57 protein-coding genes (1 of these 57 running past the window's edge) are annotated in these 55307 nt (G+C 66.8%); 29 read left to right on the forward strand and 28 right to left on the reverse strand.

Going from position 1 to position 55307, the window contains the following annotated elements; genetic code table 11:
• Positions 1-41: 41 nt before the first annotated feature.
• Positions 42-698 carry a contractile injection system protein, VgrG/Pvc8 family gene (locus QPK29_RS28895; protein WP_371771963.1) on the reverse strand — a complete coding sequence of 219 codons (657 nt, stop codon included), beginning with the start codon at positions 696-698 and terminating at the stop codon, positions 42-44.
• Between the two features lie 235 nt (positions 699-933).
• On the opposite strand from QPK29_RS28895, the gene QPK29_RS28900 reads away from it, so the two are divergent.
• A complete protein-coding gene (locus QPK29_RS28900; RefSeq protein WP_371771962.1) occupies positions 934-1572 on the forward strand; it encodes a glutathione S-transferase family protein in 639 nt (212 codons plus the stop codon).
• Between the two features lie 38 nt (positions 1573-1610).
• Here QPK29_RS28900 and QPK29_RS28905 read toward each other — a convergent pair whose 3' ends face one another.
• On the reverse strand, positions 1611-1823 hold the full coding sequence (locus QPK29_RS28905; protein ID WP_371771961.1) for a hypothetical protein: 213 nt from the start codon (positions 1821-1823) through the stop codon (positions 1611-1613).
• A 14-nt stretch (positions 1824-1837) separates the two neighbouring features.
• On the opposite strand from QPK29_RS28905, the gene QPK29_RS28910 reads away from it, so the two are divergent.
• The 3 genes from QPK29_RS28910 (at position 1838) to QPK29_RS28920 (ending at position 4822) form a co-directional block, all read left to right on the forward strand.
• Positions 1838-1909: a hypothetical protein gene (locus tag QPK29_RS28910; protein WP_371771967.1), complete on the forward strand. Its 72-nt coding sequence runs from the start codon at positions 1838-1840 to the stop codon at positions 1907-1909.
• A 37-nt stretch (positions 1910-1946) separates the two neighbouring features.
• A complete protein-coding gene (locus tag QPK29_RS28915) occupies positions 1947-3701 on the forward strand; it encodes a DUF885 domain-containing protein (protein WP_371771960.1) in 1755 nt (584 codons plus the stop codon).
• A gap of 104 nt (positions 3702-3805) precedes the next feature.
• On the forward strand, positions 3806-4822 hold the full coding sequence (locus QPK29_RS28920) for a zinc-dependent alcohol dehydrogenase family protein (protein WP_371771959.1): 1017 nt from the start codon (positions 3806-3808) through the stop codon (positions 4820-4822).
• A 3-nt stretch (positions 4823-4825) separates the two neighbouring features.
• Here QPK29_RS28920 and QPK29_RS28925 read toward each other — a convergent pair whose 3' ends face one another.
• The gene (locus tag QPK29_RS28925) at positions 4826-5596 is read right to left on the reverse strand and encodes a glutaminyl-peptide cyclotransferase (RefSeq protein WP_371771958.1); all 771 of its coding nucleotides are present in this window, start codon (positions 5594-5596) and stop codon (positions 4826-4828) included.
• Between the two features lie 71 nt (positions 5597-5667).
• Between QPK29_RS28925 and QPK29_RS28930 the strand changes: the two genes are divergently transcribed.
• The gene (locus tag QPK29_RS28930) at positions 5668-6099 is read left to right on the forward strand and encodes a DUF7684 family protein (RefSeq protein ID WP_371771957.1); all 432 of its coding nucleotides are present in this window, start codon (positions 5668-5670) and stop codon (positions 6097-6099) included.
• On the opposite strand, the gene QPK29_RS28935 is transcribed toward QPK29_RS28930, so the two are convergent.
• Positions 6084-7148, reverse strand: a complete 1065-nt coding sequence (locus tag QPK29_RS28935; RefSeq protein WP_371771956.1) for an NAD(P)H-dependent flavin oxidoreductase — start codon at positions 7146-7148, stop codon at positions 6084-6086. The two genes, QPK29_RS28930 and QPK29_RS28935, sit on opposite strands and share 16 nt — an antisense overlap.
• A 181-nt stretch (positions 7149-7329) precedes the next feature.
• On the opposite strand from QPK29_RS28935, the gene QPK29_RS28940 reads away from it, so the two are divergent.
• Positions 7330-8319: an XdhC family protein gene (locus tag QPK29_RS28940; protein WP_371771955.1), complete on the forward strand. Its 990-nt coding sequence runs from the start codon at positions 7330-7332 to the stop codon at positions 8317-8319.
• On the opposite strand, the gene QPK29_RS28945 is transcribed toward QPK29_RS28940, so the two are convergent.
• Both QPK29_RS28945 and QPK29_RS28950 read right to left on the reverse strand, forming a co-directional pair.
• Positions 8316-8798, reverse strand: a complete 483-nt coding sequence (locus tag QPK29_RS28945; protein ID WP_371771954.1) for a LysE/ArgO family amino acid transporter — start codon at positions 8796-8798, stop codon at positions 8316-8318. The genes QPK29_RS28940 and QPK29_RS28945 overlap by 4 nt on opposite strands.
• Complete coding sequence (locus tag QPK29_RS28950) at positions 8799-8933, reverse strand: hypothetical protein (protein WP_371771953.1); 135 nt, start codon at positions 8931-8933, stop codon at positions 8799-8801.
• 98 nt (positions 8934-9031) lie between these two features.
• Here QPK29_RS28950 and QPK29_RS28955 point away from each other — a divergent pair, with 98 nt between their 5' ends.
• On the forward strand, positions 9032-9925 hold the full coding sequence (locus QPK29_RS28955; protein ID WP_056125953.1) for a LysR family transcriptional regulator ArgP: 894 nt from the start codon (positions 9032-9034) through the stop codon (positions 9923-9925).
• Here the strand turns inward: QPK29_RS28955 and QPK29_RS28960 are convergent.
• Positions 9850-10314, reverse strand: a complete 465-nt coding sequence (locus QPK29_RS28960; protein ID WP_371771952.1) for a hypothetical protein — start codon at positions 10312-10314, stop codon at positions 9850-9852. The two genes, QPK29_RS28955 and QPK29_RS28960, sit on opposite strands and share 76 nt — an antisense overlap.
• A gap of 82 nt (positions 10315-10396) precedes the next feature.
• Here QPK29_RS28960 and QPK29_RS28965 point away from each other — a divergent pair, with 82 nt between their 5' ends.
• Together QPK29_RS28965 and QPK29_RS28970 are read left to right on the forward strand one after the other, a co-directional pair.
• Positions 10397-10771 (forward strand): MerR family transcriptional regulator, encoded by a 375-nt coding sequence (locus QPK29_RS28965; protein WP_400189881.1) that lies wholly within the window; start codon positions 10397-10399, stop codon positions 10769-10771.
• 174 nt (positions 10772-10945) lie between these two features.
• Positions 10946-11620, forward strand: coding sequence for a beta/gamma crystallin-related protein (locus tag QPK29_RS28970; protein WP_371771950.1), 675 nt, complete (start codon positions 10946-10948; stop codon positions 11618-11620).
• A gap of 69 nt (positions 11621-11689) precedes the next feature.
• On the opposite strand, the gene modC is transcribed toward QPK29_RS28970, so the two are convergent.
• From modC to modA, 3 genes are read right to left on the reverse strand one after another with little or no spacing between them, the layout of a single operon-like run.
• On the reverse strand, positions 11690-12769 hold the full coding sequence (gene modC, locus QPK29_RS28975) for a molybdenum ABC transporter ATP-binding protein (protein ID WP_056133628.1): 1080 nt from the start codon (positions 12767-12769) through the stop codon (positions 11690-11692).
• The gene (gene modB / locus QPK29_RS28980; protein ID WP_200949050.1) at positions 12769-13452 is read right to left on the reverse strand and encodes a molybdate ABC transporter permease subunit; all 684 of its coding nucleotides are present in this window, start codon (positions 13450-13452) and stop codon (positions 12769-12771) included. Before modB ends, modC begins: the two co-directional genes overlap by 1 nt.
• Positions 13449-14189, reverse strand: coding sequence for a molybdate ABC transporter substrate-binding protein (modA, locus tag QPK29_RS28985; protein ID WP_371771949.1), 741 nt, complete (start codon positions 14187-14189; stop codon positions 13449-13451). The genes modB and modA overlap by 4 nt, the downstream gene beginning before the upstream one ends.
• A 108-nt stretch (positions 14190-14297) precedes the next feature.
• Between modA and QPK29_RS28990 the strand changes: the two genes are divergently transcribed.
• From QPK29_RS28990 to QPK29_RS29000, 3 genes are all read left to right on the forward strand, one after another.
• On the forward strand, positions 14298-15065 hold the full coding sequence (locus QPK29_RS28990; RefSeq protein WP_371771966.1) for a TOBE domain-containing protein: 768 nt from the start codon (positions 14298-14300) through the stop codon (positions 15063-15065).
• A 109-nt stretch (positions 15066-15174) separates the two neighbouring features.
• A complete protein-coding gene (locus tag QPK29_RS28995; protein ID WP_371771948.1) occupies positions 15175-16278 on the forward strand; it encodes a TIGR03118 family protein in 1104 nt (367 codons plus the stop codon).
• A 95-nt stretch (positions 16279-16373) separates the two neighbouring features.
• Positions 16374-18218 (forward strand): patatin-like phospholipase domain-containing protein, encoded by a 1845-nt coding sequence (locus QPK29_RS29000; protein ID WP_371771947.1) that lies wholly within the window; start codon positions 16374-16376, stop codon positions 18216-18218.
• A 3-nt stretch (positions 18219-18221) separates the two neighbouring features.
• On the opposite strand, the gene QPK29_RS29005 is transcribed toward QPK29_RS29000, so the two are convergent.
• Positions 18222-18569 (reverse strand): GFA family protein, encoded by a 348-nt coding sequence (locus tag QPK29_RS29005; RefSeq protein ID WP_371771946.1) that lies wholly within the window; start codon positions 18567-18569, stop codon positions 18222-18224.
• A gap of 154 nt (positions 18570-18723) precedes the next feature.
• On the opposite strand from QPK29_RS29005, the gene QPK29_RS29010 reads away from it, so the two are divergent.
• Complete coding sequence (locus tag QPK29_RS29010) at positions 18724-19092, forward strand: hypothetical protein (RefSeq protein ID WP_371771945.1); 369 nt, start codon at positions 18724-18726, stop codon at positions 19090-19092.
• A gap of 4 nt (positions 19093-19096) precedes the next feature.
• On the opposite strand, the gene QPK29_RS29015 is transcribed toward QPK29_RS29010, so the two are convergent.
• Together QPK29_RS29015 and tssK are read right to left on the reverse strand one after the other, a co-directional pair.
• Positions 19097-20485 (reverse strand): hypothetical protein, encoded by a 1389-nt coding sequence (locus QPK29_RS29015; protein ID WP_371771944.1) that lies wholly within the window; start codon positions 20483-20485, stop codon positions 19097-19099.
• A 77-nt stretch (positions 20486-20562) separates the two neighbouring features.
• Positions 20563-21903 (reverse strand): type VI secretion system baseplate subunit TssK, encoded by a 1341-nt coding sequence (gene tssK / locus QPK29_RS29020; RefSeq protein WP_371771965.1) that lies wholly within the window; start codon positions 21901-21903, stop codon positions 20563-20565.
• Between the two features lie 210 nt (positions 21904-22113).
• Here tssK and tssE point away from each other — a divergent pair, with 210 nt between their 5' ends.
• The 3 genes from tssE to tssG are packed head-to-tail and all read left to right on the forward strand — an operon-like array spanning position 22114 to position 25534.
• On the forward strand, positions 22114-22617 hold the full coding sequence (gene tssE, locus QPK29_RS29025; protein ID WP_371763087.1) for a type VI secretion system baseplate subunit TssE: 504 nt from the start codon (positions 22114-22116) through the stop codon (positions 22615-22617).
• A 2-nt stretch (positions 22618-22619) separates the two neighbouring features.
• On the forward strand, positions 22620-24476 hold the full coding sequence (tssF, locus tag QPK29_RS29030) for a type VI secretion system baseplate subunit TssF (RefSeq protein WP_371771943.1): 1857 nt from the start codon (positions 22620-22622) through the stop codon (positions 24474-24476).
• Positions 24440-25534: a type VI secretion system baseplate subunit TssG gene (tssG, locus tag QPK29_RS29035; protein WP_371771942.1), complete on the forward strand. Its 1095-nt coding sequence runs from the start codon at positions 24440-24442 to the stop codon at positions 25532-25534. Before tssF ends, tssG begins: the two co-directional genes overlap by 37 nt.
• A 9-nt stretch (positions 25535-25543) precedes the next feature.
• Here the strand turns inward: tssG and QPK29_RS29040 are convergent, their stop codons facing one another.
• The 5 genes from QPK29_RS29040 to QPK29_RS29060 all read right to left on the reverse strand — a co-directional run bounded on the left by QPK29_RS29040 (position 25544) and on the right by QPK29_RS29060 (position 32467).
• Positions 25544-26251, reverse strand: a complete 708-nt coding sequence (locus QPK29_RS29040) for an MOSC domain-containing protein (RefSeq protein WP_082577638.1) — start codon at positions 26249-26251, stop codon at positions 25544-25546.
• A gap of 92 nt (positions 26252-26343) precedes the next feature.
• Positions 26344-29478 (reverse strand): efflux RND transporter permease subunit, encoded by a 3135-nt coding sequence (locus QPK29_RS29045; protein WP_371771941.1) that lies wholly within the window; start codon positions 29476-29478, stop codon positions 26344-26346.
• Between the two features lie 10 nt (positions 29479-29488).
• A complete protein-coding gene (locus tag QPK29_RS29050) occupies positions 29489-30676 on the reverse strand; it encodes an efflux RND transporter periplasmic adaptor subunit (protein ID WP_371771940.1) in 1188 nt (395 codons plus the stop codon).
• Between the two features lie 10 nt (positions 30677-30686).
• A complete protein-coding gene (locus QPK29_RS29055; RefSeq protein ID WP_371771939.1) occupies positions 30687-31919 on the reverse strand; it encodes a TolC family protein in 1233 nt (410 codons plus the stop codon).
• Positions 31920-32122: 203 nt separating this feature from the next.
• A complete protein-coding gene (locus tag QPK29_RS29060) occupies positions 32123-32467 on the reverse strand; it encodes a hypothetical protein (RefSeq protein ID WP_371771938.1) in 345 nt (114 codons plus the stop codon).
• 173 nt (positions 32468-32640) lie between these two features.
• On the opposite strand from QPK29_RS29060, the gene QPK29_RS29065 reads away from it, so the two are divergent.
• Together QPK29_RS29065 and QPK29_RS29070 are read left to right on the forward strand one after the other, a co-directional pair.
• On the forward strand, positions 32641-33228 hold the full coding sequence (locus QPK29_RS29065) for a papain-like cysteine protease family protein (RefSeq protein WP_371771937.1): 588 nt from the start codon (positions 32641-32643) through the stop codon (positions 33226-33228).
• A gap of 1 nt (position 33229) precedes the next feature.
• Complete coding sequence (locus QPK29_RS29070) at positions 33230-33850, forward strand: hypothetical protein (protein ID WP_371771936.1); 621 nt, start codon at positions 33230-33232, stop codon at positions 33848-33850.
• A gap of 3 nt (positions 33851-33853) precedes the next feature.
• Here QPK29_RS29070 and QPK29_RS29075 read toward each other — a convergent pair whose 3' ends face one another.
• The 6 genes from QPK29_RS29075 to QPK29_RS29100 all read right to left on the reverse strand — a co-directional run bounded on the left by QPK29_RS29075 (position 33854) and on the right by QPK29_RS29100 (position 41061).
• On the reverse strand, positions 33854-35230 hold the full coding sequence (locus tag QPK29_RS29075) for an HlyD family efflux transporter periplasmic adaptor subunit (protein ID WP_371771935.1): 1377 nt from the start codon (positions 35228-35230) through the stop codon (positions 33854-33856).
• Positions 35217-36788, reverse strand: a complete 1572-nt coding sequence (locus QPK29_RS29080) for an FHA domain-containing protein (protein ID WP_371771934.1) — start codon at positions 36786-36788, stop codon at positions 35217-35219. Before QPK29_RS29080 ends, QPK29_RS29075 begins: the two co-directional genes overlap by 14 nt.
• Before the next feature lie 11 nt (positions 36789-36799).
• The gene (locus tag QPK29_RS29085; RefSeq protein WP_371771933.1) at positions 36800-38197 is read right to left on the reverse strand and encodes an efflux transporter outer membrane subunit; all 1398 of its coding nucleotides are present in this window, start codon (positions 38195-38197) and stop codon (positions 36800-36802) included.
• Positions 38194-40143 (reverse strand): HD domain-containing phosphohydrolase, encoded by a 1950-nt coding sequence (locus QPK29_RS29090; protein ID WP_371771932.1) that lies wholly within the window; start codon positions 40141-40143, stop codon positions 38194-38196. Before QPK29_RS29090 ends, QPK29_RS29085 begins: the two co-directional genes overlap by 4 nt.
• 65 nt (positions 40144-40208) lie before the next feature.
• Positions 40209-40628 carry a DUF4399 domain-containing protein gene (locus QPK29_RS29095; protein WP_371771931.1) on the reverse strand — a complete coding sequence of 140 codons (420 nt, stop codon included), beginning with the start codon at positions 40626-40628 and terminating at the stop codon, positions 40209-40211.
• A 13-nt stretch (positions 40629-40641) separates the two neighbouring features.
• Positions 40642-41061 carry a DUF4399 domain-containing protein gene (locus QPK29_RS29100; RefSeq protein ID WP_371771930.1) on the reverse strand — a complete coding sequence of 140 codons (420 nt, stop codon included), beginning with the start codon at positions 41059-41061 and terminating at the stop codon, positions 40642-40644.
• 154 nt (positions 41062-41215) lie between these two features.
• Between QPK29_RS29100 and QPK29_RS29105 the strand changes: the two genes are divergently transcribed.
• Positions 41216-42382, forward strand: a complete 1167-nt coding sequence (locus tag QPK29_RS29105; protein ID WP_371771929.1) for a formylglycine-generating enzyme family protein — start codon at positions 41216-41218, stop codon at positions 42380-42382.
• Positions 42383-42385: 3 nt separating this feature from the next.
• On the opposite strand, the gene QPK29_RS29110 is transcribed toward QPK29_RS29105, so the two are convergent.
• Complete coding sequence (locus tag QPK29_RS29110) at positions 42386-44419, reverse strand: serine/threonine protein kinase (RefSeq protein WP_371771928.1); 2034 nt, start codon at positions 44417-44419, stop codon at positions 42386-42388.
• A gap of 219 nt (positions 44420-44638) precedes the next feature.
• Between QPK29_RS29110 and QPK29_RS29115 the strand changes: the two genes are divergently transcribed.
• From QPK29_RS29115 to QPK29_RS29150, 8 genes are all read left to right on the forward strand, one after another.
• Positions 44639-44926 (forward strand): hypothetical protein, encoded by a 288-nt coding sequence (locus QPK29_RS29115; RefSeq protein ID WP_371771927.1) that lies wholly within the window; start codon positions 44639-44641, stop codon positions 44924-44926.
• Positions 44927-45027: 101 nt separating this feature from the next.
• Positions 45028-45207, forward strand: a complete 180-nt coding sequence (locus QPK29_RS29120) for a hypothetical protein (protein WP_056133712.1) — start codon at positions 45028-45030, stop codon at positions 45205-45207.
• A gap of 258 nt (positions 45208-45465) precedes the next feature.
• A complete protein-coding gene (locus tag QPK29_RS29125) occupies positions 45466-45735 on the forward strand; it encodes a hypothetical protein (protein WP_371771926.1) in 270 nt (89 codons plus the stop codon).
• A gap of 10 nt (positions 45736-45745) precedes the next feature.
• The gene (locus QPK29_RS29130) at positions 45746-46021 is read left to right on the forward strand and encodes a hypothetical protein (RefSeq protein WP_371771925.1); all 276 of its coding nucleotides are present in this window, start codon (positions 45746-45748) and stop codon (positions 46019-46021) included.
• Positions 46022-46031: 10 nt separating this feature from the next.
• Positions 46032-46286, forward strand: a complete 255-nt coding sequence (locus QPK29_RS29135) for a hypothetical protein (RefSeq protein ID WP_036237151.1) — start codon at positions 46032-46034, stop codon at positions 46284-46286.
• Between the two features lie 18 nt (positions 46287-46304).
• Positions 46305-46580 (forward strand): hypothetical protein, encoded by a 276-nt coding sequence (locus QPK29_RS29140; RefSeq protein WP_371771924.1) that lies wholly within the window; start codon positions 46305-46307, stop codon positions 46578-46580.
• 40 nt (positions 46581-46620) lie between these two features.
• Entirely contained in the window at positions 46621-46950 is a 330-nt protein-coding gene (locus tag QPK29_RS29145; RefSeq protein ID WP_371771923.1) for a hypothetical protein, read from the forward strand.
• A complete protein-coding gene (locus QPK29_RS29150) occupies positions 46950-47717 on the forward strand; it encodes a PP2C family protein-serine/threonine phosphatase (protein WP_371771922.1) in 768 nt (255 codons plus the stop codon). Before QPK29_RS29145 ends, QPK29_RS29150 begins: the two co-directional genes overlap by 1 nt.
• 7 nt (positions 47718-47724) lie before the next feature.
• On the opposite strand, the gene QPK29_RS29155 is transcribed toward QPK29_RS29150, so the two are convergent.
• Genes QPK29_RS29155 through QPK29_RS29165 form a run of 3 tightly spaced genes read right to left on the reverse strand, consistent with a single transcriptional unit; the run spans position 47725 to position 52819 of the window.
• Complete coding sequence (locus QPK29_RS29155; RefSeq protein WP_371771921.1) at positions 47725-48978, reverse strand: sigma-54 interaction domain-containing protein; 1254 nt, start codon at positions 48976-48978, stop codon at positions 47725-47727.
• A 5-nt stretch (positions 48979-48983) separates the two neighbouring features.
• Complete coding sequence (locus QPK29_RS29160) at positions 48984-52040, reverse strand: peptidase domain-containing ABC transporter (protein ID WP_371771964.1); 3057 nt, start codon at positions 52038-52040, stop codon at positions 48984-48986.
• 14 nt (positions 52041-52054) lie between these two features.
• On the reverse strand, positions 52055-52819 hold the full coding sequence (locus tag QPK29_RS29165; protein ID WP_371771920.1) for a peptidylprolyl isomerase: 765 nt from the start codon (positions 52817-52819) through the stop codon (positions 52055-52057).
• Between the two features lie 338 nt (positions 52820-53157).
• On the opposite strand from QPK29_RS29165, the gene QPK29_RS29170 reads away from it, so the two are divergent.
• Both QPK29_RS29170 and QPK29_RS29175 read left to right on the forward strand, forming a co-directional pair.
• Entirely contained in the window at positions 53158-54570 is a 1413-nt protein-coding gene (locus QPK29_RS29170) for a hypothetical protein (RefSeq protein ID WP_371771919.1), read from the forward strand.
• Positions 54571-54637: 67 nt separating this feature from the next.
• Positions 54638-55307 carry the 5' portion of a TonB-dependent receptor gene (locus QPK29_RS29175; RefSeq protein ID WP_371771918.1) on the forward strand. It continues 2468 nt past the right edge of the window, so 670 of the gene's 3138 nt are visible here — the first part of the coding sequence; its start codon is at positions 54638-54640; its stop codon lies beyond the right edge, outside the window.

The raw sequence follows: 55307 nt of genomic DNA on the forward strand, positions 1-55307 counted from the left end.
TACCTTCACTCATTCGCTGTCATCCTTTCGCGGACGACAGCTTAAACCACCGTCTCAAATTCGGGGTCCACTATAGAGACTTCGTTGTCTTGGGGCTGGCTGGCTGGGCCGGCACGCATGAACCATGCAATGCCGCGCCGCTTCCATAGCCGGCGCAGGAAGTCGGCATCGGACTCGTTGTGCTGCATCGTGAATTCCCGCTTCGGGTAATTTCCGGTGACGTACGACCAATCCACATCAAAAGCTCTGGCAAGCACTGGATTCATGTGGCGCCATTCGTTCAGAATGACTTCGGTTATTTCCAGTTCATTCATGTTGCGGAAAACCCGGGTATTGACCCGGTGCTCCATCAATGCAAGCGCATCGCGCATGACAAGTTCATACGTGGCAAGTCCGCCATCGCTCTGGCCGGCGGCCGCTTGCGCCACGATGCCGCAAACTGCATGCAAACCACCGCAGTCCGTCACGAACTGGATTTCCGCCGGTAACGCAATGAATTCTTTCAATGTAAAGTCGGCGCTTTTCGAAACACAGAGAACTCGATATTCCAGGCCCCCGCACATTGTTTCGGATCCAGTAACGCGTTTGATCATCAAAACGTTATCGAGCGCACGCTTTCCGTACGAGAGCCGCAAACGGATGGGGCGTTTCGTCCCGGACCAGCCATCGAAAGTCTCCGTCAAAACCCTGAGGTCCACGCCCGCCTCCTTATGGAAAACTCACGCCGACAAACACGATTACGTCAGCAGCGTCAGCAAATCGGACACGCATCGATCCATGATAAGGATAGGAGCACCGCGAAACTTGAGATTGAGCAAGTTTCAAAATTGGAAGACGCTGGAGCTACCACGTGGGAAGCAGCCAATGCTAATATCGTGATGAAAACATTTTTGGTGCGGCGGAATCCGTCGACATTCTTTAGCCTAGGCAAACATGACGATCACGATCACCGCCTTCGAACGTTCGCCCGACGGCGGCAAGGGTCTCGCGCGCGACACGCGCGTGCGCTGGGCGCTGGAAGAAGCGGGCCTGCCGTACGACGTCCGCCTCGTGTCGTTCCGCGCGATGAAGGAGCCGGCGCACCTGGCCCTGCACCCGTTCGGCCAGATCCCGACGTACGAAGAGGACGGCCTCGTGCTGTTCGAGACGGGCGCCATCGTCTTTCATATCGCCACGCACCACGGCGCACTGCTGCCGGCCGACGACCACGCGCGGGCACGCGCCATCACGTGGCTGTTTGCCGCGCTCAACACCGTCGAACCGCCCATCCTGGAACTGGTCACGGCCAGGATCTTCGAAGGCGACAAGCCCTGGAGCAAGGAACGCATCCCGCTCGTCGAGGAACGCGTGCGCGACCGCCTGAAGCAGCTGTCGGCGCGCCTGGGCGATGCCGACTGGGTCGACGGCGACTTCAGCGCGGGCGACCTCATGATGGTGTCGGTGCTGCTCCGGCTGCGGCCGTCCGGCATCCTCGACGAATTCCCCGTACTGGCCGCCTACGTCGCGCGCGGCGAGGCGCGCCCCGCCTACCAGCGCGCGTTCGCGGCGCAGCTGGCCGTGAACGCACCCTGACGCCACGATGTCGCCGCCTCGCTTACACTCGAAGGAAATCAGGAACGGCGGCTGAGCATCGCACCGAGCGCCAGCCCGACGCCGAACGCGCCGTGGACGACCGCCAGCGACGGCTTCGACAGGTGGACCTCGTAGCCGGGCTGGAAGCGCTGGGGCGTCAGCGGGTAGTCGGTCGTGTGGCTGCAGATGCGCCTGCGCGACATGGCGGCGGACGCCGCACGGCGCGCCGCTTCCTGCCCTGTACTGGACATACTTGCGCACATGGGTGGCGCTCGGCGTGCCCGCGCTCATCGCGCTCGTCTTCATCTTCTGGTTCATGGTGGCGAAGCCGATCTAGCTCTAGAATGCCTGCTTCACCACTGAAAGGCAGCATCATGATCCGTCTCGGCCTCGCCCTCCTGTTCGCATCCGGCGCCGCCTGCGCAGCCGCACCCGCCTGGGTCGCGCGCAGCGACGCCTACACCCAGCCGGTCCTGAAGGACACCGGTAAATACGTGCCCGAGGAATCCACGGAACTGGGCGACGAAAACTACGACACCCAGGTCGCCGACCTGAAACCGCGCGTGTACGAGCGCGAACTGGCCGACACCGAAAAACGCCTCGCGGAACTGCGCCGCCAGCGCGCACAGGAACAGGACGTGAAGGTGCGCCAGGACCTCGACATCCTGATCGACTCGCGCGAAAAAAAGATCGCGACGATGAAGCTGGAGCACAAGTACCTGCTCGAGTACGTCAACGTGGGCGAAGTCGTGTACGGCGGCCTGCGCGCCCTGCTCGACCCGCGCAACAAGCCGGAACGCCAGAAGCTGGCGCTGGTGCGCCTGAAGCGCTACGCCGGCAAGGAAGCCGGCTACGCTCCGATCGCCACGCTGGCGCGCGCCCGCGGCGAGGAGCGCCTCGCCGGCAAGACGCTGATCGGCCCGTACGTGGGCGAGGTCGAGGAAGGCCTGAACAACAACGCGACCTACCTGGACGGCATCGAGGAGTTGTTCAAGAAAGCGAACATCAGCGGCTGGGAAAGCGACTTCGCGGCGCTGAAGGCCCAGGTGAAGGACTACGACGACTGGGTGCGCAATCGCCTGATGCCGCGCACGCGCAAGGAAGTGCGCCTGCCGGAAGCGATCTACGTGAACCGCCTCGCCAACGTCGGCGTCGACATCGCGCCGGAGCAGATGATCGAGCGCGCCGGCTTCGACTTCCAGGAAGTGCGCGACGAGATGCAGGTCGTGGCGGGCATCATCGCCGCGCGCAACCAGCTGCCGTCGTCCGACTACCGCGACGTGATCCGCGAGCTGAAGAAATCCTCGATCGCCCCCGACCAGCTGATGCCGTACTACCGCGAGCGTTTAAAGGATATCGAAGGGATGGTGCGCGCCCACGATCTCGTGACCCTGCCGTCGCGCGAGGCGAACATCCGCACCGCGACGCCGGCCGAGGCGGCCCGCTCGCCGGCGCCGTTCATGAGCCCACCGCGCATGATCGGCAACACGGGAGAGTATGGCGAGTTCGTGATCCCGCTGGCGAACCCGAACGCGAAGTCGAAGGACAAGATGAACGACTTCGATTTTTCAGCGATGGCCTGGACGCTGACGGCACACGAGGCGCGCCCGGGCCACGAGCTGCAGTTCGCGTCGATGGTGGAGCAAGGCATGTCGGTGGCGCGCGCCCGCTTCGCCTTCAACAGCACAAACGTCGAGGGCTGGGGCCTGTATTCGGAGGCGATGATCCTGCCGTACATGCCGCCGGAAGGCCAGCTCGTCTCGCTGCAGGCCCGTTTGCTGCGCATGGCGCGCGCCCTGCTCGACCCGCAGATCAACCTGGGCCGCATGACGCCGGAACAGGCGAAGGACTTCCTGATGCGCGAAGTCGTGCTGTCCGAACCGTTCGCGCAGTCGGAAGTCGACCGCTATTCGTACCGCATGCCGGGCCAGGCCACCGCGTACTACTACGGCTACGTCAAACTGCGCGCGCTGAAGACGCAGGCCGAGATCGCGCTGGGCGACCGCTTCAGCCTGAAGGCCTTCAATGACTTCATCATCGCCCAGGGCATCCTGCCGCCGGCGCTGATGAAACAGGCGGTGCTGGAGGAGTTCATCCCGAGCCAGCGGGGCAAGGTGGCGGCCCGGTAAGCGCCAAATAAGCGCCAGATAAGCGTGCGCCACGCGCGCCGGTCTTGCGGCGACAATATCGTCCCGCCCGGCGTGGGCGGCCGACCAACCGATGGAGGACAGCGATGCGGGCTTACCAGATCTTACCCGGCGATGGCATCGACGGGCTGCAATGCGTGGATTTTCCTCACCGTGAACTGGGCAATGGCGAAGTGCGCATCCGCGTGCACGCCGTCTCGCTGAACTACCGCGACCTGATGGTCGCAAGCGGCAACTACCTCGTCACCGTCGACGACCCCATCATCCCCTGCTCGGACGGCGCCGGCGAAGTCGTCGCCACCGGTCCCGGCGTCACGCGCGTGCAGCCCGGCGACCGCGTCGCGGCCTCGTTCTTCCCGTACTGGCAGGATGGCCCGACCGCCCCCGACAAGGTGCGCCACGCGCTCGGCGGCGACGTCGACGGCATGCTCGCGGAAGAAGTCGTGCTGGACGAGGACGCGCTGGTGAAAATCCCGGACGCGATGAGCTTCGTCGACGCGGCCACCCTGCCCTGCGCGGGCGTGACGGCGTGGAATGCGATCTTCGAATCCAGCAACGCCGTCCGCCCGGGCGACACCGTACTGCTGCTGGGGACGGGCGGCGTCAGCATCCTCGGCCTGCAGCTGGCCCGGGCCGCCGGGCTGAACGCGATCATCACGTCGTCCAGCGACACCAAGCTGCAGCGCGCGAAGGAGCTCGGCGCGCGCCACGTCATCAACTACCGCACGACGCCGGAATGGCAGGAAGAGGTGCTGCGCGCGACGGACGGCGCGGGCGCACAGGTGGTGCTGGAAGTGGGCGGCCAGGGGACGGTCAACCGCTCGATCGCGTCCACCGCGATGGGAGGCAGCATCGCCATCATCGGCGGCGTCAGCGGCTTCGGCGGCGAAGTCAACCCGGCCACCCTGCTGGCGACCGCCAAGCGGCTCGTGGGCGTCTACGTCGGCAGCCGCGCGATGCTGGAAAAAGTCGTGCGCTTCGCCGAGGCGACCGGGCTGCAGCCCGTCGTCGACCGGGTGTTCACGTTCGACCAGGCGCGCGAAGCGTACCGGCACATGGAATCCGGCTCGCACTTCGGCAAGGTCGTGATCACCGTGACGTGACGGTCACGGGCGCTTGATCGGCACCAGCTCGATCTCGAACAGCTTCGGCCACAGCTTGCCCGTCACGTACAGGCGGTGCTGCTTGGGCTCGTACGCGATGCCGTTCAGGACCGCGTCCGGATTCGTCGTCCCGCGCTGGTCCGGCGGCAGCAGGCCCGTGCAGTCGATCCAGCCGACGACGTTACCGGTCTCCGGATCGATGCGGGCGATGACATCGGTCCCCCACACGTTGGCGAAGATCTGGCCGTCGACGATTTCGAGTTCGTTGAGCTGGGTGATCGGCTTGCCCTCGGCCGTCACGCGGATGCGGCGCTGCTCGTCGAGCGTCTCCGGCTCGAGGACGCGGATCTCGTTGGTGCCGTCGCTCATGTAGACGTGCTTCGCGTCGCTGGCCAGGCCCCAGCCCTCGCCCTTGTAGTTGAAGCGGCCCTTCAGGGCGAACGTCTTCGCGTCGAACAGGAAGCCCACGTTCGACTGCCACGTCAGGCCGACGATGGTGTCGCCGATGGCCGTGGAGCCTTCACCGAAGTATTCGTCCGCCAGGTCCTTCTTCTGCAGTACCTTGCCGGTTTTCAGATCGACCTTGCGCAGCGACGAGTGTCCCTTCTGGCCCGTGGATTCGTACAGATGGCCGTCCTTGAAGAACAGCCCCTGCGTGAACGCCTGCGGGTCGTGCGGATAGGTGTTCTTGACGAAGAAGCCGTACACGGGAATGGCGGCGTGGGCGGACGTGACTGAAACGGCGGCAAGCGCGAGGGAAGCAAGGATTTTCATGGGACTCCACGGATCGGGCCGGACCGTCCCGGCGCGAGCAAGATAGTAACGCAGGATGGTAAGCTAGCGCCATGCAACGAAAGACTCTTACATATCTGCACCTGCCGCCCGACGCCGACCTGCCCGACCTGGGCGCGCGCCCGCCCTTCCTCGCCATCGTGCTGGCCGAGGACGAGGTCGCGGAAATGTGGCTGTGGGACGTCGCGCGCTGGCTCGTCGCGTCCGGCGCCCGCTATGTGCAGGCCTGGGGCAAGGATGCCGAGGCCTGGATCGAAGCCGTGGACGACGCGGCACTGGAAGCCGTCGACTACGAGGACGCGCCCGAGGACCAGCGCGTGCTCGCGACCGCGCACGATGCCGGCGACGAGGACGTGGACGAGGTGTTCTGGTTCACGAAGCACCGCGCCGCGCACCCTGCCCTGCCGCTCGACGCGGTGCTGGTCGTGCACATCGCGTCCAGTCCGCGCAAGGAAGCCATCGAGACGGCTTACGCGGACGCCTGAGCCAGTTCCGCGCCGAGCAGGCGCACCAGTTCTCCCGCCGGCAGCGCACGCGCGAGCGCAAATCCCTGGCCGGCCCAGTTGACCGTGAAATCGTTGTTGCCCGCCTTCGTGGCCGCCGCGTTCAGCGCCTTCACGGCATCGTAGGCGATCGGATAATCCGGCAGCGGCGGGTGGCCGGGCGCGCCGATTTCGCTGAACAGCCGGTTCACGAGGCCGCGCGCGGGCCGGCCGGAAACGACGTCCGTCACGGCCGTGATGACGCCCTCCCCGGCCTGCATCAGCGCGCGGTGGTGCGGTGTCGCGGACGACTCCGGACACAGGATGAACGCGGTGCCCATCTGGGCGGCACTGGCGCCGAGACGCAGCGCGGCGGCGATGCCGTTCCCGTCCATGATGCCGCCGGCCGCGATCACTGGAATGCGCACGGCGTGCGCCACCCCTTGCGTGAGCGCGAACGTGCCGATGGCGGGATCGCCCCGCTCCGGATCGAACACACCGCGGTGGCCGCCCGCCTCGTAGCCCTGGGCGACGACGGCGTCGATGCCGGCCGCCTCCACCTGGCGCGCTTCATCGACCGACGTCGCGCTGGCCAGCAGCACGATGCCCGCGTCCTTCAGCGCCTGGATGCGGCGCGCATCCGGCAGGCCGAAGTGGAAGCTGACGACGGCAGGACGCGTCTCCAGCAGCACGTCCAGCATCGGATCGTCGTCGAGGAAGCTTTTGTAGATTTCGCGTAAAGACGCCGGCGGCTGCGCGCCGCTGGCGGCGAAATGTGGAGACAGATAGTCGAGCCAGGCCGCTTCGCGCGCGGCGTCGGCCTGCGCGGGACGGTGGCAGAACACGTTGACGTTGAACGGCCGGTCGGTCAGGCGGCGCACGTCGGCGATCGCGGCGCGGCCCTGCGCGGCGTCGCCCGCGCCGACGGAGATCGAGCCGAGCGCCCCCGCCTGCGACACGGCCGCCGCCAGCGCGGCAGTCGAGACGCCGGCCATCGGGGCCTGGACGATGGGAAGATCGATGCGCAGCAGGGACAACAGGTCTGGCTTCATGATGGTCTCCAACACGGGTCGCGATCCGGCGAGTATAGCGCCGCCGGCGCGGAAACGATTTATACCGTTTCCCCCCTGCAGTCTTGCCGGGTGCCGCGGCCCGTCGCGGTTCGTGTTTTTGCGTTAGGATGCATGCTACCCTGTGGGCTCAAGAATTATCGATTGGCAACAAAGGAAGGCAATGGACAGTATCGACCTCGAAGTGCTGCACGCCTGCGACCAGTGGCTGCGCGCCGGCTGGCGCTGCGAGTACGTGACCGTCGTACGGACGTGGGGATCGAGCCCGCGGCCGGAAGGCGCCACGATGGCGATCCGCGCGGACGGCGTCGTCGTCGGCTCGGTGTCGGGCGGCTGCATCGAGGACGACCTGATCGCGGCCGTGCGCGAAAACGGCATTGTACGTACGGCGCCGGAAGTCATCACGTACGGCATCTCGGCCGACGAAGCGCACCGCTTCGGCCTGCCCTGCGGCGGCACGATCCAGCTGGTCGTCGAACCGCTCGGGGCGCACAGCCGCATGGACGAACTGCTCGCGCTGGCCCAGCGCCGCGTGCTGACCCGGCGCACGCTGGACCTGACGACGGGCGCGGTCGAACTGGCGCAGGGCCAGGCCGACGAGCAGTTGCACATGGACGGCCAGGCGCTCGTCACGATCCACGGTCCGCGCCTGCGCATGCTGATCATCGGCGCCGGCCAGCTGTCGCAGTTTTTGGCGCAGATCGCCGTCGGCCTGGAATACCAGGTGACCGTGTGCGACCCGCGAGAAGAATACCGCGCAAGCTGGAGCCTGCCGGGCGTGGAGGTGGTGCATGCGATGCCGGACGATCTCGTGCTGGAGATGAAGCTGGACAGCCGCAGCGCCGTCATCGCCCTCACCCACGACCCCAAGCTGGATGACCTCGCGCTGATGGAAGCGCTCAAGACGGACGCGTTCTACGTCGGCGCCATCGGCTCGCGCGCCAACAATGCGCGGCGGCGCGAGCGCCTGCGCGAATTCGACCTCACCGAAGACCAGATCGCGAAGCTGCACGGCCCCATCGGCCTGTACATCGGCAGCAAGACGCCGTACGAGATCGCCGTCTCCATCCTCGCCGAACTGACCGCGGTGAAGAACGGCGTCGCGCTGCCGGCGCAGATGTCGGTCGAGCACGGGAAGGCGCTCGCGGCCTAGTTCTCGAGCAGCAGCAGGGCCGCCAGCACGAGCATCGTCGTCCCGGTAAAACCTTCGATGCTGCGCCAGACGGCGGGCCGCGCCAGCACGAACGCGCAGCGGCGCGCCCCCAGGCCCAGGGCGGAAAACCACAGCAGCGACGCCGTCATCGCGCCGGCCGCGAACGACACGCGGTGATGCGCCGCGAGGCTGCTGCCGACGGCGCCCAGCAGCACGACGGTATCCAGGTACACGTGCGGATTCAGCAGCGACATCGCCAGCACGATGCCCAGCGCGCGCGATGCCGTCGCCGCCGCCTGCCCTTCGCCCGCATGCGGGGCCGCGGCGCCCTGCCGGCAGCTTTTCAGGCACCGCAGTCCGTACCACAGCAGGAACGCGGCGCCGCCCCAGCGGGCAGCCAGCAGCAGTGCGGGGGAATGCTCGATCAGCGCGCCGAAGCCGGACATGCCCAGCGCGATCAGGGTGACGTCGATCAGCACTCACGTGAGCACCGTCAGCACGACGTGGCGGCCGGCGACGCCCGTGCGGATCACATGCGCGTTCTGGGCGCCGATCGGCATGATCAGGCTCGCGCCCATGCCGAGGCCTTGCAAGAAAATCGGTTGTGAAAACATGCTACCTCCTGTTGTTATTGCGGAGCAGCATGCCTTGTACGCGCGGCTACATCAATTATATTAATGACTTCTAAAGTTCATTAAGCTGGGCTAATCCAATGACCATCGATCCGCGCCGCAGCGAGGCGTTCGTCGCCGCCGTCGACAGCGGCAGCCTGGAGCAGGCAGCCGCGCTGCTGAACGTGACGCCGTCCGCCATCTCCCAACGCATCGCCGCGCTGGAACACGACCTGGGCACGCCGCTGCTCGTGCGCGCCCGTCCCTGCCGGCCGACGGCGCCCGGCATGCGGTTGCTGCAATTCCTGCGCCGCCGTGCGCTGCTCGAAGACGAATTCTTCGCGGAGCAGCAGGCCGATCCGGGCCCGGTGCGCGTGGCGCTGGCCGTCAACAACGACACGCTGGCGACGTGGCTGCTGCCCGTGCTGGCGCCGGTGCTGATCGAGGAAGGGCTGCTCGTGGAATTCGTCACGGGTGACCAGAGGCACACGTTCGCGCTGCTGGAACAGGGTCTTGCGCTCGCCTGCGTGTCGGGCGAGACGGAACCGATGCGCGGCTGCACCGTGAGTCCGCTCGGCGTGATGCGCTACCGGATGGTGGCGGCGCCCGCCTTCGCCGCGCGCTGGTTCCCCGGCGGGATCACGCGCGACGCTGCGCGGCGGGCGCCGGTGATGGTCTTCGACCGCAACGACCGCCTGCAGACGGCCTTCCTGCTGCAGCACTTCGGCCTGCCGGAAGGCGCGTACCCGTTTCACTATGTGCCGTCCAGCGATCCGTACGTGCAGGCGATCCGCCTCGGTCTCGGCTACGGCCTGCTGCCGCTGGAACAGTGTGCGGACATGCTCGCCAGCGGCGCCCTCGTCGACCTGACGCCGGATCTGTTCGTCGACGTGACGCTGTACTGGCACGCCTGGCGCATTCAGCCGCCGCGGCTGGAGCGCATGGGCGCGGCGCTGGTGAAGGGCGCGCGCGCGGCGCTGCTGCCGTCGCCCTGAGCAACCGGCAGCCACTGCGCGACGCCCCAGCAGAACTCCGGCACGAGGAACAGCCACAGCAAGGGCGCGCCGCTGGCGGCGAGTGCCCACGCCATCCAGGTGGAGAACAGGAAGCGGCCGACGCCATCGTAGCGGCCCAGGGCGACGCTGGTGGCGCGCAGGCGCAGCACGGACCACACGAGCACGATGCTGCCCATCAGGCAGGCGAACAGCACGTGGAACGGGCCGAAGTCCGGCAACGCATCGCCGCCCAGGCTGCGGTTGAGGCTTGAGAGCTGCGCGTGCGCGAGGGCGAACGTCCACGGCGTGGCGAACGGCGCCGTGAGCAGCAGGTCGTACACGGCGCTGGCGCGCACGACGGTGAGAAAAGCGGATCGGCTGAGTTGCATGGAAATCTCCCGGGATGAAGGTTCCGGCATCATCGACCCTGGAGTACACTCCAAGGTCCAGGTATTTATCGCAGCCACCGCCATGCAGATCGGAGAACTCGCCGCCGCCACCGGCCTCACCCGGGACACCCTGCGCTTCTACGAGAAACGCGGGCTGCTGTTGTCGCGCCGCCTCGCCAACGGCTACCGCGACTATCCCCCCGAGGCCGTGCAATGGCTGTGCTACCTGCGCGCCGCCCAGGCGCTTGGTTTTACCCTGGCCGAGATCGAGACCGGCCTGCCGTTGCTGGACGATCCGGCCGCCGCCGCGCCCCTGCTGCGCGATGCACTCGTGCGCAAGCTGGAGGACATCGATGCACGCATCGCGGGGCTCTCCGCCATGCGTGCCGATCTGGCGCACGAACTGGCGCGGCCAGGGTTCGGCTGCCCCGTGCTGGAGGAACAAGCGGCCGCGTGAGGAGGTCTCGATGGCCTGGGCCGGCGGATCGCCGACCTGCTGCGGGCCGAAGACATCGAGCCATGCGCGGGCCGTTCGCGTAAAATTTTGTTACAAGGAAACTGTCAGCCGTCCGTACGGCGCCCGCGTTAACAGCACAGGCGCCGACGGATGGCGCACACCCATGGAGAGATCATGAAACGCCTGCTTGCCGCCGCCGCCGTGCTGGCCACCTTCACCCACGCCGCCTTTGCCGGAGAACTGACGCTGTTCTCGGATAGCAATTTCCGCGGCCAACGCGTGACCATCGACCGCGACGCCGCCAGTCTGGGCGATGTCAACTTCAACGACCGCGCGTCGAGCGCCGTCATCCGCTCGGGCACGTGGCTGCTGTGCGAGCACGCCAACTTCGGCGGCCGCTGCCAGGAGTTCGGTCCGGGCGAATACCGCGAGCTTCCGGGTTTCAACGACGCCATCTCCTCCGCACGCCAGGTCGACCGCGGCGGCCGTGGCAGCTGGCGCGATCACGACCGTGACGACAACCGGGGTGGCTGGCGCGGTGACGACCGCGGCGACCGGGGCGACCGTGGTGACCGCGGCGGCTGGCGCGGCGACCGGGGCGGTGCCGACGTCGTGATGTTCGCCGGCCAGCGCTTCGAAGGCCAGCAAGTGGAACTGTCGCAGGACGTGCGCGCGCTGAGCGACGTCGGCTTCAACGACCGCGCCACCTCGCTCATCATCCGCGAGGGCCGCTGGGAATTCTGCGAGCACGCCGACTTCCGCGGCGAATGCGTCGTCCTGGGGCCGGGCCGCTACGACGTCCTCGACCGCATGAACAACCGCATCTCGTCGATGCGCCGCGTGCGCTGAAAACCGGGGTCAGAGCCCGAATTATGGAAATTGCCCAAAACCGGGCTCTGACCCCGGTTCTGGGCAATTTTAGTTTAACAACGCCACGCCCTTGATCTGCACCCACAGCCGCAGCCCGGGCGCGATGCCCAGCTCGCGGCGCGAGCGTTCGGTGATACGGGCCAGCAGCGGCGATTCTCCCATCCGCAATTGCACGAGCACGTGGCCAGGCGTGTCGGTGGCGGACACTGCCGTCACCACGGCCGGCAGCCGGTTGACGATGCTCGTGCCTTGCGGACGGTCCAGCGCCAAACTGACGTCGCGCGCGTGGATACGGCAGCGCAGGCGCGTGCCGACGGCTTCGCGACGCCGGCCCACGAACAGCGCGCCGCCCGCGAATTCCAGGCGGGATAACGCGTCTTCCTCGTGGCCGGCCAGGATCGTGTCGAGCACCACGCCGGCATCGTCGGCGAAGCTGGGCGGCAGGTCCACGCGCGCCAGCGTTTCCGACAGCGGCCCGCTGGCGACCGCCTTGCCGTCGTCCAGCAGCACGAGGTGATCGGCCAGCCGCGCGACCTCGTCCGGCGCATGGCTCACGTAGACGATCGGGATCGCCAGTTCCCCGTGCATCCGTTCCAGATAGGGCAGGATCTCCAGCTTGCGGCGCAGGTCGAGCGCGGCCAGCGGTTCGTCCATCAGCAGCAGCCGCGGCGACGCGAGCAGGGCGCGCGCGATCGCCACGCGCTGGCGCTCGCCGCCCGACAGACCGTCCGGCCGGCGCTCGAGCAGGTTTTCGATGCCCAGCAGGGCCGTCACGGGTTCCAGCGCGAAGCGGCGCTCGTGCACCGGCACGCGCTTGCGGCCGAACTCCAGGTTGGCGCGCACGGACAGGTGCGGGAACAGGCTCGCTTCCTGGAACACGTAGCCGATCGCCCGCCGGTGCACGGGGACGAACACGCCACGCGCATCGTCCTGCCACACCTCATCGCCGAGCGCGACGACACCGCCGGACGCGCGTTCCAGGCCGGCGATGGCGCGCAAGACCGTCGTCTTGCCCGAGCCGGAATGGCCGAACAGGGCGCTGATGCCGCGCAGGGGCAGGTCGAGGTCGACGTCCAATCGAAACGCGCCGCGGTCCACGCGCAGGCGCACGCGTAATCCGTCCGTCATCAGCGCCGTCCTTTCATCGTTTGCGGATACAGGGTGTACAGCGCCAGCAGCACGATGAAGCTGAATGCCAGCATGCCGCCCGCGAGCCAGTGCGCCTGCGCATATTCGAGCGCCTCGACGTGGTCGTAGATCTGCACGGAGACGACGCGCGTCTTGTCCGGGATATTCCCGCCGATCATGAGCACGACGCCGAATTCGCCCACCGTGTGCGCGAACCCGAGCACGGCGCCGGACAGGAAACCGGGACGCGCCAGCGGCACCGCCACCGACCAGAACGTGTCCCACGGACTCGCGCGCAAGGTGGCCGCCACTTCCAGCGGCCGCGTGCCGATCGCCTCGAACGCATTCTGCAGCGGCTGCACGACGAACGGCAGCGAATAGCACACGGACGCCAGCACGAGGCCGCCGAACGAGAACGGCAATAATCCGATGCCGAGCGCCTCCGTCAGCTTGCCGACCGGACCGTTCGGCCCCAGCAGCAGCAGCAGGTAAAAGCCGATCACGGTGGGCGGCAGCACGAGGGGCAACGCGACGACGGCGCCGACCGCGTGGCGCAGGCGTGAGCGCGTGCGCGCGAGCCACCATGCGACCGGTGTGCCGATCGCCAGCAGCAGCAGGGTCACGACGGTCGCCAGTTCCAGCGTCAGGCGGACGGCCGCGAAGTCGGCGGCGTCCAGGGTCACAATGCGTAGCCGTACGAGCGGATGATCGCTCTGGCCTTGTTCGATTTCAGATAGCTTGCCAAAGCCTTCGCGGCCGGATTGGCGCCGCCCCTGGCGAGGATGACGGCGTCCTGGCGTATCGGACCGTGCAGGTTGTCGGGCACGATCCAGCCGGAGCCGGACGCGAATCTGCCGTCGCGATAGACCTGCGACAGCGCGACGAAGCCGAGCGGCGCGTTGCCCGTGCTGACGAACTGGTGCGTCTGGGCGATGTTTTCGCCCTGCACGAGCTTGCCCTGCACGCGGTCGTAGACGCCCAGCTTGTTCAGCGTCTCGATGGCGGCCGCGCCGTACGGGGCCGTCTTCGGATTGGCGATGGCGAGATGGGCATAGTTGCCCGTCTTGAGGACCTGGCCCTGGTCGTCGACATAGCCGTCCTTCGCGGACCACAGCGCCAGCTTGCCGGTCGCATAGGTAAAACGCGTGCCGGGCACGGTGCGGCGCTCCGCTTCCAGTCTGGCCGGGGTCTCGTCGTCGGCCGCGAGCAGTACCTCGAACGGCGCGCCGTTGACGATCTGGGCGTAGAACTTGCCGGTGGCGCCGAACGCGAGGACGGCCTTGTGGCCCGTGTCCTGTTCGAATGCCGCCGCGATTTTCTGCATCGGCGCGGTGAAATTGGCGGCCACCGCCACTTGCACCTCGTCCGCCTGGGCGGCGTGGCACGCGATCAGGGCCAGCACGCCGGCGAGTTGCTTCATGGTCGACTCCAGTTCTTTATCGCTATATAGTAGAGTATATAACGAAACGGAACAGGACAGATCGTGGAAAACGACAACGCAGGCTTCGCGCTGCAGGGCGCCGTCTGGATGACGGTCGGCGGCGAAAAATTCGGCGGCCAGGGACGGGTGGAGCTGCTGGCCGCGATCGGCCAGACGGGGTCGATCAGCCAGGCCGCGAAAGCGGTCGGCATGAGCTACAAGGGGGCGTGGGACGCGATCGACGCGATGAACAACCTGGCCGGCGAAGCGCTGGTGGAACGCGTCGCCGGCGGCAAGGGCGGCGGCGGCACGCGGCTGACGGCGCGCGGCGAACAACTCGTCAGGAACTTTCGCGCGCTCGAGCAACTCCACCAGCAATTCGTGGAACAACTCAACGGACAGGCCGGCAACCTGTCCGCCGACCTTACGCTGATCAGCAGGCTGAACATGAAAACGAGCGCACGCAACCAGTTCTTCGGCACGGTCTCCCGGGTCCAGCCCGGCGCCGTCAACGACGAGATCGAACTCGACATCGCCGGCGGCCACACAATCGTCGCCATCGTCACGCACGAGAGCACGGCCGGCCTCGGCCTGGCACCGGGCGCCCAGGCGTTCGCGCTGGTCAAGGCGTCATCGATCTTCCTCATGACGGAAGGCGAGGGCGCGCGCTTCTCGGCCCGCAACCAGCTCGCCGGCACCGTGTCCCGCCTGATGCCGGGCGCCGTCAACACGGAAGTCGTCCTCGACCTGACGGGCGGGGGCAGCATCGCCGCCATCATCACCAACGAGAGCGCGCGGTCGCTCGAGCTGGCCGAGGGCCGGACGGCCACGGCGATGTTCAAGGCGTCCAGCGTGATCGTGGGCGTGCCGGCCTGAAACTACCCATCCGGGGTACGTTTAGGCTACCTCAAATCCCTTCCATTCTCTCCCGCGCAAGATCGGCATTGGCGCGCGCTTCCTTCGAACGTTTACCGGAGAATGGAAAATGGAAAAGTTCTATAAATTCCTGGCCTGTGTCCTGGGTGTCCTGACCTTGACGGCGGTATCCCAGGCATCCGCGAGCGACTTCTACCGTCAGCGCAACCTGGTATCGGACAGCGCAGCCGTACCGGCGGAGCAGCGCGATCCCAATCTCGTGAACGCCTGGGGACTGGCGTTCAATCCGTATGGCGTGGCGTGGGTCGCCGATAACCACACGGGCGTCTCGACCCTCTACAACGGCAATGGCAATCCGCAGAGTCTCGTGGTCACCATTCCCGGCCCGGGCGGCGCCACTGGCAGCCCCACGGGCACCGTGTTCTACGGCGGCCCGGGCTTCGTCGTGACCAAGAGCGGCGTATCCGGTCCCAGCCGCTTCCTGTTCGCAAGCGAGGATGGCGGCATCGCGGGGTGGGCGCCCAACGTCGACGCGACGCACGCCATCCGCGTGATCGACAACAGCGCGCACGATGCCATCTACAAGGGCATCGCCCTCAGCGGCAACGGCCGCGGCACGCTGCTGTACGCCACCGACTTCCACAACGGCAAGGTCGATGTCTACGACAGCACATTCAAGCCGGTCTACCTGCCCGGCAAGTTCCGCGATCCACGCCTGCCGGCGGGCTATGCGCCGTTCGGCATCCAGGCCGTCAACGGCGACCTCTACGTGACCTACGCGAAACAGGACGAGGAACGCGAGGATGACGTGGCCGGCCCGGGCTTCGGCTTCGTCGACGTGTTCGATCCGGACGGGCACCTGCTGCGCCGCCTCGCTTCCGGCGGCGCGCTCAACGCCCCCTGGGGCATTGCGTTGGCGCCGGCCAGCTTCGGCCGCTTCAGCAACCGCCTGCTGGTCGGGAACTTCGGCGATGGGCTGATCAATGCCTACGACCCCGCGACCGGTAAATGGCTGGGACGCCTGAAGGAGCCGCACGGCAAGGCAATCCACATCGACGGCCTGTGGGGCATCGGGTTCGGCAACGGTCTCAATGATCAACCGATCGACACGCTGTTCTTCGCCGCCGGCCCGGACGACGAAAACCACGGCCTGTACGGGCGAATCGACATGGCGCCGGGCGACGAGCACGACGATGCACCGGAAACGCAATAGACGATCGATGGCGGCACGGCGTCATCCCGAATATATGGAGAGCATTCCACAAAAGACCGCATAATCCCGACTGTGGCAACCACTGGCGGACGGCAATGAGCGATTTTTTGCCCAAGGAATGCGATATCGTGATGGAAGGCGGGGTGACCTCCGGCGTGGTCTACCCCGCGTTCGTGGCGCGGCTGGCCGAAAAGTTCACCTTGCGCTCGATCGGCGGGACGAGCGTCGGCGCCGTGGCGGCCATCGCGGCGGCGGCGGCCCAGTTCAAGCGCAACCGCGTGCGCAAGGACGGGCAAGGCGAGGACGACGGTTTTCATCTCCTGGCCCGGCTACCCGGCAGCCTGCAGGAAGCCGTCGGCGCGCACACCCGGCTGTTCTCCCTGTTCCAGCCCTGCGCCGCGCTGCGTCCGCACTTCCGCGTGATCGCGGCGGCGCTCAACGAAACGAGCAAGTCTAAGGCGTGCGGCTATTTATCCTTCGCCATGCTGTGGAATTTCCCGCTCGGTGCCGTGGTGGGCGGGGGCATGTGGCTGCTGGGCTTTTTGATCAGCAGCAGCCTGCTCGGCGGACACTGGCCAAGCGTGCCCCTCGTCGGCCTCGCCAGCGTCCTGTGGTTCGGCTTGTGCATGTTCGTGGGCGCGCTGGCCGGGGCGCTGCTGCAGGCCACGTGGTCGGCGTGGCGCGGGCTGCGCGCCAACCGCTGCGGCATCTGCTCAGGCATGCGCACGTCCGCGGACAATCCGCCCGCGCTGACGGAATGGCTGCATGGCCTCGTGCAGGACATCGCCGGCCTTCCACTCGACACGCCGCTGACGTTCGGCCTGCTGCGCACGTCCGAGCCCCCGATCGAACTGGCCCTGATGACGACGGGCCTCTCCGAATTGCGTGCACACCGCCTGCCGCATTCGAGCGCCGACCTCGTGTTCCGCGCCTCGGAAATGGCCGCCCTGTTCCCGCCCGCGATCGTCGACTGGATGACAGCGCACTCGCGCCATACGCGCCACGGCGCACGCACGGTGACCGTACTGGAACGCATGAACGCCGGTGGCGAGGATTACTACTTCATGCCCGATCCGGACGACCTGCCGCTCGTGGTGGCCGCGCGCATGAGCCTCAGTTTTCCCGTGCTGCTGCAAGCCGTGCCCCTGTACCGCCTGCGCGCGCTGCCGGTGCATGGGGACGGCGTCGACCTGCTGCGCGTCTGGTTCTCGGACGGCGGCCTGACCAGCAACTTCCCGATCCATTTTTTCGACAACATCCTCCCGACCCGTCCGACCTTCGGCGTGACCCTGCAGGACGACCTGGCCGACGACGATCCGTTCGACGCGCGCGTGTCTCTCCCGACGAACAACAACACCGGCGTGACGGCCGCGTACATGCCGGTCGACGACACCGACGGCCGCCCGTCGCTGCCGCGCTTCGCGGGCGCCATCCTGCGCACGATCCGCACGTGGCGCGACGAAGCCCTGAAGCGCACCCCGGGCTACCGCGACCGCGTCGTGCAGATCCGCCATACGAAAAAAGAGGGTGGGCTGAACCTGAACATGACGCGCGCCGCCATCGACGTGATGAGCCGCAGCGGGGAAGAGGCGGCGCGCCAGGTGATCGAGCGCTTCCTGAACCCAGTCGAAAAAGAAAACGGCTGGCTGAACCACCGCTGGGTGCGCATGCGCAGCACGGCGGCCGTCCTGCAGGAAACCTTCGCGCCCCTCTCCGAAGCCTGGCACGACGCGCGCCTGAAACCCTCGTACGAAGCGCTGTGGATGGCCCACGGCATGGACGCCTTGCCCGCCTACCAGCTCAGCAAGGCCAACCGCACGGCCGGTTTCGCGCTGTGGGAACGCATCGTCGCGCTGCCGCAGGAAGTGGCGCCGGCGGAGCTGTCCGCCCATGCGCCGCGGCCGCAGCCGGAACTCGTGATCGCGCCGCGCCTGAACTGATGGTCAGGCGTCGCGGCCGTCGAAGTGCTGCACGGGAATCGCGTCGAGATCGATGCCCTCGATGCAGCGCAGGTTGATGGCCGCCATCGGATTCCCCTTCGGATCGACTCCTTCCGCATACGGATGGATGCCGCACGTGGGACAGAAGCGGTGCTGGATGACGTGCTTGTTGAACGTGTAGGTCGCGGCCGCGTCCTCGGGCGTGTGCAGGCGGAACTGCGCACGAGGCACGAACCAGAGCAGCGATCCCTTGCGCTGGCACATCGAACAATTACAGGCGAGGGCACCCTGGATCTCGCCCTCCACTTCATACGCCACCTGGCCGCAGTGGCAGCTGCCTTGATAAATCATGTGTCGTCCCCTTCATACGTTGAAATATGGGACTCATGGTAGCGCAGGATTTTTGCAAGCGCATGTGTCGGGACGCGCACCTGACACAATCGGACATCGACCGGCGCGCGCAACCCGCTAGAGTGGCCGCATCGTCATCGACAAGGTGCAGACCATGACATCCGGTTTGATCAGGAAGCTCCTCCCGCTGGCCGCCGCCGCGCTTCTCATGCCGCTACCCGCATTTGCGCAAGGCGTGAACGTCTGCTCACTCGTCTCCTGCAGCGCCAGCGGCCGGCATGCCGCCGTGCTCGACGAACCGGCGCAACCACGCCGCCCCGCGCAGGCGGCTGCGGTGGCACGCCGTCCCGCGCAGGAAGACACAACGCGCGATCCGTGGGCACGCCGCTTTCAAGGACGGGAAAACGAAGACGAGGATGTCTGCCTGCTGAACTTCGGCATCGGCGGCCAGCTGGCCAGGAAGGGATCCATCGACAGCCACGTGCTGGGCCGCACGCAGGCATGGCGCGCGCCGGCCCGCTGAGAGTTCAATCCACGGGGTGCACGACCGTGGCGATGCGGCGGCCCGGCATCTCGTTGGCGAGGCACAGCACCGGCGCCCGGCGCACACCCGCGTAGTACGCCCCCGGCGCGAGCGCCGTCACGAACGGGACGACGCCGCAAGCGCCACTCGACGCCCCTACACGTACGATGTCCTCGCTGCCGTCGAGCTGCCGCATCGTCGTGGCCGCATATTCCATCAACTCGTACACAGGCCGCGACCGGTGACCGGTATCGGCGACGATCATCGCCACGCCATCCGCATCGGCACCTGCATCGGCGAGCGTGCGCTCGACGAGTCGCGCGAGCACGCGCTCGGCGTCGCGCCTGCGCCCGTCGGCCGGCTCCGCGACCTGCACTTCCGCGAGCGGCGCGAGCAGCGCCACCGCCTGGCCATCGGATGCTCCTGCCAGCACCGCGCTGCCCAGTAACATGCCGGCGGCGCCCTCGCCCGGCATCATCCCCTGCGGCTGCGCGGACGTGAACAAGACCTGTTCCGATGCCCAGCGCGCGACCGTTGCCTCACTCACATGCGACGCTGCCGCCACCACGAGCGTGACACCGGGCGCTGCGCCGGCCGCAGTAATGTCGGTCACAGGATCGGTGCCGCACATGGCAGCACCGATCTGGCCACGCCATCCGGCCTGCGCCGCCGCATGCCGCAGCCACGCCGCAGCGGCATCGCGCTGCCGCTCGGACCAATCCGCCGGCAGCAGCGGCAGCACCTGGAGCCCGGGCATGGCATCGTCGCGCACGGTCCACTCGATCGCGGCCCGTCCCGCGAGTTCCGCAACCACGCTGCTGGCCAGCGTCAACGCACGCCACTGCTCGTCGCTGAAGTTTGCGTCATTGCCTCCGTGCGCCGCCAGCCAGTCGGTGACGTCTTCCCGCAGCGCCTCGTCGTACGCGTCCTCGCAGCGGGCGCACAGCACGGGGAAACCGTCGTCGTCGACGAGGGCCCGGTCCAGATCCGGGCGTGCCTTGTTGTCCGCGATGGCTGCCGCCAGTTGTTCGGCCGATGCACCCTGCGGGGCGCGCAGTGCCGTCGCGAGAATCGCCAGGTGCTGCGCCTGCACCGGGCGCGTGGCGGCGCTGGCCGGGCGCGCGGGTGTGGCGGGCAGCGCGTCGGCCTGGACGGCGGTGCTGCGTTGCGCGATCCATTTGTGTCCGATGAAGCCCGCCAGCAGCAGGGCTACGGGCAGGCCGAACAGCAACAGCATCCATTCCGACGTGGCGGGTACGCGCGCACTCGCGCGCCACCAGACGATCGCGCCGCCCCAGGAGGCGACGAAGACGGCGGCGGCGAAGGCCGGCGTGATCCAGACGGGCGCTGTATCCGAGGCGGGGAGCGGTTCGGCGGTGAGAGGTGTCGACATGATGATGTGGCGTCAAAGGTTGTCGATGGTGGCCTGCTGGCCTGCGCTGAGTTCAATGAGGAATATGCAGCGCGGGCTCAAGCGGCGACAGCCAGCAGTTCCAGCTTCAGCCCCTTCATCCCCGACGGCACGTAGATCGCCATCGATTGCGCCTGCAGCATGCGCTCGTACATTTGTCCCTTGGCATCGAGGATGAAATAGCACGTGTCGGGGCGCACCGGCACGGCGGCGGGCAGTTGTGGCGCGTATTGCAGGCGCACGCCGGGCAGGGCCGACAGCACGCATTTCTCGACGTCGTCCGGCGCGCCGACCTTGAAACGCAGCGGCACGGTGTCGACGAGTTCCAGGGTCGGGATGTCGGCCGAGACGGCGACGTAGAAGGTCGTCTTGTCGTCGATCTTGCCGGAGTCGAGCATGCCGTGGTGGTACGACGGCCGCACTTCGTTCAGGACGATGGCGAAGTATTTCGACGAGATCACGGTGTCGAGCAATTCGCGGATGATCTGGAACAGCTTGGCAAAGCCGGGGCCGGGATCGGCGTGCTGGTACACCGGCAGGTCGGTCAGCGTCCAGCTTTTCGAAAACGTCATCAGCGCGCCGCCCACGCCCAGCAATTGTTCGTGCAGGCGTTCCGGGTGCAGGTCGGGATGGTGCAGGTAGTGGGACACCGATGCGCACGCGGAACTGGCGGTGTGCAATAACCAGAACGACGACATGTCGCCGGAACGGAATTCGATCACGTTGCGGCTCGGCTCGCGGTGGTGGCCATACAGCGAACTCACCTTGGCCTGCAGCGCCTCGACCAGGCGGCGCACTTGCTGGAACAGGGCGGGTGCGGCACCCACCGACAGGCTGGGCGGCAGGAAGGACGGGTCCAGCTCGAAGCCGCCGGACGGGGCGCGCCGCAGGCGCAGCACCGGAAAGCTGAGGTAGGCGTCGCGTGGCTCGAATTCCGGAACGAGACGCACGGTTTTCCTGAGGTAGGACACGGACGCCGGCGCCGCTTGCGTGTAGAGGTCGGGCGTTTCCTCATTGGTTTGCACGAAGCGGACCGTCTTGGTCGGCTGCCCCGGCTGGGCGAAATTGCCGCTGAAGGGTTTGAGGCCGGGCAGGGCGGCGTAATACGTGACGGTTTGCTGGGATTGCGGCAACTGGCTGAGGTCGACGGTGTCGGGCAATTCGTCGGCACCGGGCGCATCGACCAGTTCACCGTCCTGGAAGCGCAGCGCGAGTTCGAGGATGCGCAAGACGTTGCCGGACAGTGCCTCGCGGTCGATCTGCAGCGTTTCGATGCCCCAGGCATACGGGTGTACCGCCCGGATGCTCTTGTACAGGCGGTGTTCATGGTACTGGTCCTGGCGCTGGAAATGCTGCGGACGCAGGAGCAGCCCCTCTCCCCACAATACCTTGCTGGCCATGTTGCCGATCATCGTGCTCGTCATGCATGTCCTCCAGTCATTGACTTGTCCCAAGTCGATCACCTTAGTCCTTCGTGACGGTTTTTTTTCTGCTATGACCTGCAGTTTTGCTACTGCTCAAAGTAACCGTGGGTCATTCCCAACTGAACTATTTTTTCGCGCCTGACTGTGTGAAGATGCCGGCTTGCGCTGCCGGCATGGAGGGGTTCGATGGAAGGATTCACGCCTGGTTTTTTCGATCGTCTGCTGGGCACATCGGTGCGCGGCGCCGGTAACGCCACCGTCTCGCGCATCACCGCCGAGGATTTCAAGGATGCCGTCGCGCGCGACCTCGAGGCGTTATTGAACACGCGCTCCGTCATTCCCGAAAATTCACTGCAGGGTTTCCCCGAGTGCAGCGAGTCGCTCGTGACCTACGGCTTGACGGATTTCGCCGACCGCTCGCTGTCGAGCCCGAGCGACCGCGCTTACATCTGCGACTGCCTCGAAAAGACCATCGCCCGCCATGAACCGCGCCTGCGCAACGTGAAGGCGGTACTCGAAGTGCGCGACGAGAGTGCGGTGAACCGCCTGAAGTTTTCGATCACGGCGGTGCTCGTCGCCAGCGCATCGGAAGAACCGGTCAATTTCGACGCGCTGCTGCAGCCGTCGACCCTACAGTACAGCATCAACAAGGCGGGCAGGACGTCGCCGGCCGCGTCCGCGCGAGGCTAAGCTTGGAACAATTGCTACCGTATTACGAGCGCGAGCTCGGCTACTTGCGCCGTCACCTGCGCGAATTCGCCGAGCGCTATCCGAAGATCGCGGGCCGCCTGCTCATCAGCGGCGAAGTGTGCGAAGACCCGCACACCGAACGCATGATCGAATCGTTCGCGCTGCTGAACGCGCGTATCGCGAAGCGGCTCGACGACGACTATCCCGAATTCACGGAAGCGCTGTTCGACGTCCTGTACCCCCATTACCTGCGCCCGTTTCCCTCCTGTTCGATCGCCCACATGGATTTCGGGGGGACCGCCAACCAGCAGACGGGCATCAGCGTCCTCCCGCGCGGCACCGCGCTGACTACGCGACCCGTGCGCGGCGCCGCCTGTACGTTCCGCACCGTCTATCCCGTCACCGTCGCGCCGCTTGCGCTCACCAGGGCCGCGTTCTCCGCCATCATCGACCATCCGGAAGCCGTGCGCCTGCCGGATGGCGCGGGCTCCGGCCTGAGCCTGACGCTCACCGCCACGGCCGACCAGTTGCGCCTCGGCCGGCTGGCCCTGCCGCGCCTGCGCGTGTTCATCGATGGCGAACCGTCGTTCTGCGCGGCGTTGCGCGACACGTTGTTCATGCGGGCCGTGGGCGCGTACGTCGAGGCGGATCGCAATGGCCGCTGGTTTCCCCTGGGCGCGATCCCGATCGAGCCCGCCGGCTTCGCCGACGACGAAGCCCTGATCGATTTTCCCGCGCGTTCGCATACCGCTTACCGCCTGCTGACGGAGTACTTCTGCTTCCCCGACAAGTTCAACTTCTTCGACATCGACCTGGCCGCACTCATGGCCGCGCTGCCGACCGCGCTGGCAGCCGGCGCGACGACGGTGACGCTGCACCTGGCGCTGGCGGGCCTGCGCGCGGATTCGAACACGGCGCGCATGCTCGGCACGCTGTCGACCAATAACCTGCTGCTCGGCTGCACGCCCGTCATCAACCTGTTCCCGCAGCGCGGCGAGCCGATCCGCCTGACCCACGCGAGCGCCAGCTACCCCGTGCTGGCCGACGCGCGCCGCGCCTTCGCCTACGAAGTGCAATCCATCGAATCCGTCAACCTCGTGCGCCAGACGCCGCAGGGAGAAACCGTCGTCGAATTCCACCCGTTTTACTCGCTCAAGCACGCCCAGACGCCCGAGCAGAACGGGCATTACTGGGTGCTGCGGCGCGACGAGACGCTGGCCGAGCGCAGCCCCGGCTACGAGACGCAGATCGCCATCGTCGACATCGACTTCGATCCGGCCGCCGTCGAGACGCAAACGCTGAACATCCAACTCATCTGTAGCAACCGCGACCTGCCGGCCTCACTCTCCTATTGCCAGCTCGGCGGCGATTTGTTCCTCGAAGGCGGCTCGAGCATGAAGACGATCAACTTCCTGCGCAAGCCCACCATCACCTACCGCTTCGAGAGCGCCCGCAGCGCCCATTGGCGCCTGATCTCGCACCTGACGCTGAACCATTTGTCACTGGCAAACGGCGGCGTCGATGCCTTCCGCGAGATGCTCGCCCTGTACGACCTGCCCCGTTCGCCATCGTCGCAGCGCCAGATCGGCGGCATTGCCGGCATCGAACAACGCACCGCCAGCGCCTGGATGGCGGGCAATCCGTTCACCTGCCTCGTGCGCGGCGTGGAGGTGCGCATCCTCATTGACGAGGAAGCCTTCGTTGGCAGCGGCATCTATGCATTCGCCCACATCATCGAACGGTTTCTCGCCCTGTACGTGCACGCCAACAGCTTCACGCAACTGGTGGTGGTGTCCAATAAAACCGGAGAGGAATTATTGAAATGCCTACCGAGAAGCGGCGATTTGAGCCTGCTGTAATCGAGCGCCTGTTCAGGGAACCCTATCGTTTCGAGTACTTCCAGGCCGTGCGCATGCTCGAGCTCTGGCTCAAGCGGCACGGCAGCCCCCAGCACGACGCCATCGCGCATTACGTGCGCTTCCAGAACTCGACGTCGCTGGGATTTCCGGCCAGCCAGCTGGAAGCCATCCAGCCCGAGCCGCGCGACCTCGACCGCGGTGCGCACGCGCTCGGCAAGGCATTGCAGGAAGCAAGACTCAGCTACATCCGCGTCACCCCCTCCTTCATGGGCCTGTTGAGCGCCACCGGCGTGCTGCCGGCCCATTACACGGAGCGCATCGCCGACCACCAGCAGCGCCAGTCCGACGAAGGTCCACGCGCCCTGCTGGACACGTTCTCGAACCGCTCGCTGGCCCTGTTCTACGCAGCCTGGCGCAAATACCGTCTGCACTTCAAATATCAGCTCGACGGCCAGGACACCTTCCTGCCGCTGCTGCTGGCACTGGCAGGGCTCGGCCACGATGCGCTGCGCCGGCGCCTGACGCACCACAGGGACGGCGCGCTGCTGGACGAATCGATCGGCTATTTCGCCGCGTCGATCCGCCAGCGCCCGCCCTCGGCCGTGCAGATGGGGCGCGTGCTGTCCGAGTATTTCGACCACCCGGTGCGCATCGAGCAATTCGTCGGGGCCTGGTACGACGTGCCGTCCGCCCAGCAGACCGTCCTCGGCCACTCCACCGCCGTGCTGGGGACGAGCGCGATGGCCGGCGACCGCGTATGGCAGCGCGACCTGCGCCTGCGCGTCGTGGTGGGTCCGCTGGACCACGCGGGTTTCTCGTCGTTCCTGCCGGGTGGCCTCGCGGCGCGCGCCCTCAAAAGCCTGCTGGGCCTGCTGGCCGGCGTCACGCTCGAATACGAGGTCGAACTGATCCTGCGCGGAGAAGAGGTCCGCAGCACCGTCCTCGGCCCCGCGCCGAGCGGGAGACTGGGTTGGGATGCCTATCTCGTCACCGGACCACAGGCGGATGATCGCGACGACGTCCGCTACGCCCTGCAGCCGATCGAACAGCTGGCCTGACGGGCAAGCCTAAGGCACGACCTCGGCGGAAAACAACCGTTCCACCGGCGCAGGATCGAACAGCCCGCGTCCATCCCAGCGCGGCAGGTCGATATCCGATTGCGAGGGCACCGCCTTGCCCGCGTAGCGCGGCCCCAGCCGGGCGATCATGCCCGGGAAGGCGCGGCAATAACTCGACGCGATGCCGGCCAGCTGGGCCAGCCGCTTATACGTGATCACGCTGGCGGGCGGCAGTGTATCGAGCACGTGGACGATGCGCTCGCGCCAGTCGTCCGACCAGGCCGGAAGCGGCGCGCCCGCCACGCGGATCCGGTCGCCCGGCCGGATCTCGCCGCCGCGCAGCACGCGTGCCAGCATGCCGCGCCGTGTGCCGATGCGCGTCGACAGGCCCAGGTGGTGCGCATCCAGGTGCCCACACGCTTCGCACTGGAACATCAGCCGCAGCAGGGCGCTGTCGCCGACCTGCAGCACGGTGCCGGAGACGAGCCGCGACGTGTCGACGTCCACGAGCAGGTTCTCGCGCAGCGTGTGCGGCGGCAGCGCGAACGCGTCGTACGCGTCCGTGCCGGCCAGCAGCAGCTGGCGCGGCGACAGCGGGTCGGCGTGCACGTCGCCGTCCAGTCCCTGGAATGCGATGGCCCTCACGCCATCCACGCGCACGGGTGGCGCGGCCAGGCTGGGGCGCAGGGCCAGGGCTTCGATCCGTCCGATGTCCATGTGCGTGTCCATTCTGTGTCGGTCAGCGATGACAAAGTCTGCCACAGGTGCGGCCGGTCCGGATGGCGTACCGGACGGCCGCATCGTGACGCTCAACGATTCGCCGGATCGCGTGAACTTCCGTGCGCCCACGTGTACAAGGCGGGCAGGATCAACAGGGTCAGCGCCGTCGACGACAGGATGCCGCCGATGACGACCGTCGCCAGCGGCCGCTGCACCTCCGCGCCCGTGCTCGTCGCCAGCGCCATCGGCAAAAAGCCCAGCGAGGCGACGAGCGCCGTCATCAGCACGGCGCGCAAACGTACCTGCGCGCCTTCGCGCATGGCCTCCGACGCCGTGTGTCCCTGATCGCGCAGCGAACGCACGAACGTCAGCATCACGAGCCCGTTCAGCACGGCCACGCCGGACAGCGCGATGAAGCCGACCGCCGCCGAAATCGACAACGGCAATCCGCGCAGCCACAGCGCCAGCACGCCGCCGGTCATGGCGAACGGGATGCCGCTGAACACGAGCAGGCCATCCTTGACGCTGCCGAACATCAGGTACAGCAGCGCGAACACGAGCGCCAGCGCGGCCGGCACGACGAGCGCCAGGCGCTGGCCCGCGGCCTGCAGGTTCTCGAATTGCCCGCCGAGACTCAGCCACACGCCCGCCGGCACGTTCAACTTGTTCAAATCGGCTTGCAGCGCGGCGACGAACGACCCGAGATCGCGCCCGCGCACGTTGGCCGTGACGACGATGCGGCGCTTGCCGTTCTCGCGGCTGATCTGGTTCGCTTCCGGCACGAAGTCCAAGGTGGCGATCTCGGACAGCGGAATGCTGGCGGCCCGCCCATCGCGTGCAGGCAGCGAGATCGGCAGGCGCCGCAGCGTGTCGACATCGTTGCGCGCCCCTTCCGGCAGGCGCACCGTGATCGCGAAGCGGCGGTCGCCTTCGAACACGGTGCCCACGTCGCGGCCGCCGACCAGCGTGCCGAATGCTTCCTGCACGTCCGCCACGTTCAGGCCGTAGCGCGCGGCCTTGATGCGGTCGACGGCCAGGGTCAGCGCCGGTAAACCTTCCGTCTGCTCGATCTTGACTTCGACGGCGCCCGGCAGCCGATCGAGCACCTGCGCGATGCGCTGGGCCGTCGCGAGCATGGTCGCCGTGTCGTCGCCGAAGACTTTCACGGCCACGTCGCTGCGCACGCCCGAGATCAGCTCGTTGAAGCGCAACTGGATCGGTTGCGAGAACTCGTAGTTGTTGCCGGGGATGCGGTTGGCCGCCTCCGCGATCGCGGCCACGAGCCCGGCATGCGTCCGTCTCGGCTTCGGCCACTGGTTTTCCGGACGCAGGATCAAATAGCTGTCGGCCGCATTCGGCGGCATGGGGTCCGTCGCCACCTCGGCCGTGCCGATGCGCGCGAACACGCGTTCGATCTCGGGAAATTCGCGCAGCAGGGCGGTCTCCAACTGCTGCTGCATCGCCACCGATTGCTGCAGGCTCGTGCCGGGAATCCGCAAGGTCATCACGGCCAGGTCGCCCTCGTTCAGGTTCGGCGCGAATTCGGTGCCGAGGCGGGTCGCCAGCAAGCCTGTCAACAGCACGAAGAGCATGGCGAAGGTCAGGGCGACCGGGCGGTTGCGCAGGGTCCAGTCCAGCAGCGGCCGGTACCATTCGCGCGCCTTGTGCATCAGGCTGTTGTCGTGTTCGGCCACGTTGCTGCTGACGAACAGTGCGACGGCAGCCGGCACGAACGTCACCGACAGGATCATCGCGCCGACGAGCGCCATCACGACCGTGAGCGCCATCGGATGAAACATCTTGCCTTCGATGCCGGACAGTGCGAGCAGGGGCAGGTAGACCGTCATGATGATCACCTGGCCGAACAGCAGCGGCCGCCTCGCTTCCGCCGCGGCAAGCGCCACCTCCGTGCGGCGTTCCGCGCCCGTCAATGGCCGCCCGACCTCGGCCTGGGCGATCCCGAGCCGGCGGATGCAGTTCTCGACGATGACGACGGCGCCGTCGATGATGATGCCGAAGTCGAGCGCGCCGAGGCTCATCAGGTTGGCGCTGACGCCCGCCTGCACCATGCCCGTGAACACGAGCAGCATCGTGAGCGGGATGACGAGCGCCGTGACGAGCGCCGCGCGCAGATTGCCGAGAAAAGCGAACAGGATCGCGATGACGAGCAGCGCCCCTTCGACGAGGTTGTTGCGGACCGTGCCGATCGCCTTGTTCACCAGCACGGAGCGGTCATACACGGGCAAGGCCTGTACGCCCGGCGGCAGCGAGCGGTTGACCTCGTCCAGCTTGCGGCGCGCGCTGTCCGCGACGGCGCGGCTGTTCTGGCCGACCAGCATGAAGACGGCGCCCAGCACCACCTCGCGACCGTTCTCCGTGGCGGCGCCGGTGCGCAGTTCGCGGCCCGGTTCCACGTCGGCGACGTCGCGCACGCGCACGGGTGCGCCGTCGACGACGTCCAGCACGATGTTGCGAATCTCCTCCAGCGTTTTCACTTGTCCCGGCGTGCGCACGACGAATTGTTCGCCACCGCGCTCGATGTAGCCGGCGCCCGCGTTGACGTTGTTGCGGTCGATGGCATTTACCAATGTCGCCAGCGACAGCCCGTGCCCGGTCAGCTTCGCCATGTCCGGCGCGACCTGGTATTCCTTCAAATAGCCGCCGATCGTGTTCACTTCCGTCACGCCCGCGACGCCGCGCAGCTGCGGCGCCACGATCCAGTCCTGGATCTCGCGCAGGTCGGCCGGCGAGTAGGGCGTGCCGTCCGGCTTCAACGCGTCCGGGCGCGCTTCGACCGTCCAGTAAAAGATCTCGCCCAGGCCCGTCGCGATCGGACCCAGCGCGGGATCGGCCTGGTCCGGCAACCGGCTTTTCGCCTGTTGCAGCCGCTCGCTCACGAGCTGGCGGGCGAAATAGATGTCGGTGCCTTCCTTGAAGACGACGGTGACCTGCGACAGGCCGTAGCGCGACAGCGACCGCGTCTGCTCGAGCCTGGGCAGGCCGCTCATCGCCGACTCGATGGGGAAGGTGATGCGCTGCTCGACTTCCAGCGGAGAGTATCCCTGCGCCGCGGTGTTGATTTGCACCTGCACGTTGGTGATGTCGGGCACGGCGTCGATCGGCAGGCGCTGGTAGTTAACCACGCCCAGCCCGGCGAGGGCGAGGACGGCGAGCACGACCAGCCAGCGGCGCGCGATGGCGAATGCGATAAGTTGTTGGAACATGATCGCCTCGTCAGTCGTCGTGCTCGGCGTCGCTCTTGCCGAGGTCCGCCTTCAGCAGGAAGCTGCCGCCGGCCGCGACGACGTCTCCCGCCGCCAGCCCGCGCACGATCTCGATCCGCTTGCCGTCCGAGCGCCCGGGCACGACGTCGCGCGGCGCGAATCCGGCCTTCGTGCGGACGAACACGACGCTGTGCTCGTGGATTGTCTGGATGGCATCGCCGGAGACCGTGACCGGCACCTGCGCCTGCGGCCCCATCAGGTCGACGCTGGCCAGCATGCCCGGCCGCAGGCGCGCGTCGCGGTTCGGCAGGACGATGCGTGCCGTCGCCATGCGCGTCGTATCACCGAGGACAGGGCCGACGAAGGCGACGGTGCCGTCGATCTCGCCCGGCTGCGTGCCCACGCTGATCTTGGCCGCCATGCCCGCGCCGACCTGGCCCAGGCTGTCGGCCGGCACGGCCGCTTCGATCCACACGTGCGACAGGTCGGCGATGGTCAGCAACGGCTTCGTCTCGGCGACCGCCTGGCCCACGACGGCGGGCCTGTCGACGACGACGCCGTTCAGCGGTGCGCGCATCGTCACGCTGCTGGACACGCCGCCGCCCGCCTCGATGCCGAGGGCGGCCAGGCGCTGCGTGGCGGCCTGCGCGGCGATCTCCGCTTCCTGCATCGCCGTCGCCGCGGCTTCCAGATCCTGGCGGGCCGAGATACGCTCGTCCCACAGCGTCTTTTCGCGCTGATACGTCGTGCGGGCGAGCTGCAGGCGCTGGCGCGCGCTGGCGGCCTCGGCACGCCACTGCGCGACGGCGGGGCTCTGGATCGTCACCAGCGCCTGGCCCTTGCGTACCAGGGCGCCCGGCGCCACGAGCACGGCCTGCACGATGCCCGGCGCGGGCGCGGCCAGCGCGACGGTGCGTTCCGCGTCGGTTTTGACTTGCGCGGGCAGGTGCAGCCGTTGCCGCAAGGTGGCCGGAGCGGCCGTGTCGAGGGCGACGCCGTTGGCCTTGATCTGCGCCTCCGTCATCGCGATGCCGCGTGCGCCCGCGTCTTCCGCTGCGCCGGTTTCCGCGCCGCGGTCGTCGTGACCGTGCGCATCTTTGGTAGGGACCGCATCCTGGCGCGTAAAGAACATCAGGCCGGCAAGGAGGAGGGCGAACGCGCACATCAGCGCGATCGCCAGGGTCTGTTTCTTCGTCATGGTGTTCTCTTCAATCTTGATCGGTGCCGGCGAGGCGTTCGATGTCGGCCCAGGCGCGCCAGGCGGTTTCCAGGCTGTCCCACTGGCGCGTCTGCACCTGGAACCATGTGCGCTGCGCGTCGAGCACGTCCAGGAAGGAAAACTTCCCGTACTCGAATCCTTTCAGCGTCTGCTCGTACGCGGTCTTCGCGCCGGGCACGACGTCGTCGCGCAGCAGCCGGGCTTCCTGTTTCGCCGTTGCGTAGCGCGTGTGGGCGGCCGTCAGCGCGGCCGCCGTCTCGACCCGGGCTGCAGCCAGGTCGTCGTTCGCTGCATCGGTACGGCGCAAGGCCGCACGCAGGGCGTCCTCGTTGCGGTTGAACAGGGGCAGCGGCACGGACAGGCCGACGACGGCCTGGCGCCGGCCCGCCTGGTCATCCTTTTGCGTGCCCACGGACAGGGTGACGTCCGGCACGCGCGCCGCCCGTTCGACGTCCGCCTGCGCTTGCCGCGCCGCGAGGTGGCCGCGGGCGCGGCGGACGGCGGTGGATTCGCGGGCCAGCAAGGTCGCGATGGGGGCGGCGTCCGGCAGCCGGTCGCTGTCGTCTTCCAGCGCGAGGGTGTCCGCAGGACGGCCGACCAGCGCGGCCAGCCTTGTGCGGGCGATGGCCAGCGCGGCCGCCGCCTGGGTCAACGCGGTCGATGCGTCGACCGCGGCGAGGCGGGCCCGCGTCTCGTCGATCGGCGAGATTTTTCCGGCCGCCACGCGCTTGCCGGCCACGTCGACGGTCCGGCGCGCGAGGTCGGTCAAGGCCTGGGCAAGCGCGAGCCGGTGTCCGGCGATCAGGACGTCGTGATAGGCGGCGATGACGTCGGCCCGGATGGCCAGCCGCTGCGCCAGCCGGTCGCCGCGCGCCACGTCGGCCGCGCCCTGGGCGAGGGCGACGCGGGCCCGGCGTTTGCCGCCGAGCTCGATCGGCTGGTTGATCTGCACGGTGGTCGTGCGCGTGCCCGCCTGCTGGCCTTCGCGCAGCCAGGACAGCTCGGGATTCGGCAGGCGGCCGGCCTGGCCGACCAGCGCTTCGCTCGCCGCCACCTCATGCGCGGCCGCGCGCGCGGCGGGCTGGTCGAGGGCGAGCCGGATCGCTGTGGATAAGTCGATGGGGGCGGTATCCGCCGCGACGCGCAGGGGCTCGGCGCCGCAGCGCCATGCCAATGCGGATGCGAGGACGAGCACCGCCAGTCTTTGTCTGAATGTGTTCATGCGTGCTCCTGAAAATGGGAGCGTCGAAAAACGTGCTGCGCGTTGCCCTATCGTCGCGGACGGCGAGTCCTGCGATGCTCGCTGTACTAGCGTACAGCTGTGCTTCTCGAACGACATTGCTGCCGCTCGCGACGGTTTTTCGAGGCTCCCGATGGTCGATTCAGGCGCGCGGGGATTTGTGAGGGATCAACGCCGCGCGCGGGTCAGGCGGCGGCAGGCCATCGCGGCCGTTCGGGACGGCTCGCGGGCGGCGCTTTGAGGTAGGGCGGGAAGAAGGCGATGCTTGAAGCGTGCCGGCGCTCGGCCGGTATCACGACGAACGCCGCGGGCAGGCACGCCGTATGTCCGAACGTGCAGGCCGCGCAGTGCGGGTCGACCAGGGACGCGCCGTCGTCTTCGGCCACGAACACGGGTCCGTCCACGCCCGGCGCGACGACGCTGTGGTGGCTCACGCCGGCCGGCGTCATCGCGCAGCACTTGTCCGCCACGGCCAGGGCGACCTGGAATGGATAGACGACCAGCAGCAGGATGAGGATCAGGCGGCGCATGGCGCAATGATACCGCATTAAAAGATGGCGTTATTCATCAATGAGCGGCCTCAACCAATCACGGGAATCAGGTTGGGTTCGCAACCGATCTGCATATACCTTTATCGGGAGGGTTTATCCATACGTGGATGATTCCGGAAATAAACGATTGAACTCGCTGGAGGGTCGCCGTAATGAAAAGCGCAAATATACTTGGCGGAATTTTTTTATTGGGAACTTTATCCGCCTGTTGTAATCCACCGTTGGTATCCACAATCGACGTCCCGAAATTACCGCAGCAGGCGTCGAACTGGTGCTGGGCGGCGAGCGGCCAGATGACCATGCGTTTCCTGGGCCATGACGTCGCCCAATGCGTGGAAGCGAATAACCGTTTCGGCCTCGCGACGTGCTGCGAAAATAATTCCGGAAGCTGCAATAACGGCGGGTGGCCGGAATACGAGAAATACGGTTTTACGGCCGACCAGACCTCCGATACGGCACTCACGTTCAGCCAGATCAAATCGCAGATTTACTGCAAAAAGAAACCCGTCGCATTCAGCTGGCACTGGCTCGGCGGCGGTGGCCACATGATGGTCGTAAAAGGCTATTTCACAGTGAATGGCGTGCAATACGTGGACGTCAACGATCCCGAGCCTTATACGGATCTGAGCACGCTCGTCGGCGGCACGGAAACCATCATGACGTATGCCGATTACGTCAGCCGCGCGGGTGACCACACCCACTGGAACGACTATTACAACATCACGTACAAAGGTGACTGACATGCGCAAACTTCCTTTCGCGTTGGTCGTTGCGGTCGTCCTCTTCCTCGCCGGCTGCCAGACGAGCCAACCCCGCCCCAACCACAGCCAGGACACCGCAGCGCAGCATGGCCTGGCCACGCTCCGGCAGGTCGTCAATGCCGGCAACTATGCGTCGCTCGGTTTCGAGTCGGAGGCCGAGGTACGCCAGGCCACGCTCGGCGATCCGCTGCAGGTCTACCGGGTCCAGCTCGACGCCCTGCGTGCCTTTACCGGGAACACCGATCCGGAAACGCTGCTCGTCGACGTCCGCCGCAGCCTGTACCCCGTCAAGGTCGGCGACCGCGTGGCGACATCGATCTTCGTCACCGGATCGCGCGAAGGCTGGCGGGCGTCCGAACTGGGCAACGCGGCCGTGGCACGGCTCGTCAACCGCTATCGTCACGGCGCCGGCGATTTCGTCGTGCACGTGGCGGCGATGAAATCCTGGTTCGTCGCCGACCGGGTCGAAGGCAAGCTCATGCTGACACCCGTCATGGACGACCCGCGCACCAAGCTCCGGGCGGGAGAAACCGTGCCGGCGGACGTCGTCTTCCTGCAGCTCAAGGCGGCGTCCGAAGGCTACAACGGCTTGCCGCAATAGGCATCACCCGCCGAGCTGGCGGAACGGGTCGAAGGCCAGGTCGATGAGACGGCGCTTGCGCACGACGATTTCCGCGCTCGCCGTCATGCCGTAGCGCAGCGGGTACGACGTGTCGCCCACGGTGTAGTGATCGCGCTCGAGGGCGACGCGGCCTTCGTACACGGGCAGCCGCGTCTGCGGCGAGGCCCGGGTCGCGGGCGCGATGGTCTGCAAGGTGCCGTCGATGATGCCGTAGCGCTGGTAGGGAAAGGCGTTGAATTTCACCTGCACCGGCAAGCCTTCGCGAAGGAAGGCGCGGTCCTGTTCGGGGATCTCGATCTTCAGCAGGGGCCGCGTGTTCTTCGGCACGATGCCGCCCAGCGGGGTGTTCGCCTGAATCTTGTCGCCGGGCTGCGTGGACGTCACCTCCGTGATCACGCCGTCCACGGGCGCAAGGATGCGCAGGAAATTGTCTTTGTCGATGTTCTCGAACTGGATGCGCGCTGCCGCATCCGCCACCAGCCGCGCCGTCTGCACCTGCAGCCGCAGCTTTTCCTCGACGTTGGTCGCTTCGCGCGTCGCCGCTTCGTACTGCAGGCGCAGGCTCGCGAGCTGCTGGCCGCTCGTCTCCAGTTGCGAGCGGGCCTCGGTCGTCTCCAGGCTCTGGCGCGCGGAGAGCTCGCTCGCGCGCGATTCCGCCACGCGCACCGCGTTCTCGGCTGCCTGCAGCGCATTCTTCTTGCCCTCCACCTGCAGTTGCGAGACCCCGCCGCCGCCCGGCAGCGCGAACAGGCGCTCGTACTTGGCCGCCTCATCGCGCGCCGCATCCCGTGCCCGGCGCGCGTCGTCGAGGTTCGTGCGCGCTTCCTGCGCCTGCGCGCGCTGGCCGGCGGCGAGGCGGCTCGTGCCCTCGGCCTGGCGGCGCTCGTGCTGGCGTTCCTCCGTGTCCATCGCTTCCTTGAGCGCGGCCACCCGCTCGTCCAACAAGGCTTTCTTTTGCGGGAATTCCTTCCATTCGCGCTCCGCGTCTTCCAGTTTCAGGCGCGCCTCCAGCGCATTGCGCGCCGCCTCGATGGCGCCCCGCGCGTACAGCCGCGCCACCACGTCGCCCTTGAGCACGGGCTGCCCCTCGGCGATATAGATGTTGGCCAGTTCGCCGTCGATGGGCGCATACAGCCGGCGCACCTCGGACGCCGGCACCAGCGTGCCCGGCGCCATCACGAGCACGTCCGCGCGGCCGAAGAACGACCACGCCAGGCCGGCCAGCACCAGCGCCACCATCACGTAGATGGCCAGGTGCGTGAAGCGCGCCGGCGTGGCCGTCAGGATGCCGATGCCCTCGTCGCTGTGGTCTTCCAGCGCGCCGATCAGCGGGCGCAGGGGTTTGTCACTCGTTGCCATCGCCGCCTCCTGTCAGGGCCAGCTTGCGCAGGTCGCTCGCCGCCTGCGCATACGTGTCGCGGAATGCCGGGACGTACGCCGAGATCGTCGCGAACGCGCGCTGGTGCGCCGGCTGCTCGTCCTGCCACTGGCGCACCATCCGGCTCAGGCGCGCGCCGTCGGCCGCGTCACGCACGGGGGCCGCCGCGCCGCCGCGCGCATGGACGAACCGTTCCACGTCGCCGACCCAGGCGATTTCCGCCACGAGCACCCTGGCATCCGCATTGTGGGTGCCCAGGCGCCGCATGCGCGCCTCGGCCTGCACGGTGCGATCGAAGCGGCGCGCCTTCAGGTCCGCCATCCACTGCGGCAGTTCCGCTTTCAGCAGGGCTTCCGTGCCCAGCGCCTTCATGTCCGCATTGTCCGGGTCGCGCGCGAGACGGTCGTCGGCGAGGCGGGCCGCGGTCGCAAAATCGCCGCTGTCGACGAGGCCCTGCAACGCGCGCTCCGGCGCGCCGGCCAGCTGGAACAGCAGGATGAGCGCCACCACCAGCGCTCCCGCCATGGCCAGCCAGCGGCGCAGGCGCGCGGGGTCGGTGTCGCCGGCGGCGCCCATTGCGTCCAGCAGGGCGGCCGTCATCAGGGCGGCCTTGCCGCGCCGCATGTCGCTCTTGCTGTGCGCCGGTTCCGCGGCGGCGGGGTTCACCTCGTCTTCCTGCGCGCCGGGCTGCTCGTCGGCGCAAAAGATGTCGAGGAAGGAGCCGGCCGACGCGACGAACGTCGTGTGGTCCGCATCCATCGCCGCGGGGCAGGCCGCCGGCGGCAACGACACCCGCGTGACGGTCGGCTCGGGCCCGGCCTGTTCCCATTGCAGGCGCACGCGGTAGACGAAGTGATGTCCGCCGAACGCGAGCACGTCGCCGTCCTCCAGCGCATGGGCGTGCTCGTCGAGCCGCACTGCGCCGATGAACGTGCCGTTCGTGCTGCCCAGGTCTTCCACGTACGGCACGCCCGCCTTGAGGAAGATGTGCGCGTGGCGGCGCGACAGATAGCCGACCTGGTGCGGTTCCTTCTCCTTGTAGCGCGCGAACGTGTCGTCCACCTTGCTGATCAGGAAGGGAAAGCTGGTGATGACGATGGCTTCCAGTCCGAGGTCGGCACGCTCCGGTTCCAGCGTAAGGCTCGCGAGCCGGGCGGCCGGCGCCGCTGCCGGCGTAGACGCCTGCAGCCGCACCCGGTACGCGAGCACGCGCGCCAGGCCGACCTCGTCGCCGTCGTGCAGCCGCACGATGCCGTGTCGCACGGCGACACCGTTGATGGTGGTGCCGTTCTTGCTGCCCAGGTCGGCGATATACGCGTCGCCACCCTCGACGAAGACGCGCGCATGGCGGCGCGACAAATCGGCCACGATCTCGGGCGGATACGCGGCGAACGGCGGCTCGGTGCGGCCGATGGCGAACAGGCCGTCGTCGATGGCGAGCGGACCGAGCTCGGGATGGTTCAGCGGTTCGAGCACGATGCCGACGCGTTGAAGAGGCGGTGCCTGCATCTTGCCGACCAGGACTTCGTCAGGCGCCATCGGAGCGTCTTTCAATGCTGCGCCGCATCGGCCACCTCCACCGGCGGCCAGCCGCCGCCCAGCGCCTTGTACAGCGTCACCGTATCGGACAGGACCTGCTGCTGGTTGGCGAGCAGCGCCAGCTGGGCCCCGAGCAGGGTGCGCTCGGTCTCGAACACTTCCAGCTGCGACGCCACGCCCTCCTTGCGCTGCGCATCCGTCGTGCTGGCCACGAGCCGCAACTGGTCGACCTGCTGCTGCAATTCTCCCCGCTGCTTCTTGTGCGCCTCCAGGTTGACGAGCGCGTTTTCCACGTCTTCGAACGCGGCCATGACGGTCTGGCGATACGCCTGCTCCGCCACCTTCGTCTGCGCCTCGCTCGTGCGCACGCGCGCCTTCACGCCCGGGTCGAGAATCGGGAAATTAATGCTGGGCAGCAGCCCGAACGTGAACGATTTCAGCAAGGTCGACAGCGCGAAGCTGGACGTGCCGCCGCGCCCCGTCAGACTGATCGACGGCAGTTGCGCCAGCTTGGCCTGCCCCGTCAGGTCGTACGCTTCCAGCACGCGGTATTCGGCCGCGACGACGTCGGGCCGGCGTTTCAATAATTGCGACGGCAGGCCGCCCGGCACCTCGGGCACGCGTACCCGCTCCTGCAGGCGGCCGGCAGGCATCTGGAAGTCGCCGGCTGGTACGCCGATCAAGGTCGCCAGCGCATTGCCGGCCAGTGCGCGCAGGCGCTGTAATTCGATCAGCTCCGTACTCAGGCGGTTGACCTCGGCCGATTGCTGCAGCACACGCGTGTGCGGGATGAGGCCGTTCTGCTCCATCGCCTGGTACGTGGTGAGAATGTCGCGGTTGCGGGCCAGCGTCTGGCGCTGCTGGTCGATCTGTTCGTCGAATTGCAGGATCTGGAAATACGTCGTCGACACGTCCGACACGAGTTTCAGATAACCCGCGCGCCACTCGGCCTCGGTGGCGGAAAACTCGGCCTTCTGCGCCTGCACCCCCTTCTCGACCTTGCCCCAGATGTCGATGTCCCAGTTGGTCTGCGTGGCCAGGTTGAACTGCTTCGTGAACGGTTGACCCGTGACCTTCTGGAAGCTCGCGCCCGCACCCGCGTCGAGCGTGGGCAGCGCGCCGGCCCGCGCCTCTCCGATCTGCGCGTTGGCCACGCCGATGCGCGCGGCGAGCACCGCCAGGTCGAAATTGCCAGCGAGCGCGCGGCTGACGAGCTGGTCGAGGTAGGGATCGCGGAATTCGTGCCACCAGTCCGGCACGATCAGCTCCGTCTTGGACAGCGGCAAGCTGGCCGAGTTCGCCCACGCCGCCTTGGCCGGCACGGACGGCCGCGCGTACGGGCGCATGCCGACGTCGGCGCAGGCGGCGAGCAGCAGGGCGGCAACCAGGCAAAGGAGACGGCCGGTCATGGCGCCATCCATGCTCGGGCGTCGACGAACACCTGGAACAGGCGCGCATCGATATGCCCCGCGTCGCATTCCTCGTGCATCAGGTCCAGCGCCTGTTCCACGGGCACCGCCTTCTTGTACGGCCGGTCACCGGCCGTGAGCGCATCGTAGATGTCGCAGATCGTCAGGATGCGCGTCTGGATGCTGATCTGCGGCCCGCGCAGGCCCGACGGATAGCCGGACCCGTCCAGCTTCTCGTGGTGGCCGTGCGCGATCGCGGGCACGCCGGCCAGGTCTCTCGTCCACGGGATCAGGACGAGGAACGAATACGAATCCACCACGTGTTCCTCGATCTGGCGCCGCTCGTCCGTCGTCAGGCAGCCTTTCGCCAGGCTCAGCGCCGCCACCTCGTGGTCTTCCAGCAGCGCGAGCGGATGGCCGTCCGGGTCGTGGCAGCCGTAGTGGACGATGTCGCGCAAATCGGGCAGGGTGCTGCTGCGCGAGATGGCGGGCTCGTTGGCGCTGCGGATCGTGGCCAGGAAGCCGTCGAGCCGCGCCGCTTCCTCGGCCAGGCGCGCATCGGCGGACTCCTTTTCGACCCGGAACGTCGCCGCGCTCCAGCCCTCGTCGATGTGGCGCTGCGCGAGCGTGTGATAGGCCTGGCGCTCCAGGCAGGCGCGTGCGTACAGGAAGCGCTGCTCCAGCAGGCGCATGTCGGCATGGTGCAGCTTTTTCTCCTTGCGCAGCACGTGCTCGCGCACACCGACCTTGCCGAAGTCGTGCAACAGCGCGGCATAGCGGATCTCGCGCAACTGTTCGCGCGTAAAGGCAATACGGCGCACGTCCGGATCCTGCGCGCGGTCGAGCGCCATGGCGAGGCGCTCGGCATAGCCCGCCACGCGGAACGAGTGGCCGGCCGTGACGGGATCGCGCTCCTCGATCGCCTGCACGGACGCGCGCACGAAGCCGTCGAGCAGGCGTTCGATGTCGGAATACAGCTGGAAATTCTTGAGCGCGACGGCCGTTTCCGCGCACACGCCCGTCAGCAGTTCGAGATCGGCCTCCTGGAACGCGCGCGGGTCGGACGAGCTGTCGACCTGGATCAGCCCCAGCACTTCCTCGCCCACGATCAGCGGCGCGCACATGACGCTGCGGATCGCCTGGGCGACGATCGAATCCTGCGCGGCGAAGTGGCGGTCGGCCAAGGTATCGACGGACAGGATCGCGCGCTTCCTGCCGAGCACTTCGCCGACGATCGTGTGCGACAGGCGCGCCTGCCTCGGATCCTCGACCATGCCGTTGCGCCGCCGCGCCGCCACCGGTACGGGCGGGTCGCGTTCGTTCTGGCGCAGCAGGATGAACGCGCGCTCGGCCAGCGGGAACAGGTCGAAGATGAAATTCATGATCTTTTCCGTCAGCGTCGCGCGGTCGGTGACGGCGCCGAGCGCAATGCTGACCTGGGCCATCGCATGCAGTTTCAGCACCGATTTCTCGAGCTCGCCGCGGGGCGCATCGCGCGGGCCGGCCGCCGGCACGTACTGGGTGACGTCGACCGACTTCCTGATCACCGTCGGCATGCTGGCCGCGCCGGGTGCGACCAGCGAGCGGAACACGAGCTGGGCGGAGGCGAGCGCCAGTTCGTCGCCGTCGCCCAGCACGTGCCACGACCCGGGCTGCAGCCGCGCGCCGTTGACGAACGTCCCGTTCGACGAGTGCAGGTCCTCGACCGACCAGGCGTCCCCGCGGCGCCGCACGCGCGCGTGGCGGCGGCTGATCGTGTGCAGCGGGATGCAGATGAACTGGTCGGATGCGAGCGCATCCTGGCGATCGCGGCCGATCACGACCTCGTCGTGCAGCGGAAACAGGCGCGGCCGGACGTCGCGCCCGCCCAGCAGCTCGAGATACGCGCTGACGCCGCCTTCCACGGGCGGTGCTGCATAGGGTTCCTGTGCCGGTTCGATCGCCATGTCGTCCTCGCCTTGAGACCTGTAAGACAGTGACGCCGCGCTACAGTTCGCGATTATTTCACCGCTCATTTGACTGTAATTGTGATTTTTTTGGACTGGACCGAAGGGTCGAACGTGACGTGCTGGTCGTCGCCCATGACGAGCTGCAGCGTATGCCTGCCGGGCGGCAGCTCGATCGTTGTCTCCGTTTCTCCGGCGCCGAAGTGCAGGTGGTTGCGGTCGTTCGGGATCTCCACGCCGGGTCCGGGCGCGTCCGTGTCGACCAGCAGGTGGTGGTGGCCCGTATTCGGAAATTTCACGCCTTTCGGCGCCACGCCCATGTTGCGCAGGCCGAACCAGACGCGGATCGGCTTGCCGGATGCGACCACCTGGCCGTCGTTGGGCCAGCCGATGTACAGGTAGGCGTTGGGCGGCGCCGGCGTCGGCTCGGCGGCAGGAAGTGAAACGGCGGCGGCGAGAAGGGCGGCTGCCAGTCGTATGCGCATGGGGGCTCCTGTTTCACTTGACCGTGACCGTAATCTTTTTCGAGTAGACCGGCGGATCGTGCGGAATATGATCCTTGTCGGCCAACAGCAGCTGCAGCGTATGCGAACCCGGCGGCAGTTCTATTCTCGCCTCCGTTTCGCCGGCGCCGAAGTGCAGGTGGTTGCGGTCGTTCGGCACGGCCTGGTCCATGTTCTCGGGCAGGTCGGTGTCGATCAGCAGGTGGTGGTGGCCCGTCTTCGCGATGTCCGTGCCCTTGGGCGCAACGCCCATGTTGCGCAAGCCCATCCGCACCCAGAACGCGTGACGGACGACCATGCCGTCGCTGGGCCAGATGAAATACACCTGCGCGTTCTCGGGCGACGGCGTGCGTGCGAGCACGGGCAGGGCCTGCAATACCACCGCGCTCAGTATCAAGGCAATTGTTTTGCGCATCGTCCTCTCCTGCCCGCCGTGCGGGCCGCTGTTCCGGCAGCATCCGTCAACCGGGATGCATGGCACCTGTGCCAGAACAAACGTGCGGCCGGCACAATCGCGGCGGCCAGTGGTCTAAGCGGTTTCCTGACACTTGCGGAGGCGGCCTGTGTGGATGAGGCTCTTGATCCTGTGCAGCCTGATGGCGCTGGCGGCCGTCGCGCCCGTGCGCGCGCATGGGTTGCCCACGACGTTCCAGGTGGCGGGCGTCCTGCCCAAGAACAGCGCCGAGCAGTTCGAGCTGGCGTTCTGGAATTCCGTCAAGGACAGCAAGCAGGTGGGCGACTACGAGGCTTACCTGCAGGCCTATCCGAAGGGACGCTTCGCCAGCCTGGCGCGCACGCGCATCCAGCAGCTGAAGGCGGCCCCGCCGCAGGCGCCCGCGCCCGCGCCTGCGAAGCCGGCCGGGAGCAAGCCCGCAGGCACCCAGCCGCAGACGAAGACCGCGCCGAAGCCGCCACCGCAATCGCAGCCAACCCGGCCGCCCGACAACAAGATACGCCCGGTGCCGGCACCCGTCGACGGCGGCCGTGAAGTGGCGCCCGCAGCGGGACCGGCCGGTTCCGTTGCCACGATAAAGGATTGCGACGTCTGCCCGTTGATGGTCGCGCTGTCGCCGCAGCCGTTCATGATGGGCAACAACAGCAGCGACCCGTCCGAGCGGCCCGCGCACAAGGTGGCGCTGCACACGCCGTTCGCGATCGGCAAGTACGAGGTCACGGTGGGGCAGTGGAACCAGTGCGTCCGGGCCAGCGTGTGTCCGACGATGCCGTCGCTGGGCAACGTGCCCGAGAACCTGCCGATGCGCGACGTCAGCTGGGACGAGGCGCAGCTGTACCTCAAATGGCTGGGCACGGTGAGCGGGAAGCAGTACCGCCTGCCGACCGAGGCCGAGTGGGAATACGCGGCACGCGGCGGCACCACGACCCGCTACTGGTGGGGGCAAGAGATGAAAGGCGGGAATTCGAGTTGCGCAGGCTGCGGCATGCCCTGGAGCGAGGAACGCCCGCCGCCGGTCGGCAGCTTCCCCGCCAATCCGTTCGGCCTGAACGACATGAACGGCAGCGTGTGGGAATGGGTGCAGGATTGCTGGCACAGCACGTACAAGGGGGCGCCCGCCGACGGCAGCGCCTGGGTCGAGGGTAACTGCCAGGCGCGCGTCATCCGTGGCGGTTCGTGGCGCGAAAACGGCAGCTACATGCTGTCCACCACGCGTTTCAAATACGACGCCAGCGTGCGCCAGTCGCAGAACGGGTTCCGGGTCGCGCGGTCGCTCGATTGATGGCTAGCGGCGCGCGTGCGTCGTGATCTGCAAGAAGTCGACGCCGATCGCGCCATGTGCCCTGGCGATCGCGGCAAGTCGCTCGTCCAGGGCGCGCAGATACGCCGGTCCCGGTTCCGCATCCGGACGCAGCCCTTCGAACAGCGGCACGGACGTGGTCACCAGCACGAGCATGTCGGTGCCGAACGGCGGACCGATCACCCAGTTGCCGAGGCTGCCGATGGTGGCCGTGTAGCGCGGCGGCGCCAGGTTTTCGCGCGCGGCCGCATTGGGCAGCAGGTGGACGACATTGCCGTCCAGGGCGAAATAATCGACCGACACGTACGACTGGTAGTCCGGCGTGGTCACGTCGACCATCAGCGTATCGCCTGCCGCCAGGTTGCCGCCCCGGCCGCTGCCCGGGTTCAGGCGGAGCGACACACCGGCCGTGCGCGACGCGACCCAGTAGCGGCCGAGGACGCGCATCAACGGACACTTCGCATCGTCGACGTCGTGCAGGGTCAGCTCGACCCGCGTCACGCCCGGCAATGCCGCCAGCATCGTCTTGAGGCGCGCCGGCCCCACGCTGTGCGCAAGATAGCCCTGCACGCTCACGACACGCCCATCGATGGCGGGCACGAGCGCCGAGCACGGCACGCCGGCCAGCACGGTGGAGATGGCCGCCAGGGTCGGCGGCGGCGCAGGCGCAGGGGGTGGCGAATGTGCGGGCGGCGGCGTGGCGGCGACGGACGCGGGCGGCCCCTGCGCGGCCGGCGCGGTGCCATGCCGCGGCAACAGCAGGCGCAGCGCGACGAACACGACCAGTGCGGCGGCCGCGGCGGCCAGCGCGGTTCCCGCCCCGATCAGCAGCGGCTGCCGGCGCCGCGCGTCGCGCGCACCGATCTCCTTCAAAAAACCGTTGACGGTGGGCGTGCGGAGCTCGCGCCGCAACGCGAGCGTATTGCGCAGCGCACGCCATTGCCTGTGGCCGAGTCCGGGCGGCCGCTGCGGACGCAGCCCGGCATCGCGCGCCTGGAGGGCAGACAGCCGGTTGAACGGGTGGCGCCCCGTCAGCAATTCATACGTGATGCAGCCGAGCGCATAAATGTCGTCGCGCGGATCGGGCTCGCGGTTTTCCAGCATCTCGGGACTCGCATAGGCGGGCGTCAGGGCGCCGAGGCTGCCGGGATCGAAGACGGTCACGTCCGAGTCCTCTTCCGCCTTCTGGAACACGCGCGCGATGCCGAAGTCGATGACCTTGACGCCGCCCGTCTCCGTCAGGATCACGTTGGCCGGCTTGAAGTCGCAGTGGACGAAGCCGCGCTCGTGCGCATAGGCGAGCGCCCGGCCCATGCCGCTCACGATCTTCATCGCCTCGTCGAACGGCAGGACGTGGAAATCGGGCGCGCGCAGCATCTGGCTGAGCGACTTGCCCTGCAGGTATTCCATCGTGATGTAGACCATCGCCCCATCGCGGTCGAAGTCGTACACGGCCACGATGTTCGGATGGGCCAGCGTCTGCGCCTTGCGCGCTTCCCGCTGCAGGGAGATCAGCGATTTGGGATGCCCCTGGAACTGTACGTTCAGCACCTTGATCGCGATATAGGGATGGCGGTCCGACGCTTCCAGCTTGCGCAGGTCGAGCGCCTTGTAGACGGTGCCCATGCCGCCGAAGCCGACGCATTCCTCGAGCACGAAGCGGCCGTTGAGCGTGTCGCCGACGCCTTTCATGCGCTCGACCGCCGCGCCCGGCGGGCCGGCGATGCCCGCGGGCTGCGTCGGCGGTTGCAGGGGTTTCGTCTGGACATAGGTTTCTTCGTCGCTGACGCGCTCGCGCTGGCGCTGGCGCGCCTCGATCGCCTGCGCGATGCGGCGCTCGACTTCGCCATAGACCTCGGCCGGCAGCGGCGAGCGGCGATGCGCGTCGTTGAGGGTCTTAAGCAGGCTCGAGACGCTCTCGGGCGTACTGGCCAGCAGGCGGTCGACGCGCGCAAACATCTCGGCTTGCCCGAGGGTGCCGCTCTGGAACTGGCGAAGGGTATCGGCGAGGTTGTCCATGTCTTCCTCTGACAGGTGCGCCGTGTGCAAATTCACCGCACAGACGATGTGTTGTTCCCGGCCAAACCGCGTCACTCCCAGTGTTGGACCGAACCCACCGGATACCGGATAAAACGTCGCGAATGGGCGCAAAAGGTGCTGGCACGGTTCTCGCAAAGAGTAGGGTGAGCACGACGAAAGCGGCTCGCCAACCAACCCAATCCACTCAAGGAGAACACGATGAACACGCTGTCGATCAAAGACCTGGCACTCACCTGCGAACTGGACCGCGGCGCGATGGCGCACGTGCGCGGCGGTCACGGCAAGATGCAACAACCGTCGCATGGGCTGTCCCCGATGCCGGCCTACTTCCCGAGCTACAACTCGACCGTCGACGTCGACCAGAACCTGCAGCAATTCCAGAACGTGACGAACGCGACCGCGAACGGCTCGGCCTTCATCGACGGCGTCACCGTGCACAACAACACGAGCCAGTTCGGCCAGAACAACGCGGTGGTTGCTCATTAAATGTATCACTGAGCGGAACCAACGCGAATTTAATCTGTCACTCATGCCGGCCCGGTCATCTCGCGATGGCCGGGCCGGCATTCCCCATTCAGGAGAACGACATGGCAATCATCACCATCAAGGACTTGTCCGACAACACGGACCTGGACCGTAAGGCAATGCAGGCGATCTCAGGCGGCTCGCGCCTGCGCTCCTACGCGGGTGTGCTGCGGCCCGCGCAACCGCAGCGGATCGTCGACTTCCGCACGAAGGCGAAGCCGGGCAAGCCGCCTTCCAGATAAATCATATAAACCGTTTAGTACGATCACCATGCCGCCCGGCCCGCTAGCCGGGCGGTTTTTTTGTACCTTCAGGTTCGGTGTTCGGCTGGATCCAACAGATACGGCGCGGTGTTGGTCCGTGCCCGCCAGATTCTCCTTCCAAACAGCCAGACAACCTGTTTTTACGGGCTTTTTTGGCTGGCACGCATTCTGCTCATACCCTGGTGAGCGCAAATCAAACGCTCTTCCAACCAAATCACTGACGCAAGGAGAATCAACATGAAAACCCTGATCATCAAAGACCTCGCCGCCGCCTGCGAACTGAGCCACATCGACATGACCGCCATCCGCGGCGGCCACGGCGCCACGTCCACGCCCTGGTCGACCATGTACAGCCCGTCGTACGACTCGTCCATCAAGGCTAACCAGAACCTGATGCAGTTCCAGGACGTGAAGAACCTGACCGCCAACGGCTCGGCCTTCATTTCCGGCGTCAGCGCCACCAACAACACCGATCAATTCGGCCAGAACAACATCGCCGTCCTGTAAGGAGAACGTCATGCAAACCCTGATCATCAACGACCTGGCCCAGAGCTGCGAACTGGATCACAAGCAAATGGCAAGCGTGCGCGGCGGCCACGGCACGAGCAGCCCGTCGTACTCGCTGTACCCGATGCCGTCGCCGACGTATTCGAAAACCGTCAACGCGACGCAAAACCTGGCCCAGATCCAGAGCGTGCTCAACGAGACGGCCGACGGCTCGGCCTTCGTGAGCGGCGTGACGGCGAATAACAACACGTCGCAGTTCGGCCAGAACAACCTGCTGGTCATCTAAGGAGAACATCATGTCGTCGATCGTCATCCAGGACCTCACCCGCACCCGCGCACTGGACACGCATGCCATGTCCGCGATCCGCGGTGGCCAGGCCTTTGGGCCGAACGTGAACGTCAACCTGAACCTCGACCAGCGCATCGCCCAGGTCCAGGACATCAAGGTCAATGTCCTCAACAACAGTGTGATCGGCGACGGCTTTACGGCCCCCGCTGTGACCTTGAATCCGCTGCAATTTGCTACCAACAACGCCGTCGTCCCGCTGTAATCTTTTAAGGAGAACATCATGAAAACCCTGATCATCAAAGACCTGTCCGTCGCCGCCGAACTCGACCACGGCGCCATGGCCGCCGTGCGCGGTGGCTACAACATGAGCCAGACGTCCTGGTACCCGCTGCCGTCGCCGTCGCCGACCTACGCTACGACAGTGGACGCGACGCAGAACCTGACCCAGTTCCAGAACGTCGTCAACGCGACCGCGAACGGATCGGCCTTCGTCAACGGCGTGACCGCGAACAACAACACGAGCCAGTTCGGCCAGAACAACATCGCGGTGATCTGACCCGGGAGGGCGGGAACCTGATACGGTTCCCGCCAAACCGATGAACCAAAACGACCAGCCGCTGTCTTTCAATCAGGAGGCCCACATGGCGCACATCAGGATCGATGACCTTCGCGTCGAGCGCACCCTCGACGCGCGCGCGATGGCGCGTGTCCGCGGCGGCGACGGCGCGGCGTGGTGCTTCGGCTGGATCCAGGCTTATCTGCCCGAGCAGTTACGCGCTTCACCTGTCATCAATTTTTACCAGATCAACAATTACGCGGACCAGATGATCAACCAGTTCCAGACGGTCAGCGTGAGCAGTTCGGCGCCGAACTCGGTGGTGACCGTCGGCGTGGATGAACGGAGTACCAACAACGGACACGTCTGATGGGCGAGACGCTGCAACTCCGCTGGACCTCGGCGGCGCGCACCGACACGGGACTGGTGCGCACGAATAACGAGGATGCCGTGCTGGACCGGCCGGCGCGGCGATTATGGGCCGTCGCCGACGGCATGGGCGGTCATGCGTTCGGCGAAATCGCGAGCCGGATGACGGTGGAGGCGCTGGACGCGCTGCCGCCGGAAGACGCGCTGCAACAAGCCGTCGCCGCGGCGCGCGTCTGCCTGCTCGAAGTGAACGGCTTGCTGGTGGCGGAGGCCGCCGCACGCAACGTGCCCGTCATCGGCACGACGCTCGTCCTGCTGCTGGCATCCGGCCGCACCGCCGTCTGTGTCTGGGCCGGCGACAGCCGCATCTATCTATGCCGCGGCGGCAGCCTGCACCAGCTCACACGCGATCACAACCAGTTCGAGGAACTGCAAGCGCGGAACCACCTGTCTCCTGCCGACGCATCGGCCTACCCGGGCGCGACCATGATCACGCGGGCGCTCGGTGCGGCCACGACGCTGGAGCTGGACGAAGTGCAGGTGCAAGTGAGCGACGGCGACATCTTCCTGCTCTGCAGCGATGGCCTGAGCAATGCGGTCAGCCCGGAGGCCATGTTCGGCGCGCTGACCGGCGGCGACTGCGCGCAGGCGGCCGATACGCTCGTCCGGCTCGCGCTGGAAGCCGGTGGACGCGACAACATCTCCGTCATCGTCGTGCGCGCGGACGACGTCGAGGCCGACCAGACCGTTCTCAATCCCTCCTTGTGATCGGCGGCTAATGCCGCCGAAAATCCTTCGAATGCAGGCCGTGCTTCTTCAGCAGGATCTGCAGGTGGGAGCGGTTCATGTCCCAGCGCCGCGCCAGTTCGGCCACGGTGCCGCCGACGTCCTTCAGGCCGCGTTCCAGGCAGGCACGCTCGGCTTCGTCGCTGGCCGCGCGCTTGGCTTCAGCCAGCGAGGCCGGCGGGTCCGGTGAGGCCGTCTCGATCCGGGCAGGCGCAACGGGGCGGATGTCCTCGGGCAGGTGCGCGATGTCCGCCGTGTCTCCGGCCAGGCAGGCCAGGCGGTACATCAGGTTGCGCAATTCGCGGATGTTGCCGGGGTAGGTGTAGTCGAGCAGGAAGGCGCGCAAGACCGGCGTCAGCGCGACCGGCCGCCTCTTCAACGCTTCGGCCGCCTCGTCACCGTAATAGGCCAGCAGCAGCGGGATCTCGTCCTTGCGCTCGCGCAGCGGCGGCAAGGTCACGTGGATCACGCTGAGCCGATAAAACAGGTCTTCGCGAAACTGGCCCAGTTCAATCAGCTTGCGCAGATTCTTGTTGGTGGCGGCGACGATGCGGGCGTCGACGGCGATCGTCTCGTCCGAGCCCACGCGCTGGATCTCGTGCGACTGCAGCACGCGCAGCAATTTCACTTGTCCCTGCAGCGGCAACTCGCCGATCTCGTCCAGGAAGATCGTGCCCTTGTGCGCGCTTTCGAACTTGCCCTTGCGGTCCGTCGCCGCGCCGGTGAAGGCGCCGCGCTTGTGGCCGAACAGTTCCGATTCGATCAGGCTCTCGGGAATGGCGCCGCAGTTGACGGAGATATACGCTTTGTCGGCGCGCGCGCCGTTCGCATGGATCACCTTGGCCATCAATTCCTTGCCCGTACCGCTTTCGCCGTCGACGAGGACGGGCAGGTCGGTCGGCGCCGCCTTTTCCGCGATCTCGAGCGCGTCCAGCAGGCGTGGGTTGTCGCCGAACGTGCCTTCGAACACGAAGCTGCGCGCGAGCAGGGCCTGGCGGCGCTCGCCCGGGATCTGCTCCGGCGCCGCCTGGCTGCCGACTGCTTGTATGAAACGCTCCGTGTGCGACAGTTGCATGACCTCGTCGCGCACGGCATTCGCCTGGCGCAGCAGCTTTTCGATGTCGGGCCGGTCCAGGCGGCTGGCCCAGCGCAGGGTCGAGCGCAGGATTTCCAGGCGCTCCAGCAAGCCCGCGTATGACATCGACGATGCGCCCTGCGGCAGATCCTGGTTGAACAGTTTCATGATAATCAAGCTGCGGCCAATTGCTTCTGCACGAGCTCGTAATACATGCCGCGCCCCGCCAGCAGCTCGTCGTGCCGGCCTTGCTCGACGATGCCGCCCTCGTACAGCACGACGATTTTATCCGCCCGCATGATCGTGCTGAGCCGGTGTGCGATGATCACGGCCGTGCGTCCCGCGAGGATCTCGTGCATGTTCGCGATGATGTTGCTTTCGGACTGCGTATCGAGTGCCGACGTCGCCTCGTCGAACACGAGCAGGCGCGGATCCTGGTACAGCGCGCGGGCGATGCATAAGCGCTGCACCTGGCCGCCGGACAGCCCGACGCCGCGCTCGCCCACCACCTGCTCGTACCCGAGCGGCATCTTGCTGATGAAGGCGTGCGCATCGGCCATCTTCGCGACCTGCTCGATGCGGCGCCGGTCCGGGCTCTCGTCGCCGCTCGCAATATTTTCCGCGATGGTGCCGGAAAACAGCAGATTGCTCTGCATGACGTAGCCGACCTGGGCGCGGTAATAATCCTTGTCGATCGCGCTCATGTCGTAACCGTCGACGAGGATCTTGCCGTCCGTGGGTGCATAAAAGCCGACCAGCAGTTTCGCCAGCGTCGTCTTGCCCGAGCCGCTGCGGCCGACGATGGCGATCAGTTCTCCGCGGCGGATGTCGATGCTGATGTTTTCCAGCACATAGGCCGTGTCGTTGCCGCCATAGCGGAAGTACACGTTCTCGAATTTGACGTCGCCGCGCAGGTCGGGCAGCACGACGCGGCTGGCCGCCTCGCTGGGCTTTTGTTCCGGTTCGATGTCGAGCACGTCGCCGAGGCGTTCCATGGCAACGCCCGCGTCCGCCAGCCGGCTCCACAGCGCTACCAGCCCCATCAACGGCGCCAGCACGCTGCCCATCAGGGCGTTGAAGGCGATCAGCTGGCCGATCGTCAGCTCGTGGTCGAGGACGAGGCTCGCGCCGGCCCACAGGATCGCGATCGTCGTGCCCGCATTCAGTAGCTGGCTCGCGAGGCCGACGAGGATGTTGAATTTCTGCGCGCGGTACTGCGTGTCGAGCGCCTTGACGTATTTCTTTTCCCATTTCAGGCGCACGGGACGTTCGCTGCCCATGCCCTTGATCGTCTCCACGCCGCCCAGCGCCTCCATCAGGAAGGCGTGCGCGTCGGTGGACGCGTTGAAGACGTCGCGTGCGTACTGCTTGATGTGCGGCGTCGTCAGGATCGTCAGCGCCATGATCGGGACGACGAACGCGATCAACAATAAGGTCAGCTTGACGTTGTAGACGAACAGGATGGAAAAATAGATGAACACCATCAGGAGGTTCAGCAACGTCGTGACGGTGGACTCGGTCAGGAACGCGCGGATCGTCTGGTTTTCCTGGAAGCGCGCGACGATGTCGCCCGTCTTGCGCTTGGCGAAGAACGAGAACGGCAGCGACATCGTGTGCTTGAAAAACCCCGCCATCATCGAAAAGTCGAGATTGCGCACCATGTAGTTGGCAAGGTAAGCGCGCACGGTCGCCATCAGTTGCGAGAACACGTTCGAAATGACGAGCCCGGCAATCAGGAGATGCAGGAGGCTGACGTTCTGGTGCACGATCACGCCATCGAGAATGTTCTGGATGATCAGGGGCGGCACGATGCCCAGCATCTGGATTACGAACGTGGCCAGGAACAGGTGCAGCAATATCTTGCGATACGGCCGCAGATAGCCCACGAAGCGCAGCCACGGCGAGCGCAGGGCGGCCTGCGCCGCCATGTCCTGGCCGGGCGTGAAGACGAGGCAGGTGCCGCTCCAGCCCCGCTCGAACTCCTCGACGGACATCTTGCGGAAACCCACCGCCGGATCGGCGACCCAGATGGTGCGCGGCGAGATGCCGTACACGATCACGTAGTGGTAGCCCTCCCAGTGCACGATGAAGGGCAACTCGAACCCCTGCAACGCATCGAAGGTGCACTGCACGCCGCGCGCCGAGAAGCCGAGCGTCTCGCCCGCGCGCGCGAGGCTGTCCAGGGTCGCGCCCTGCGTGGTGACGTTGGCCAGTTCGCGCAGCTTGCCGAGCGTGATCTGCACGCCGTGGTGGCGGCACAGCATGGCGAGGCAGGCTGCGCCGCAATCCATTTCCTCCGCCTGTTCCACGAGGGCGAAACGGCGGATCACGCGCTCGCCGGACTCGGGCTCGGCGAGGTCCAGCCGCAGCGGCCGCTTGCGGCGCTCGGCCAGCTTCTTTTGCCGCTCCAGCTCCCGTTCGACGAAGCGGATGCGGTCTTCCAGCACTTCGCGCAGGCCCGCGTTGCGCTCGAGGATCATGTGTGCCGTCTTTTCGGGGATGACGAGCAGGGTAGCGGCAGATACCGCCACGGCCGACGCCATCTGTTCCTGCCGCATCAAACACGCCTTCTCGCCGAACATGTCGCCCGCCTGCAGGGTGGCCAACGTCAATTCGTCGGCGCCGTCGTGGTAGACCAGTTTCACTTGCCCCTGGCGCAGCACGTACAGGCGGCGGTCGTCGCGCCCGTCCTGCCTGAGGATTTCCTTGCCGGCCGGGACGCGCTTGACGCCCACGCTGCGCACCATCTCTTCCAGTTCTTCCTTGCCGACCTTGCCGCGCAAATCGAACAGGCGCGCCACGAGGCCGCCGGCGGAACCGATCGCGACATAGCTCGTGACGAAATCGAGGGCTTGCGGATTGCGCGCCAGCACGGGCTCGATCACCGCGCGCGGGATCAGCCACAGCTCCGTCTTCAGCGATGCACGTGCCGACAAGTCATGGTGGGCGTCGCGCAGCATGGCGATGTCGCCGAACGTCTCGCCGGTTTTACGGACGCCGATGCTGAGCTCCTTGCCGTGCTCTTCGGAGAACACGCGCACGGAACCGGATTTCACCACATACAGCCCCTCGGCCGGGTCGCCCGCCTTGCAGATCGTCTCGCCGAACGCGTAATGGCGCACCTGCACCGCGTCCGCCAGCTGTTCCAGCGCCTCGCGCCCGAGCGGCGACAGGATCTCCACGGATGCCAGGAAATCCGTGGCCGGCGGCGCTCTGGACGGCGTTTCCATGATGACTGCCAGGCTCAACGCGTTGGACACGCTTCGATCACGTGCTCCTGCGCGCGCGCCACCAGCCACGCTTCGCGCAGCAGGCGGCGTACCTCGGCGGCCGTGTCGGCATCGAGCGAGGCCGGGTGTTTCGCGTTGACGCAAAAAATTTCCCAGCACGCGCCATCGGGGGATGGAAACGGTCCGAGCAGTTCGCCCTCGCGCGCATTGAACACGCGCGCCTCGATGTCGCCCTTGAGCGAGCCGCGCAACACCTTGCCGATGACGCCGCCCTGCTGGCGCGTGCCCTCGTCGACGGCGTGTTCGCGCGCCATCTCGGCGAATGCCTCCGGCTCCTCCTGCAGCACCGACAACATCTCCCGCGCCGCGCCTTCGGAATCGAGCACGACGTGGCTGATCTCCACGCTGTCGAAGCGCGGCGAATTGAGCTTGAAATACTGCGCGACGGCCGCTTCGCTGCACACCTGCTCCAGCATCTTTTCCTGGTACAGGCCGTCGGTGATGTACGCCTCGAACTCGTCCAGCGAAACGCCGAGCGCGTCGAGATAGTGGTTGGTGTCGGCCGCGCGATGCAGGCCCAGCGCGCGGCGGAATGCATCGGCACGCTCCTGGATCTGCTCGGGCGCGAGCACGAGGCCGGCCTGCCGCGCGGCGCGCGCCGCGAGGCGGTCGCGCACCATCTGCTCGACCAGGCCTTCGAACTGTCCGTTCAGCTTCAGCGTACGGATGAAGTCATCCGTCGTGATCACTTCGTCGTCGATGCGCACGATGCCTGCCATGGTCACGCTCCTGCGTCCGGTCGATGTCCGGGGCAGGTGTTAGAGCGCGCGGCAAAGCTTAGGTTCGCAGTCGTTCGGCGTTGCAAATCAACAACACAGCCGGCGCGTGTTTCCCCGTGTGTAATCGGCAAAAACCCAACGGCTGGTGAATTTCATGTCCTGCCTTAAAGGTTATTGTAATTGTGGCCATGCCGTTGCCAATGGCATCATAAATCATGAGAATGTCCGTTATATATAAAGAACAATAACGGTTGAAGCACGATTGGAGCCCCGCGCTCCCGGGCATTCCCGTCCCGATACCAGTCCAGTGCATCCCTTCGGAAGCATTCGCCCGACGCGTGTCCTCACGCGGTACGGAGCCATGGGCTCGTGAAAAACGCATCAATACGACAGAGAGGAACAACACCATGAGGAGAGAAGCGATGAAATTCCATGTTTCTGCGATTGCACTCGGCTGCATCGCACTTCTGAGCGCCTGCGGCGGCGGCGGCGGCGGCGGCACTGACGGGGCTGCGGAGCAGACCATCAGTTTTCAGCTCCCGTTCTCGGGCGAGGCGTTGATCGGCGTGCCGCCCAATTCCGCAACGGCCACGCTGAAGGCGACGGCGAGTTCCGGCGGCGCCGTGACGTTCACGTCGAACACGCCGGACGTTTGCAGCGTCAGCGGGGATCAGCTGACGCTGCTGAAACTGGGCGAGTGCTCGGTGACCGCCACGCAGGCCGGTGCCAACGGCTACGCGCCGGTCTCGCAGCGCCAGATCTTCGTCGTTCCCAAGAACCCGCAGATGATCGCCAAGTTCCCCAACCCGGGCTGGCAGCCGCTCGATACGAAGCCGGTGCAGCTGTCCGCCACCTTCACCTCGGGCCTGCCGGCGAAATTCACGAGCAAGACGCCCGACGTGTGCTCGGTCAGCGGGACGACGATGACCAAGCTCGCCAACGGGATGTGCACCGTCGTCGCCGAGCAGGAGGGTAATGACTTCTATCTCCCGGCATTGGTGACGGGGAAAGATTCGATGTCGGTGGCAATGGCGCAGTTCATGCAGAAAAACATTCCGATCGGCACCGAACTGCCGGCCAAGATGACGTTCCTGACCGGCTACAAGGACACCGACAACACCAACGAAGGCCTCATTGGCCATTTCGGTAACCAATGGTGGTGCGACAGTTGCGATCGCGCTGTTTCCAACAACAGCTTTACCTTCACGGCAACGTCCGATGCGCCGCCGGACGCATGGTGGTATAGCCGCGCGTCGTTCCAGTTCTTCGCAGCCGGCCTCGCAGACGCCGATCTCCTGTCGCCGGACGGCACGTACCGGGCCGGCGTCAAGGAAACCGCCCTCACCACGCCGGGCGCCGCGCCGAAAGGCCTGCAGCTCGAGATCCAGTCGGCGCTGCATTTCAACCTTGCGCAAAATCCCGAGTGGTTCGGCGCGGCCAACAACAAGTTCAACGTCGAACTCTTCCTCGGTCACTTCAACCAGAAGGACGGCAAGGCTTGCAACGTGGCCCTGAAAGCCACCGTCCAGCCGACCGCCGCCGCCGCCACGAACTACAGCGTCGGCCTCAAGGATCAGTTCGCAATCAGCGAGACCTGTGGCCTGAGCGGGCTGGACATCATGAACGAAGTGCAGAACTACCCGGTCATCGAGATGCGGTTCTCCGCGGTACAGCCGAACGGGCAGGTGAAAAACGCAGCGTCGAAGTACCAGACCCAGTTCAAGCTGACCGGCCCGATCTACTTCCAGTGACATTCGACTGACATTCATGGCCACCGCACGGCGGTGGCAACCAAGGCATAGACAAAGGACATCAATAATGACAAGAGATGAGACGAAGGTCGTCAGGAAGACGATCAAGATGACCGCGCTGGCGATGGCCGCGGCGCAGTTCGCGATGCTGTGCGGCAGCGCGCAGGCGCAGACGACCGACGGCGCCACCACCACCGTCGTGGTGACCGGCCAGCGCAAGCAGCTCGAGACCGCGACGGCGATCAAGCGCGATTCCGACCAGATCGTCGATGCGGTCGTCGCCGACGAAGCCGGCAAGCTGCCCGACCGCTCGATCACCGAGGTGCTGCAGCGCGTGGTGGGCGTCACGATGGACCGTAATCAGTCGCGCCAGGGCGCCTCCCTGGCCGCGAACGGCCTGGAATTCAACGTGGAAGGTTCGGGCGTGCAGGTGCGCGGCCTGTCCTGGGGTTCGTCCACGATGAACGGCCGCGAAACGTTCTCGGCCGGCTGGCCTGGACGCGAACTGAGCTGGGGCGACGTGCCGCCGGAACTGATGGCGGGCGTGGAGGTCTACAAGAATCCGTCCGCCGACCTGATCGAAGGCGGCATCAGCGGCCAGATCAACCTGCGCACGCGCCTGCCGTTCGACGCCCCGGGCCAGTACGGCGCGCTGACCACCACGGGCAATTACGCCGAACTGGGCAAGACCAAATCGCCGGGCTTCTCGGGTCTGTACTCGAACCGGTGGAAGACCC

Source organism: Massilia orientalis (assembly GCF_030411975.2).
Taxonomy (GTDB): domain Bacteria; phylum Pseudomonadota; class Gammaproteobacteria; order Burkholderiales; family Burkholderiaceae_D; genus Telluria; species Telluria orientalis.

Coding starts and splice junctions, on each gene's coding strand:
- QPK29_RS28900 (WP_371771962.1), top strand. CDS start 934: ATGACGATCACGATCACCGCCTTCGAACGTTCGCCCGACGGCGGCAAG.
- QPK29_RS28905 (WP_371771961.1), bottom strand. CDS start 1,823: ATGTCCAGTACAGGGCAGGAAGCGGCGCGCCGTGCGGCGTCCGCCGCC.
- QPK29_RS28915 (WP_371771960.1), top strand. CDS start 1,947: ATGATCCGTCTCGGCCTCGCCCTCCTGTTCGCATCCGGCGCCGCCTGC.
- QPK29_RS28920 (WP_371771959.1), top strand. CDS start 3,806: ATGCGGGCTTACCAGATCTTACCCGGCGATGGCATCGACGGGCTGCAA.
- QPK29_RS28925 (WP_371771958.1), bottom strand. CDS start 5,596: ATGAAAATCCTTGCTTCCCTCGCGCTTGCCGCCGTTTCAGTCACGTCC.
- QPK29_RS28930 (WP_371771957.1), top strand. CDS start 5,668: ATGCAACGAAAGACTCTTACATATCTGCACCTGCCGCCCGACGCCGAC.
- QPK29_RS28935 (WP_371771956.1), bottom strand. CDS start 7,148: ATGAAGCCAGACCTGTTGTCCCTGCTGCGCATCGATCTTCCCATCGTC.
- QPK29_RS28940 (WP_371771955.1), top strand. CDS start 7,330: ATGGACAGTATCGACCTCGAAGTGCTGCACGCCTGCGACCAGTGGCTG.
- QPK29_RS28950 (WP_371771953.1), bottom strand. CDS start 8,933: ATGTTTTCACAACCGATTTTCTTGCAAGGCCTCGGCATGGGCGCGAGC.
- QPK29_RS28955 (WP_056125953.1), top strand. CDS start 9,032: ATGACCATCGATCCGCGCCGCAGCGAGGCGTTCGTCGCCGCCGTCGAC.
- QPK29_RS28960 (WP_371771952.1), bottom strand. CDS start 10,314: ATGCAACTCAGCCGATCCGCTTTTCTCACCGTCGTGCGCGCCAGCGCC.
- QPK29_RS28965 (WP_400189881.1), top strand. CDS start 10,397: ATGCAGATCGGAGAACTCGCCGCCGCCACCGGCCTCACCCGGGACACC.
- QPK29_RS28970 (WP_371771950.1), top strand. CDS start 10,946: ATGAAACGCCTGCTTGCCGCCGCCGCCGTGCTGGCCACCTTCACCCAC.
- modC (WP_056133628.1), bottom strand. CDS start 12,769: ATGACGGACGGATTACGCGTGCGCCTGCGCGTGGACCGCGGCGCGTTT.
- modA (WP_371771949.1), bottom strand. CDS start 14,189: ATGAAGCAACTCGCCGGCGTGCTGGCCCTGATCGCGTGCCACGCCGCC.
- QPK29_RS28990 (WP_371771966.1), top strand. CDS start 14,298: ATGACGGTCGGCGGCGAAAAATTCGGCGGCCAGGGACGGGTGGAGCTG.
- QPK29_RS28995 (WP_371771948.1), top strand. CDS start 15,175: ATGGAAAAGTTCTATAAATTCCTGGCCTGTGTCCTGGGTGTCCTGACC.
- QPK29_RS29000 (WP_371771947.1), top strand. CDS start 16,374: ATGAGCGATTTTTTGCCCAAGGAATGCGATATCGTGATGGAAGGCGGG.
- QPK29_RS29005 (WP_371771946.1), bottom strand. CDS start 18,569: ATGATTTATCAAGGCAGCTGCCACTGCGGCCAGGTGGCGTATGAAGTG.
- QPK29_RS29010 (WP_371771945.1), top strand. CDS start 18,724: ATGACATCCGGTTTGATCAGGAAGCTCCTCCCGCTGGCCGCCGCCGCG.
- QPK29_RS29015 (WP_371771944.1), bottom strand. CDS start 20,485: ATGTCGACACCTCTCACCGCCGAACCGCTCCCCGCCTCGGATACAGCG.
- tssK (WP_371771965.1), bottom strand. CDS start 21,903: ATGGCCAGCAAGGTATTGTGGGGAGAGGGGCTGCTCCTGCGTCCGCAG.
- tssE (WP_371763087.1), top strand. CDS start 22,114: ATGGAAGGATTCACGCCTGGTTTTTTCGATCGTCTGCTGGGCACATCG.
- tssG (WP_371771942.1), top strand. CDS start 24,440: ATGCCTACCGAGAAGCGGCGATTTGAGCCTGCTGTAATCGAGCGCCTG.
- QPK29_RS29040 (WP_082577638.1), bottom strand. CDS start 26,251: ATGGACATCGGACGGATCGAAGCCCTGGCCCTGCGCCCCAGCCTGGCC.
- QPK29_RS29045 (WP_371771941.1), bottom strand. CDS start 29,478: ATGTTCCAACAACTTATCGCATTCGCCATCGCGCGCCGCTGGCTGGTC.
- QPK29_RS29050 (WP_371771940.1), bottom strand. CDS start 30,676: ATGACGAAGAAACAGACCCTGGCGATCGCGCTGATGTGCGCGTTCGCC.
- QPK29_RS29055 (WP_371771939.1), bottom strand. CDS start 31,919: ATGAACACATTCAGACAAAGACTGGCGGTGCTCGTCCTCGCATCCGCA.
- QPK29_RS29060 (WP_371771938.1), bottom strand. CDS start 32,467: ATGCGCCGCCTGATCCTCATCCTGCTGCTGGTCGTCTATCCATTCCAG.
- QPK29_RS29065 (WP_371771937.1), top strand. CDS start 32,641: ATGAAAAGCGCAAATATACTTGGCGGAATTTTTTTATTGGGAACTTTA.
- QPK29_RS29070 (WP_371771936.1), top strand. CDS start 33,230: ATGCGCAAACTTCCTTTCGCGTTGGTCGTTGCGGTCGTCCTCTTCCTC.
- QPK29_RS29075 (WP_371771935.1), bottom strand. CDS start 35,230: ATGGCAACGAGTGACAAACCCCTGCGCCCGCTGATCGGCGCGCTGGAA.
- QPK29_RS29080 (WP_371771934.1), bottom strand. CDS start 36,788: ATGGCGCCTGACGAAGTCCTGGTCGGCAAGATGCAGGCACCGCCTCTT.
- QPK29_RS29085 (WP_371771933.1), bottom strand. CDS start 38,197: ATGACCGGCCGTCTCCTTTGCCTGGTTGCCGCCCTGCTGCTCGCCGCC.
- QPK29_RS29090 (WP_371771932.1), bottom strand. CDS start 40,143: ATGGCGATCGAACCGGCACAGGAACCCTATGCAGCACCGCCCGTGGAA.
- QPK29_RS29095 (WP_371771931.1), bottom strand. CDS start 40,628: ATGCGCATACGACTGGCAGCCGCCCTTCTCGCCGCCGCCGTTTCACTT.
- QPK29_RS29100 (WP_371771930.1), bottom strand. CDS start 41,061: ATGCGCAAAACAATTGCCTTGATACTGAGCGCGGTGGTATTGCAGGCC.
- QPK29_RS29105 (WP_371771929.1), top strand. CDS start 41,216: ATGAGGCTCTTGATCCTGTGCAGCCTGATGGCGCTGGCGGCCGTCGCG.
- QPK29_RS29110 (WP_371771928.1), bottom strand. CDS start 44,419: ATGGACAACCTCGCCGATACCCTTCGCCAGTTCCAGAGCGGCACCCTC.
- QPK29_RS29115 (WP_371771927.1), top strand. CDS start 44,639: ATGAACACGCTGTCGATCAAAGACCTGGCACTCACCTGCGAACTGGAC.
- QPK29_RS29120 (WP_056133712.1), top strand. CDS start 45,028: ATGGCAATCATCACCATCAAGGACTTGTCCGACAACACGGACCTGGAC.
- QPK29_RS29125 (WP_371771926.1), top strand. CDS start 45,466: ATGAAAACCCTGATCATCAAAGACCTCGCCGCCGCCTGCGAACTGAGC.
- QPK29_RS29130 (WP_371771925.1), top strand. CDS start 45,746: ATGCAAACCCTGATCATCAACGACCTGGCCCAGAGCTGCGAACTGGAT.
- QPK29_RS29135 (WP_036237151.1), top strand. CDS start 46,032: ATGTCGTCGATCGTCATCCAGGACCTCACCCGCACCCGCGCACTGGAC.
- QPK29_RS29140 (WP_371771924.1), top strand. CDS start 46,305: ATGAAAACCCTGATCATCAAAGACCTGTCCGTCGCCGCCGAACTCGAC.
- QPK29_RS29145 (WP_371771923.1), top strand. CDS start 46,621: ATGAACCAAAACGACCAGCCGCTGTCTTTCAATCAGGAGGCCCACATG.
- QPK29_RS29150 (WP_371771922.1), top strand. CDS start 46,950: ATGGGCGAGACGCTGCAACTCCGCTGGACCTCGGCGGCGCGCACCGAC.
- QPK29_RS29155 (WP_371771921.1), bottom strand. CDS start 48,978: ATGAAACTGTTCAACCAGGATCTGCCGCAGGGCGCATCGTCGATGTCA.
- QPK29_RS29160 (WP_371771964.1), bottom strand. CDS start 52,040: ATGGAAACGCCGTCCAGAGCGCCGCCGGCCACGGATTTCCTGGCATCC.
- QPK29_RS29165 (WP_371771920.1), bottom strand. CDS start 52,819: ATGGCAGGCATCGTGCGCATCGACGACGAAGTGATCACGACGGATGAC.